General features: G+C 68.5%; 29 protein-coding genes and 1 pseudogene. 16 read left to right on the forward strand and 14 right to left on the reverse strand.

The features are described from left to right. Positions 1-160: 160 nt before the first annotated feature. From QR77_RS39615 to QR77_RS49615, 11 genes and pseudogenes are all read right to left on the reverse strand, one after another. A complete protein-coding gene (locus QR77_RS39615) occupies positions 161-1,429 on the reverse strand; it encodes an MFS transporter (protein ID WP_040026756.1) in 1,269 nt (422 codons plus the stop codon). Between the two features lie 710 nt (positions 1,430-2,139). Beyond that, positions 2,140-2,307, reverse strand: a complete 168-nt coding sequence (locus tag QR77_RS47225) for a hypothetical protein (protein WP_160311008.1) — start codon at positions 2,305-2,307, stop codon at positions 2,140-2,142. 73 nt (positions 2,308-2,380) lie between these two features. Continuing rightward, positions 2,381-2,623, reverse strand: coding sequence for an acyl carrier protein (locus tag QR77_RS39620; protein WP_040029474.1), 243 nt, complete (start codon positions 2,621-2,623; stop codon positions 2,381-2,383). 61 nt (positions 2,624-2,684) lie between these two features. Beyond that, the gene (locus tag QR77_RS39625; protein ID WP_040026757.1) at positions 2,685-3,932 is read right to left on the reverse strand and encodes a pyridoxal phosphate-dependent aminotransferase family protein; all 1,248 of its coding nucleotides are present in this window, start codon (positions 3,930-3,932) and stop codon (positions 2,685-2,687) included. After that, complete coding sequence (locus tag QR77_RS39630; protein ID WP_040029475.1) at positions 3,929-5,911, reverse strand: condensation domain-containing protein; 1,983 nt, start codon at positions 5,909-5,911, stop codon at positions 3,929-3,931. The genes QR77_RS39625 and QR77_RS39630 overlap by 4 nt, the downstream gene beginning before the upstream one ends. Positions 5,912-5,921: 10 nt before the next feature. Next, complete coding sequence (locus QR77_RS39635) at positions 5,922-7,142, reverse strand: beta-ketoacyl-ACP synthase II (RefSeq protein ID WP_040026758.1); 1,221 nt, start codon at positions 7,140-7,142, stop codon at positions 5,922-5,924. A 53-nt stretch (positions 7,143-7,195) separates the two neighbouring features. Further along, complete coding sequence (locus QR77_RS39640) at positions 7,196-8,884, reverse strand: thiamine pyrophosphate-binding protein (protein ID WP_040029476.1); 1,689 nt, start codon at positions 8,882-8,884, stop codon at positions 7,196-7,198. Between the two features lie 5 nt (positions 8,885-8,889). Further along, positions 8,890-11,529, reverse strand: a complete 2,640-nt coding sequence (locus QR77_RS39645) for an aldehyde dehydrogenase family protein (protein ID WP_236711008.1) — start codon at positions 11,527-11,529, stop codon at positions 8,890-8,892. 377 nt (positions 11,530-11,906) lie between these two features. Continuing rightward, positions 11,907-12,503, reverse strand: coding sequence for an RNA 2',3'-cyclic phosphodiesterase (gene thpR, locus QR77_RS39650; protein WP_173476408.1), 597 nt, complete (start codon positions 12,501-12,503; stop codon positions 11,907-11,909). 200 nt (positions 12,504-12,703) lie between these two features. Next, a complete protein-coding gene (locus QR77_RS39655) occupies positions 12,704-14,719 on the reverse strand; it encodes a beta-N-acetylglucosaminidase domain-containing protein (protein WP_040026760.1) in 2,016 nt (671 codons plus the stop codon). Positions 14,720-14,815: 96 nt separating this feature from the next. Next, positions 14,816-14,940, reverse strand: a pseudogene (locus QR77_RS49615) (IS5/IS1182 family transposase); the annotation flags it as partial. A 245-nt stretch (positions 14,941-15,185) separates the two neighbouring features. Here QR77_RS49615 and QR77_RS49620 point away from each other — a divergent pair. Beyond that, positions 15,186-17,399: a S8 family peptidase gene (locus QR77_RS49620; protein ID WP_052489442.1), complete on the forward strand. Its 2,214-nt coding sequence runs from the start codon at positions 15,186-15,188 to the stop codon at positions 17,397-17,399. Between the two features lie 448 nt (positions 17,400-17,847). Continuing rightward, the gene (locus tag QR77_RS39665; RefSeq protein ID WP_040026761.1) at positions 17,848-19,704 is read left to right on the forward strand and encodes a CocE/NonD family hydrolase; all 1,857 of its coding nucleotides are present in this window, start codon (positions 17,848-17,850) and stop codon (positions 19,702-19,704) included. Positions 19,705-19,862: 158 nt separating this feature from the next. Here QR77_RS39665 and QR77_RS39670 read toward each other — a convergent pair whose 3' ends face one another. Further along, the gene (locus QR77_RS39670; RefSeq protein ID WP_150130515.1) at positions 19,863-22,283 is read right to left on the reverse strand and encodes a polysaccharide lyase family 4 protein; all 2,421 of its coding nucleotides are present in this window, start codon (positions 22,281-22,283) and stop codon (positions 19,863-19,865) included. Between the two features lie 419 nt (positions 22,284-22,702). Then, positions 22,703-23,539, reverse strand: a complete 837-nt coding sequence (locus tag QR77_RS39675; protein WP_040026763.1) for an NAD(P)-dependent oxidoreductase — start codon at positions 23,537-23,539, stop codon at positions 22,703-22,705. 479 nt (positions 23,540-24,018) lie between these two features. Between QR77_RS39675 and QR77_RS39680 the strand changes: the two genes are divergently transcribed. From QR77_RS39680 to QR77_RS39730, 11 genes are all read left to right on the forward strand, one after another. Next, positions 24,019-25,194, forward strand: a complete 1,176-nt coding sequence (locus QR77_RS39680; RefSeq protein WP_078877690.1) for an enolase C-terminal domain-like protein — start codon at positions 24,019-24,021, stop codon at positions 25,192-25,194. Positions 25,195-25,322: 128 nt separating this feature from the next. Then, entirely contained in the window at positions 25,323-27,719 is a 2,397-nt protein-coding gene (locus QR77_RS39685; RefSeq protein ID WP_040026765.1) for a polysaccharide lyase family protein, read from the forward strand. A gap of 77 nt (positions 27,720-27,796) precedes the next feature. After that, on the forward strand, positions 27,797-29,104 hold the full coding sequence (locus tag QR77_RS39690; protein ID WP_078877691.1) for an extracellular solute-binding protein: 1,308 nt from the start codon (positions 27,797-27,799) through the stop codon (positions 29,102-29,104). A gap of 34 nt (positions 29,105-29,138) precedes the next feature. Beyond that, positions 29,139-30,110, forward strand: coding sequence for a sugar ABC transporter permease (locus QR77_RS39695; RefSeq protein WP_040026768.1), 972 nt, complete (start codon positions 29,139-29,141; stop codon positions 30,108-30,110). Then, positions 30,107-31,003 carry a carbohydrate ABC transporter permease gene (locus QR77_RS39700; protein WP_078877692.1) on the forward strand — a complete coding sequence of 299 codons (897 nt, stop codon included), beginning with the start codon at positions 30,107-30,109 and terminating at the stop codon, positions 31,001-31,003. Before QR77_RS39695 ends, QR77_RS39700 begins: the two co-directional genes overlap by 4 nt. An 89-nt stretch (positions 31,004-31,092) precedes the next feature. Next, positions 31,093-31,635, forward strand: coding sequence for a DUF624 domain-containing protein (locus QR77_RS39705; RefSeq protein WP_040026769.1), 543 nt, complete (start codon positions 31,093-31,095; stop codon positions 31,633-31,635). 61 nt (positions 31,636-31,696) lie between these two features. After that, positions 31,697-32,842 carry a Gfo/Idh/MocA family oxidoreductase gene (locus QR77_RS39710; RefSeq protein ID WP_040026770.1) on the forward strand — a complete coding sequence of 382 codons (1,146 nt, stop codon included), beginning with the start codon at positions 31,697-31,699 and terminating at the stop codon, positions 32,840-32,842. Next, positions 32,839-33,765: a PmoA family protein gene (locus QR77_RS39715; RefSeq protein ID WP_040026771.1), complete on the forward strand. Its 927-nt coding sequence runs from the start codon at positions 32,839-32,841 to the stop codon at positions 33,763-33,765. The genes QR77_RS39710 and QR77_RS39715 overlap by 4 nt, the downstream gene beginning before the upstream one ends. 1,164 nt (positions 33,766-34,929) lie before the next feature. Further along, entirely contained in the window at positions 34,930-35,214 is a 285-nt protein-coding gene (locus QR77_RS39720; protein ID WP_040026773.1) for a hypothetical protein, read from the forward strand. A 171-nt stretch (positions 35,215-35,385) separates the two neighbouring features. Continuing rightward, complete coding sequence (locus tag QR77_RS39725) at positions 35,386-36,348, forward strand: SDR family NAD(P)-dependent oxidoreductase (protein WP_040026774.1); 963 nt, start codon at positions 35,386-35,388, stop codon at positions 36,346-36,348. A gap of 278 nt (positions 36,349-36,626) precedes the next feature. Continuing rightward, entirely contained in the window at positions 36,627-37,874 is a 1,248-nt protein-coding gene (locus QR77_RS39730; protein WP_150130516.1) for an SGNH/GDSL hydrolase family protein, read from the forward strand. A gap of 35 nt (positions 37,875-37,909) precedes the next feature. Here QR77_RS39730 and QR77_RS46300 read toward each other — a convergent pair whose 3' ends face one another. Continuing rightward, the gene (locus QR77_RS46300) at positions 37,910-38,158 is read right to left on the reverse strand and encodes a hypothetical protein (RefSeq protein ID WP_150130517.1); all 249 of its coding nucleotides are present in this window, start codon (positions 38,156-38,158) and stop codon (positions 37,910-37,912) included. Positions 38,159-38,467: 309 nt separating this feature from the next. Here QR77_RS46300 and QR77_RS39735 point away from each other — a divergent pair, with 309 nt between their 5' ends. The 3 genes from QR77_RS39735 to QR77_RS39745 form a co-directional block, all read left to right on the forward strand. Beyond that, positions 38,468-38,908 (forward strand): DUF4396 domain-containing protein, encoded by a 441-nt coding sequence (locus tag QR77_RS39735; RefSeq protein WP_236711222.1) that lies wholly within the window; start codon positions 38,468-38,470, stop codon positions 38,906-38,908. A gap of 375 nt (positions 38,909-39,283) precedes the next feature. After that, complete coding sequence (locus tag QR77_RS39740) at positions 39,284-40,288, forward strand: zinc-dependent alcohol dehydrogenase family protein (protein WP_040026778.1); 1,005 nt, start codon at positions 39,284-39,286, stop codon at positions 40,286-40,288. Between the two features lie 464 nt (positions 40,289-40,752). After that, a partial coding sequence (locus QR77_RS39745; protein ID WP_160311009.1) for an NAD(P)/FAD-dependent oxidoreductase occupies positions 40,753-41,632 on the forward strand: 880 nt, incomplete at its 3' end.

A 41,632-nucleotide genomic window follows, 5' to 3' on the forward strand; every position in this document is an offset into this window, starting at 1 on the left:
TCCGATCTTCTTCACACTTGTCGAAACCGTCCGGCGACCAGGTTTGATTCCCCGCCTCGGGCAGGGGGCGATCGTGACGTCTCCTGGATGGACCACACTCCTGGGGGGTCAGGGGGCGCAGGTTCACAGCCTGTCGTCCTGGTGACCCGGACCGGCACCGTCAGCGCAGGGCACGGATCGCTGGACTCGCGGCGACCAGGCAGGCGGACAGCAGGACGGCGCTGCCACAGACCACGAACAGCGCCGTGGTGCCGTAGGGAAGCAGGAGGCCGGCGATCACGTAGGAGAACGGGTCGAACGCCACCGTGGCCAGCACGACGAGGCTGAGCACTCGGCCCAGCAGTCGCTCGGGCACTCGCTCCTGCAGAGTGGCCACGATGACCACGCCGAGAAACCCGGATCCGAGGCCGACGAGTGAGGCGACCGCCGTTGCGGCGACGACATGGGTGACGGCGGCGAGTCCGGCCACGCCCGCGCCGATGGCGGCGACCCCGCCGACCACGGTCCAGCCGCGCCGGGTGGGCGGCCGCCACCCGGCCATGACCGAGCCGGCCAGTGCGCCGGCACCGAAACCGGAGAGCACGACGCCCAGAGATCCCGCGCCACCGAGGCGTTGATCGGCGAGCACCGCCCCGCCCACGAGCACGGGGCCGACGACCGCGATGTTGATCAGGGCGATGGCCGTCAGCATCCCCCGCACCAGTGGATCACGCCAGGCGTATCTCAAGCCGGCGCCGAGGGCACGTGCACTGCTCAACTGCTCACCGGCGACGGCGTCCTGACCGGCCTCCTGACCGGCGTCGTTCTCGGCACCGTCGTCACGTCGTACCACGCGGATGAGCGTGCTGAGGGCGACAGCCGCCATCGCCGCCATCGCCACGATCCCACCGAGCGTGGCGTCGAAGCCGACTGCGGCGATGACTCCGGCGGCCACCGCCGGTCCGACCAGATCGCCTCCCGACTCCGCGCCCTGCACCAGCGCGTTGACCCGGGAAAGCTTCTCGGTCGGCACGATCACGGGCAGCAACGCCAGGGCTGCCGGGAAGTAAGCGGCGTCGGCGACGCCGAGCAGCCCGGCCAGCAGCGCGACTGTCGTCACCGATGGCGAGCTGAAGGTGACCACGGCGCCGAGGGCGGCCAGGACGGCGACCCGGAGCCACGCGGCGCCGGCCATGACACGGGCGGGACCGACGGAGTCGACCAGTACTCCCGCGGGAAGCAGGAGCGCCGCTCGCGGCAGCGCCACGGCCACAAGAACGAACCCTGTCGCGATCCCGGGTCCCGACAGCTCAAGCACGAAGAGCGTGAGCCATACGAGGAACAGCGCGTCGACCACGGCCGCCAGCCCTTGGCCCACGATCAGGCGGCGCAGGTGCGGATCGCTGAGCGGTTCGTGCGGAAGAGAAGGGGCAGTCGGCTCCGTCGTCATCGCCGGCTCCCCGGGGCGCCGAGTGAACCCGTCCCGGGCGAAAGGCTCGCCGGATTCAACTCCGAACCGTGTAACCGATCTGATCTTCGGAACCGGATCCGCTGCGGGTAACTGACCAAAGTCATACACGAACGAGTGGTGACGGCGCCCCCCACAAGGCACAGGACTGACATACCGAACTGTCGGGCGCCGAGGATCTGCCCACGGCCGACACCTTCCGCGTCCGGAACGGCGGCGCGGTACGTGAGATGCTCACCTCGCCGACGTCGAACGTCGCCCCGTAACCGCGCCCGCCACAACGTCATCCGCGGCATGCGAATGAGTCGCAGCCCCCGCACCTCCGAGCCCGGCGATGCGACGCACGTCCGCAGAACCGATGAAGTGACTGTGTCCTCCGGGCTGTTGAGGCACAGGTGGGACCGGCGGGGTCCGCCGGCGTCGACGCCGGTATGACCCATGATGTTCTCCTCCCGCGTAGCGCCGCGAACGACTTCGCCACCGTTGTCGACACCCATCTGACGCCCGCGTTCCGTACGTTGACCCGCGAGCCCGGCGCCCGCGACGTCACCGCCGACATGGTCGCGCCCGCACACACCGAGTCGGACATGACCGCATCGCTCTCTGATCAGCAACATGAACACATACGCTCGCAGATTCCGGAGGCACGCGCCGCTCGCCCAGATGAGATCGAAGCCGCGTGTTTACCCCTGTCACTGGGCGATGGGCGCGCCCCCACCGACTGTCAGGGTGGTGCCGGAGATGTACGACGCCGCGTCGGAGACCAGGACGAGGATGCTCGAGACGTTGACGACCGGATCGGCGATGTCGGTACGCACGACGACGCGGCCGTCGAGCCGGAAGCGATCCATGACGCTCATGGCCGCCTGACCCCGTGGGGAACTATTCCGTGCACGGCACATCTCCCGAGGGGCCATCGCCGTCCGGCAGCAGTCACCGGTGGTCGGCGACGTAGCTCACCGCGTCGCCGACGGTCCTCAACTCCCCGACCTGGTTGTCGGGGATCTTCACCTCGAACCTGTCCTCGACCGCGACGGCGATCTCGGCCATCGAGAGGGAGTCGATGTCGAGATCGTCGGTGAAGGACTTCTCGGTGGTCACCGCAGCGGCGTCGACGCCGGCGACCTCTTCGACGATCTTGGCAATGGCGTCGAGAATGTCGGTGTTGTTCAGCACGGTTTTCTCCTTCTTGGGATGGGGGCTGCGTGGGTCGGCCACCGCGTGTGTTCCGCGCACGTCAGATCCCGAGGCGCCGTCGGTAGGTGAGGAGGGTGCGCAGGAAGCCGTCCATCTGCTCCTCGGTGTGACCCGCGTGCGGGAACAGGCGCAGTAGCGCCTGGTTACGTGAGACGGCCGGGTACGAGAAGACGGGTACGAGGTAGCCGTCCCCGACGAACCACTCCCGCATCTGCAGGGCAGCGGCGTCGTTCCCGATCGGCACCGAGAGCATGTACGACTCGGTCGGTGTCGTCGGCGTGCCGGCCTCGTTCATCTGCCGGCGGAGGCGGGCGGCATGCGCCAGGTAGCCGTCGACGATCGCCGGATTGCCGGCGAGAGCGTCGATCGTGCGCTTGGCCGTGTAGGCGGTGGGTGGCTGGATGGCGGCCGTGAACATCGACGTGCCGGAGAGCAGTTCGAAGGCGTCGATGGCCGCCGCCGGCCCGGCGATCGCGCCGCCTTCCAGACCGATGGCTTTCGACAGGGACACCATGACGAAGTCGGCCCGCTCCCGGATCGCGGCCGCCTCCCGGGCGTAGGGACGATTCTCGGGCCCGTAGACCATGAAGCCGTTCGCATCGTCGATCATGCTGATGGCGCCGTGGCGGTCGCACGCGTCGAGAATCTCCACGATCGGCCCCATGGTGCCGTCGGCCGAGTAGATGCTCTCGGCGATCACCACGGTCTTGCCGGCCCGGACCCGGTCCAGGACGCGTGCCAGGTCGGAGACGTCGTTATGACGGAACGCGTGGACGCCGCGGCCGTAGCCAAGCCCCTCGAGGCCCTTCCAGATGCTCCAGTGGACGTCCCGGTCGACGACGAAAACCGTGTCGTGATTACGCACCTCGATCCCGGTGTCGAAGTGCGCGGTACTGCTCATGGCGTGGACGAACCCGATGTTGGCCAGTAGCCCCGTGGCGAAGCTGATGGCCCGCTCCTTGCCGGTGTGGCGGGCGATCGTCTCCTCCAGGTCTTGGTGCGGGCGGCAGATCCCCTGGGTCATCCTGGATCCGCTGGTGCTCAAGCCGTGGGCGAGCGCCCCCTCCGCGAAATGACGTCGGACCGGGATGTGGCGCTCAAGATCGAGAAAGCTGATGCTGGCGAAGTTCACCAGCTCCTGGCCGTCGCGGACGATGGTCGGCCCGACGGGACCGTCCACCACCGGGGGGCGGTATGCCGTGTCGTGCGTGTTCGCCTCGACGAAAGCGGCGAAGGTCCACGGGGCCAGGCGGTCCACGGGCGGTGCGGCGGTGTGGGACGCGGTCATGGTGAGGTTTCTCCTTCACGATGGGCGCGGCGGGGTAAGGGCTCCAGGGCTGCGGCAAGATGGCCGAGCGAGGCCGTTCCGGCCAGCTCGTCCGACGCGATCCCGGTGAACCCGAACTGGTGAAGCAGCGCCAGCAGACGGGGGACGGCGACCAGAGTGACTCCGTGGTCGGCGAGGCAACGGTTCATGTCGACGGCATCAGGGCTGTCGAAGGTGCCGGCCGGCGGTCCGCCGGGTCCGACAGCGGCCACGGCGGCGGCCAGCGATCGTTCGGCGCCCGTCGCGGGCGGGCGCGACGGGATGCGCGGGGTTCCCGCGCCGCGGGTGGCGGTACGCGACCGGTCGGGCGGACGGCCGGATTCGGGGCGGGCCGGGGACAGGACGTAGCGGCCCGGTGCCATGAGACCGGGCACTTCGCCGAGGTGGTCCAGCACATGGCGGTGCAAGTCGCCGGGGGTCACATCAGGGGCGACGCGGGCGTGCGCGACGAGGTGCGGTTCGTCGCCCTCCCGCGCGGCGTCCCCGCCGGGCGCCACCGTCACGTCGAGCACTCCGGGATGGCCGCGTAACACGTCCTCGACCTCGGTCAGACACACCCATCCCTGCGGGGCGCGCCACCATCCGGGGGCGGCCGGTGCGAGCGGGCCCACCGGAACCGGGCACTCGGCACCCTCGGCGAGCGCGCGCAGGAAATCACACAGACTGATGGGCAGCGCCGCGGCCTGTCCGGCGTCGAGCAGATGATCCCCGACGGTGACATCGAGGGTGACGACCCCCGCGTCGCGGCTGAGATCGACGTAGAGCGTGTCGCAGGGCTCGTCGGGCGAGCTGCTGATCCAGGTGACGGGCCCGTCCGGTCGAGTGTTCCGCGCGGGGACCAGGTAGTCGCGTGGCCACGAGTAGCAGTTGTACTCGATGGTGTGTACGGTCACGACACCGCGCCGACGGTCCATGCGCGCCTGGGCGGCGACAAGTTGCGCGGGGCGGTACTGACCGTGCCGGTAGGCCGCGGCGCAGGCAGTCGCGACCGAGGCGACCACCTCGCCGAACGCCGCGCCCGGACGGAGATCGATCTGTACCGGAACCGTCAGGGCCCGGACGTCGACGCTGTTCCGCAGAACGGCCCGGGCTCGGTTGGAGACCACCACGGACGCGAGGAATCGGCGTTCGCCGGTGCGGGCGGCGACGTAGTGGGCCAGCACCGCGAGCACAACGACCTCCGGGCTGACCCGATGACGCCGGGCGACGCGGTCCAGGTCGTCGTACGCGTCCGCCGAGCGGTGCTGGAGGCGGTGGCGCCCGGCGCCGTTGTCGGTCCCGCCGAACGGGGCCAGCACGCCGGTCGGGTTGCTCGCGAGACGCATGAGCCACTCACGCTCCGCCGCGCGGGCGCGTTCCGAGGGCTGGGCGGCGAGCGTGTCGAGCGGGTGCGTGGATGCCCGTACCGGTGCGTCGTCGCCGCGCAGTTGATCGCGCAGTTGATCGTGCAGTTGGTTGATCAGTACCGCCAGCCCCCATCCGTCGATCAGAACGTGGTGGGCGGCCATCACGACCGCACGCGGCTTTCCTGCCTCGAGCAGCACCCTGGCGAGCCAGGGAGGATGTCGTTCGGGATCGATCGGGAGGGCTGCCAGCGCTGCTGTGGCAGCCTCCAGGGTTTCGGCATCGACGGCGGGGACGTCGACGTAGTCGACCGGCAGTGGGGCCCAGTCCGCGCGGTGGACGTGCTGTATCGGGCGGTGCGGGTCGACAGTGGTACGCAGCGCCTCGTGGCGGGCGGTGAGGGACGCGAGCGCCTCGTGGACGTCGGCGACGGTCGCCGGGGGCGGGACGTGGCAGTGGTCGGCAAGCGGCGTCGGGTTCACCCGGCGCGGTGCGGGAATGGTGCGTTCGAACCAGTGCCACTGCTGGACCCAGGTCAGCGGCCCGCTGCGAATGACGGTGGCGGGGCTCGGCGTCGGCTCCGGAAGGTGATTCACGGCCGGGACCTCAAACTGCTCGGACCACGAGAGCGGCATTGTGGCCGCCGAAGCCGAACGAGTTGCTGAGAGCGATCCGCAGACGCTCGTGGTGCTGCGCCCGGTGCGGCACGAAGTTGATGTCCGGATCGATCGGCTCGTCGCAGTTGATTGTCGGCGGGACGTCACCCGTGCGGAGGACCTGGATCGAAGCCACGAGCTCGACCACCCCCGCGGCACCGATCATGTGCCCGGTCATCGACTTGGTGGAGCTGACCGGGATCCGGGTGACACGATCACCCAGTACCTTGCGCAGGACGGCCGTCTCGGTGGCGTCGTTCAGCATCGTTCCGGTGCCGTGCGCGTTGACGTAATCCACGTCCGCCCCGGTGATCCCCGCGTCGCGCAGCGCTGCCTCGACGGCAAGGCACGCGCCCCGTCCCCCCGGATGCGGGGCGGTCCAGTGATGGGCGTCGGAACTCGCCCCGTAACCCGCGAGTTCGGCCAAGACCGTCGCCCCTCGCCTGTCGGCCACCTCCGCGGCCTCCAACACCACCACGGCGGCTCCCTCACTCATCACGAACCCGTCGCGATGCGTGTCGAACGGCCGGCATGCCGCGGTCGGGTCGTCGTTGCGCCTGGACAGCGCGCCGGCGTTGCCGCTGCTCGCGAGATCGACGGTGGTGACGCAGGCGTCGGCGCCGCCGGCGAGGACGATGTCAGCCTCCCCATGGCTGATCATGCGCATCCCCGCGCCCACCGCGTCCGCGCCGCTGGCGCACGCCGTGCTCTGGGCACGGCTGGGCCCCTGCGTGCCGAGACGCATGCTGATCTCGCAGGCAGCGCTGTCCATGGCGGTCGTGACCTGGGTGAATGGGCCGATACCCCGTGGCCCTTTGTCGCGCAGCGTGTTCGCGGCGCGGTAGATCGACCCCACCGGGCCGTAGCCACTGCCGATGATCACGGCGACCCGCGGCGCCAGGCCGTCGTCAACGACGAGTCCGGCGTGCTCGCGAGCTTCCAGCGCCGCGGCAAGAGCGTACTGAGCGTAGGGGTCGGTGCGACGACTGACCATCGTGGGCATGTAGCGGCTGGGGGTGAATCCGCGGACCTGGCCGCCGATCCGGACTCCGAGACCGGTCACGTCAATCGTGTCCACGGTGTCGATGCCGCTGCGCCCCGCCAGCATCGCCGTCCACGTCTCGCTGACACAGTGGCCCAGCGGCGTCACCGCCCCGTACCCGGTGACCATCACCCGGTGCGGGGCCCGGCTGCGCCCGGCGTCATCTCGCTCTCTCGCGCCTGTCACTGGGGAACAACCCCCGCGTCGCGGATGGGCGGGGGGATGTCGTCGGGGGCGACCGGCACCATGAGCACGGCTGTGTATCCCTGGGAACAGAGCCGTCGCGCGGCAAGAAGCTCATCGGTCAGCGCGGCCTTGTCCCGCAGCACTCGACAGTGGATGTCCGGCCCGTCCACCACGGGCGGCGGCGTGCCCGGGCGGGTGAAGGGGTAGCGTTCCGGGTCGAGGCCGAGGCGGGCGCGTTGGGCGTCCAGCCAGCCGTAGCCGCCATTGCACAACACCACGTAAAGAACGCCGCCGTGGGCCGGAGCGGTGGCGGCGATGTCCGCGCGGGCCGCGAGGAACGCTCCGTCTCCGATGAACGCGGTGACCTCATGCCCTGGGGCGGCCCGCTTGACCCCGATGGCCGCGGCCGCTCCGAAGCCCAAGGGGGTCTGCTCCGACGGCACGATGGACCCGCCGCCGGCGTGGAAGGGGAAGCAGTAGGACCACATGTCCTGCAGCCCGTTCTCCTGAACCAGCACATGGTGCTCGCCGGCGGTGGCGTCGAGCGCGGCGAGCAGTTCAGCGATGCGGATCCCCGGAAGCGTCGCCGCGCGCACCAGTTCCGCTTCCACCTCGACCGACATGGCCTTACGGGCGACGGCGATCTTGTTCGCCCATGCCTCGGTCTCTTCCGCGTGCCCGGCCTTGCCGCCTTCGTCCAGCGCCCGCGACCAGCCGAGCACGGCGTGCCGGGCGTCTCCGAGCACCCGCGGACCCGCGAACTCGGCCGACAGCGCGCCCGGGTCGACATTGACCTGCACCACAGCGACCGGGGGCCACGGCGTTCCGCCTTCGGCGACTGTCTCCTCGAGCCGCCCGGCGAGCGAGACCACCAGGTCGCAGGATGACCACAGCTCACGGGCGGGGGCCGCGGCGTAAAGCCCTGCCACGCCGCAGAACAGCGGGTGGCGCTCGTCGACGGCACCGCGACCGGACGCGGTGGTGAAGAGCGCCGCGCCGAGGCGTTCGGCGAAGCGCTCGATGACACCACCGTCGTTGCGGTGCCGCATGCCGCCGCCCACCAGCACCACCGGACGCCGGGCCGCGCGGATCGCCGCCAGTGCCGGTCCCGGGGTCACGGCGACGGACTCAAGGACCAGTGACTCGGGCAGCGTCGGCCGCGGCCCGGTGACGAGGATCTCCGCCGTGCGGACGTCGTCGGGGATCTCCAGGTACACGGGTCCTGACGGCGGCCCCACAGCTCGGGTCAGCGCCGTCACCGTCGCGGGGACGACCCGGTCCGGGTGCCCCACCCGGTGCGCCCACCGCACGAGGGGCGCTGTCACTGCGACCTGGTCGAGTTCCTGGAATCCGCCGCTGCCGCGGCGCCGTTCGGGCACGCCGGCGGCGAGCACGAGGACGGGCGCACCGGACTCCCGCGCTTCGAGCAGCCCCGTGGCCGCGTGTGTGACAGCCGGGCCTTTGCCCAGTGCGCATACGGCGAGCCGGCCCGACTGCAGCGCGTAGCCGGTCGCCATGTACATCGCGTTGCGCTGGTCGCGGCACGGCACGAGGTCCAGGCCGGCAGCGTCGAGGGCGCGAAGCAACTCCAGATCGTCGCCGGGCAGTCCGAAGCAGGTGTCCACTCCGTTCGCCACCAGCAAGTCGACGATCGCGGACCACGCGTCGGCGTACCGTTTGCTCACCCGGGTCACTTCCCACCCACCAGGACAGGGGCGGATGCCGGCAGATTCCGCGCCACGGCCTGCGAGATGAGCAGTGGTTCGGCGTGCCGCTCGCCGCCGTAGGAGATGTAGTTCGCCCTCATCCCGAACCCGCCGAACGGACGGTTGCCGTCCTCGGCGTCGAGCAGCGTGTGGTTGACACAGGTCTGGTGACGCTTGGCCAGAACTTTCACCGTCTCCGGATCGTTCCCGTAGACCATCGCTCCCATCGCGCGTTCGCTGAAGTAGGCGCGTGACAACCGTTCACGCAGCAGCCTCGCGCTGGGATAGGCGACGACGTTGAACACGGGGGCGAACATCTCCTCAAGGGGGATCTTGTCGTCGAAGCCCCAGAGCAGCACGGTCGGTTCGATCCTGCGGGACGGCAGGTCGATGCGCCCGCCGTGCCGAATGCGACGAGCGTGACGCACCAGGTAGTCCGAGCAATTCACCAGCGCCGAGTCGTAGCAGATCGGGCCGTAGTCGACGACAGGGTCGCTGTTCTGCCCGAAACGCAGCGAACTCAGTTTGGCCGACAACAGGTCGAGGAACTCCTCGGTGCGGCCCTTCGGCGCGAACACCACGTCAGGACCGAAGCAGTCTTGGCCGGAGTTGTAGAGCCGGACCCTAGTGACGTCATGTGCGGCGAGCTCGAGATCGGCGTCGGGCGCGATCACGAAGGGGTTGATGCCATGACCGAAGAAGAGGAATAGCTGGTCTTCCGCCAGCCCTTCGAGGACGGTCTCGGCATTGGAGTAATTACCGGTGAAGACGATGAGGTCCGCCTCGCGTACCGGTCCCGTCACGAACTTACGCTGGCTGAGTTCGAAAATCTTGATGGGTAATCCGTGAACCGGTGCCAGCAGGGCGTGCAGGCGCTGCATCTGGCTCTTGATCTCGGAGGAGGGCCGAAAGGTGATTCCGTCGCTGTAAAGGGACGGCACGAGCATGTAAAGCGCGTAGGAATAGAGCGGCATGTTCGATGGCATGAAGACCGCCGCCCGATCCACGCAGCCGGGCCTGACACGGCGGATCTCCTCCTCGGCTCCGTCGAGGGTGGCGAGGAACGAACGAATCTCCGCGCCGGCGGTGTGGTGGGGCGAGATGTCGGTGAGAACGCTCATCACCGTGTCTTCGTTGTCGGCCACGAACCGGCGCACCGCGCGCAGCGCGTCGACACGGTCGGCGAAGGGGATGCGGTAGTCGGTCGCACCGACGGTCGAGCCGGACACGGTTACGTCGGTGGTCGCGTTGGGTGAGGCGGACAGCGAGGTCATGGCGATCTTCTCCAGAACGGCCTGGTCGGGCTTGCCCGTGTTCGTGAGAGGCAACGCGGGAAGCACGACGATGTGATCGGGCTGCTCGTAGCGGCCGAGCACGGAACGCAGCAGCCGTTTCCAGTGCGCGGGCTCGTGACCGTCCGGGTCCGCGACCACGAACACCAGACGGCAGCCCAGACGCTCGTCGGGAACGGCGACGACCTCCGTCTCCGCGCCGGCCGACTCGGCCCGCTCGGCAAGTTGGTCGGGATAGAGTGTGTGGCCGTCACGGTGCACCGCGTGCTTGCGCCCGATCGGGAAGACGCGGCCCGCGTCGTCGAGCAGGCCGATGTCGCCGGTGCGGTGGAAGGGGCCCGAAACCGGAACGATCTCACCGTCATCGCCCAGGTGGCCGGTCATCTGGCCGTCACCGCGTACGACGAGCTCGCCGAGTCGGCCCTTGGGCAGCGGTCTGCCGTGGTCGTCGTGGACTTCGACGATCACGCCCGGCAGCGGCGTGCCGCACCCGACCGGATCGGTGGGGGGCGCCAGGGCGATGTTTCCCAGCTCGGTCGCGCCGTAGCCGTTGAGCAGGTGCAGGCCGGTGCGGGCGTGGAACCGCGCCGCCAGGTCGCGTCCCAGTGGCGCGCCGCCCACGCACCAGCCTCGTACCGTCTTCAGCGCGCTTGCGAGAGCGGGACGACGGTCGAGCAGGTTGAGCAGGCTGTAGTAGGTGGACGGGGCCCCGTCCACGATGGAGAGGCCGTGCTCCACGCCGACCGCGAGTGCACGGTCGAGGCGGGTGGTCGGCCCGTAGACCACAAGCGTGCCTCCGCCCAGCCACCAGCAGAGGACCAGCGACAGCCCGTATTGGTGGGAGTACGGCAGGACCGGCAGGAAAACGTCGTCAGGCCGGTACCCCATTCGTTCCGCGCTGAGCGCGAGGTTGTCCAGAATCGAGCGGCCGGAGCGAACAATGCCCTTGGGGCTGCCTGTCGTACCCGACGACCACGAGATCGCGGCGTCCTGGCGCCGTGCCCAGGCGGCCACATCGGGCACGGCCGCCGTGTTCGAAGCGGGCCGTGGCGCGGTGCCGTCGCTCGTGCCGTCGCTGATCTCGTGCACCACGCCCGCCCGGGAGCGGATCTGTGATCGCTGTGACGGGGTGGCTCGATGATCGGCCAGGACCACCGAGGTGTCGAGGTGAATGAGCGCGAGTAAATTGACGACCCATTCCGGGGAATTGGCCCCGCTCATCATCACCCGCGAACCGGGCGTGATGCCGCGGCGGGCAAGGAGTTCGGTGGCACGGAATACCCGGGCCACGATTTCGTCTGTCTCCCAGATGCGCCCCTCGGGCGAGATCAAGTGCCTGAAAATGGGCAACTCGCGCTCCCTTGACGCCAGGGGGTGTTTTCAACTTCCCGGATGTACACGTTTTGAACCCAAAATCTCGCGATAACATCTGCTTCTGTTCGGAGAGGTGAATCCAAAACGACTATCCCATACCTGCAGAACGGTGTCGAGTAGTGCAACGACAATCCGTGATACCTGTGGGGTGGTTGAGTATGTTGCGACGAAATAAACGTGATGAGTGGTCAGTTCCGATCGGTGAATTCACGGCGCGGTCCTTTTCCGCGTACAAGTGAACGTCGTCCCCAGTTGAGTACGAATCTTTTGCTTTATCAAGTAATACAGAATGTATATCCAACAGGGCGATGTGCGGCACGCATGTCGCCGTTGGTTCACGAGGCAGTGCGGTTCCCGTTGCCGAGGGCCCAAGCCTCGATGTCGCGGTAGTGGATCGGGCCTCGGCTACGGCCGGCGTTGCTGCCGACCAGGTGGAGACGCTCGGCAGGCCATCGGCGGCCGGCGAATCCGGCGAACCCCTCGGCGATTTCTCCTGCCGAGGATCGATCTCCTCGACGGGCACGGGCCAATGTCAGATGGGGACACAGAGGCCGGTCCTCGAAGACGACACCGCGGTCCTTGACGGCGGTACGCACATCGGCGGCGAGCACGTGCAGCTCGTCGAGGTCTCCGTCGACTCCGCTCCACAGCACCCGGCCGTCGAAGGTTCCGCTGCCGCGTAGTGCCAGACCGAGTGGTTGGTGGTCCGCTGCGATTTCAGCGAGAGGCGGGCGCAGGAGCGGAACCGCCTCGGCCGGTTGCTCGCCGAGGAACGCCAGGGTGATGTGCCAGTCTTCCATGCGGTTCCACCGCATGTGAGGGTGTGTGCCCTGGGCGGGCCGCAGCTCGCGGGCCAGTTCTTCTTTCGCGTGGTCGGGCGGGGCGAGGGCGATGAACACTCGAACGGTCGCGGGCTGAGTCTGATCGTTCACCCGGACTTCGTACCGCACCCGGGCCGTGGATGCGAGGGCCCGGGTACTGCGGAAGGGCCGCTCGCCGTCACGATGCCGAGGAAGCCGCTTCCGGCCGGCGGCGACAGGACCGGGCGGCTGGAAGCACAAACCCGGGAACCGGCACAAGCTGTGTCCGCGGGGGACGGTGGCGCCGCGGCGCCACCGTCCCCCCCGGCCCGTCAGCGCGTCGCGGCAGGCGCCTGCTGGATGAACACATCGAGTACGCCGTCGGCCACCTTGACCGGTCCCTGCGGCCGCGTCGTGCCGGGGATCGTCGTGATCGCGGCCGCCTGGTCGGCGAGGTCCGCGGCGCGCGCGTAGTCCGCTGCGCCGGTACCGCCGTGGAGGGTGTCCTCCAGTCCGTCCAGGGTCGCGTCCAGAGCGCCGGCCCACAGGTCGAGGGCGTTCAGCCAGGGAGCGGTCTCTGTGAGGAAGGCCTGGTCACGCACCCCGCTCCTGATCCGCCGCGGTGCGTCGGACAGCCTCGCCGCGTAGGCCCGCAGCTTCTGCAGGCCCGCGCGGCGCACGCGCGGGACGTCGCCGGCCCACGCCGAGCGGAAGTCGGCGAGCTGTGCGGCAAGAGCGGGTGCCTGCGGCTGCCAGTTCTCCGTTCCGAAGGTCGGTGCGAGGTGCTCGGTGTCGAAGAAGTCGAGCAGGGCCTGTGCGGTCCTCGCGTCGCCGCCCGCGAGGTAGTCGGCGGCGGCGCGCCAGGTGCGCGCGGGATCGTAGTCCTGGTCGTTCCACGCGAACGACGCGCCGCCGAACAGGGCGACCTTGCTCGCGGACGCCTGGTTCATCGGGTTGAGCACGATGCCGCTGAGGGCGGTGTGCAGCCCCGCCTCGCGCTTGTCGTACGGGGCCATCAGAAGCCGCCCGGCGGTCCGCCCGTAGTCGTTCACCGGGTAGTTGTCCCAGAGGAAGACCTTGCGGCCCCAGACCTGCGAGGCTGCCTGGGCGTCGGTGAGGCTGATCGACGGCGGTACGACGTCGGTGCCCGTCCACTGCACGACCACCTGCGGATCGAGCTGCTCCCTCAGGACCTTCTTGTAGGGGGAGTCGGCCAAGTCGGAGTACTCCGTGGGGACGGTCTGGAGCGGCTTGTTCCCCGCGTGCGAGCCGATGAAGTCGTGCTGGACAGCGTTGAGCAGGTCGGCCTGTGCCTGTCCCGCGGTGGCCTGGCCGGGGCTGCCGTACTTCGTCTGGTCCGAGGCGCAGTTCCACTTGGTGTAGCTGATGTCGTCGAGTCCGATGTAGAAGCTGCGCGCGCCCTGGTCGTAGAGGCTCCCCAGTTTGCTCTCGAGCGCTGCGACATCGGACGGATCGCTGTAGCAGATCGAGAGGCCGGGCGAGACGGCGTACGTGAAGTCGACGTGGTGGGAGGTGGCCTGCGTGATCAGGGCGTGCAGGTCGGCGAGTTCCCCGGCGGGGTACGGATCGCGCCAGTTGGCGCGCAGGTACGTGTCGTCCTTGGGGGCGTAGATGTACGTGTTCGCCTTGACGTCGCCGTAGAAGGCGAGTTGGTCCAGGCGGTCGGCCTGCGACCAGGGCGCGCCGTAGAAGCCCTCTATGCTCCCGCGCAGCGGCATCGACGGGTGGTCGGTGACCGTCACGGACGCGAGGGTGTGCTTCCCGGTCACCAACTGGCGCAGGGTCTGGGCGGAGTAGTACACGCCGTCGCCGTCGTTGCCCGCGAGGACGGCGGTGCTTCCGCTGTGGCGGGTTCCGGCCGTGGTGGCGAGCGAATACCCTTCCGCGACGAGTTCGTGCGGGATCTCGCCGCCCGCCGCGCGCAGGGCGGCAGCCACCGGGCGGTCCTTCACGGAACCGACCACGACGGTCAGGGTGCCGCTCCCGTGGGTCGCCGGGACGGTGCCCCGGTCCCCGAGCGGCACCGTGGTGACGTGCCGCGCGCCCGCGGAGGTCAGTGTCCGTCCGATCAGGGACAGGGTGGCGTCGTCGACGTCTGTTCCCACGACGACGCGGACCCGGTCGGGGACCGTCAGTGATGTGCCCGCCGACTTCATCTGCTGCGGCGTGGGGGTGACGACCGGGAGGGCCTTCGCGGACGACGGGCCGCCCGCTCCCTCGTGGTGGGGCACCGCCTGGACGGGATTGGCTGCGATCAGGCCGAGGGAGAGCGCGACGACGCCGGCGAGCGTCAGGCCGCGGGCACGGCTTCGGAACGTACGGGGCATGGCATCTCCAGGGAGTGGGGGCACGACCGCGGACGACGAGCTGATGTGGTCTAAACCACCACTTCGACGCGGCCATGTCAAGATCGCCTCTTCGACGGCATACGCCTTGTCGCGGGTGACGGCGTCGGGCCGGGTGCGCGCCTCCCCGGCGAGCCGCGGACCTTGACGCCCTGCAGGACGGGAATGAACTGCGGGCTGTCGGCGGCCTGTCCGGGGGTGAGCGCGTGCCCATCGGGCACGGCCCGCTTCAACGGTTGGGTGATTGTCAGGACCCGCCCCCAGGCCGCCGTCGTCCGCGAAGAGGTGTGGGGCATCCGGTACCCGGCGGTCCGCCCGGCACTCAACGTTCCTGGTACGCACGTCGGTTGCCGCGTCCCAGATCATCCGGCCCCTGGTGCTTATTTCTAATGTAGGCAGATAATACGTCCGCCATTCGGCAAGATGGATCTTGAAAAGGGGTCGGGAAGTGCCGAACGCGAAACGTGTGAAGCTGACACTGATAACAACGCTGTTACCGATCGTGGTGCTCGGCGTCGCCGCGCAGCCGGCGATGGGGCAAGGGCCCGTGTCACCACCGATCACGACTTACGAGGGAGATCCCGGTCGGCTCGGCGACCCGGCGAGCTGGCGTACCTCCGAGTTCAACCGGGACGCCGGTCTGGTGTCGATGGGAGCCGAATTCGCCTACGCCGCCGGTGACTCCGGCACCGGGATGAACATCGGCGTCGTCGACTCCGGCGTCTTCGCCGGGCACGTCCGGGAGCACGGCAGCCTGGACACGAACTACACAGTCGGGGACCGGTACTTCTCGGTCGAGGCCCGGGGCGGCCGGACGGGCCCCACTCCAGGGTTCTACGACCCCGCGTTCAACGACAGCCATGGCACCCATGTCAGCGGGACCATAGGGGCCAGCCGTGACGGCGTCGGCGAGACGCAACCGGGCGGGCCGGATGCGAACATGCACGGTGTCGCGTTCAACAGCAATGTGTACATGGGCAACACCGGCAAGACGGACGGCGTCCTTTACGGTCTGCTGCCGACGAACGCGACCCCCGCGCAGACGCCGGACGACGCCTACATCGGCAATGTCTACGGGGCCGTGAACTCCGCCAGGACGGCGAACGGCAAGTCCATCAGGATCATCACCAGCAGTTGGGGCAGTCAGCCCACCACGGAGAATTACAACACTTACGATGCGCCGCCCGGCAGCCCGGCAGGCTACGGTCTGAACACGGCATGGCGCCTGTGGTCCACGCCGGAGGGCGTCGTCGACGCGAACGGCAGCACCTCCCGCTGGCTGAACGGTGCCATCAAGGCCGCGAGTACCGGCACGATCATTCAGTTCACCGCCGGAAACAGCGGTTATGTGAACCCGTCGCCGCGAGGCGCCGCTCCGTACTTCATGCCCGAACTGGAGGGCAGTTGGTACACGACGTCGGGGATCAATCCCACCCAGGGGCGCACGTTCAACCCTGACGGCTCAGTCCTGGTCCCCGGCCAGCAGACGTTCAATCAGTGCGGCGTCGCGAAATGGTCCTGTGTGACGGCGCCGGCCAACAACATCAACAGCACAACCGTGTCGGTCGTGGACGGCGTGCCGGAGCCCCGTTACGGCAGTTCGTCGGGGACGTCGATGGCCGGCCCGCACTCGGCGGCCGCGCTGTCGTTGATCATGGAGCGCTTCCCCTACATGACCAACGAGCAGGCGCTCTATACGATGTTCACCACCGGCCGGCAGAACAACACGGTCAGTGACGCGGCGGGCAACGCCGTACCGAACCCCACCGCCGGCCGGATTGTCCAGGTGCCGGACAGCCGCAACGGCTGGGGCACGGTCAGCCTGCGGGAGGCCATGAACGGCCCGGGCCAGTTCCTGGGGCCGTTCGCCGTCGACACGCAGGGGCGCGACGACGTGTGGTCGAACGACATCTCGGACATCGCGATCCGGGCCCGCGAGCAGGAGGACGCTGGCGAAGCGGCCGCGTGGAAGGCGACCAAGGCCGCCAAGGGCTGGACCAAGGGCCTGCCGGCCGGAGCGAGCGACGCCGACAAGTCGGACTACGCCATCGGGGTCCGCCGTGAGCAGGCCCGCAAGGACCGCGCCTACGAGGGCAGCCTCACCAAGCGTGGCGACGGCACCCTGTTCCTCACCGGCGGCGAGACCTGGCACGGCAAGAGCACCGTCCTCGACGGCGAACTCTCCGTCGTCGGCACGCACGCCGGCGCGATCGACGTGCGCGGCGGAACACTCGGCGGCAGCGGCACGGTGGGTGACAGCGTCAACGTCAGCCACGGCGTGCTGCGACCGGGTCTCACGGCGCACGATGCCGAGCGGATCGGTTCCTCGGGCACCGCGGGCAATGTGCTGCGTGTCGGCGGGAACGCGACCATCGGCAAGCAGGGCCGCGTTGCCGTCACGATCTCCGGTGACCGGGACCACACGAGCGTCCGGGCGGCGGGGAAGCTGGTGCTGAACGGTGAGCTGGACCTGGACGTGCGGGGCAAGCTGACCCCGGGCACCGTGTTCACGATCATGAGCGGTAAGTCGGTCAAGGGTGCCTTCGACGCGCTGCCGGAGCACCGGATCCTGAAGGCGGACGGCCATCAGTTCCGAGTGTCCTACAAGAACGACCGAGTGACGCTGACCGTCCTGCACGTGGCGTCGCCCCACAAGAGGTAAGTGCGTTGTGGCAGAAGGGAGCCCCTGTCGGATGAACAGGGGCTGCTCCTTCATGTGCTGGTACGGCCAAGGCCGGCCACATGGTCTGCCGACCGCCTGACCGCCTGACCGCCTGACCGCCCGACCGCCTGGCCGCGCTGAGACGGCTGCCCGCATCGTGACGGCTGCCCGGGCGCCGCGCGCCCCGCGTCTGGCCGTCCGTGCCTCAACTCGACTGGATCCTGGGCGACTTACCGCACCCGTACCGACCTGCGCGGATCATGCATTTGACAGGTACATCCCCACCGCATCCGCATTGACGCGATGAAACGATAATCGTAAGCTCCCCTCGCCGTCAGCTCCGACCGTGCCCGCGCGGCGCTCCCTGTCGCTTCGTGTGGGCAGGTCAGGGCCGCCGCCCGACCGATATCACCTGCACGACTCCGTCCCACAACTCTGGGAGACGCATGTGAAAAGACGTCGCACGGTCACTTGGGCCGCCTCCGTGCTGGTCACTACCCTCGCGTTGGCCGGTACGCTCGCCGGCCCCGCCGCCTCGGCCCAGGACCGGACGGCGGGAGGCACCACCGCCACCGCCACCGAACCCGTCACTCACGCGGAGAACGACCGCGTCCCCGAGGGCTCGGTCTGGACCGAACACTACTTGCCGTCCTCGGACCACTCGGGCACCGAACTGCACGCTGATGTCCTGCTGCCCGAAGGCATCGCGAAGAACAAGCGGGTACCCGTCATCCTGTCGGTGGGCCCCTACTTCGGGCACTCCGGCCAGACCGACGCCGAGGGCTGGACCCACACCGGCCCCTCTTCCCGCTTCCAGGACTTCATCGAGGGCACCGACCTGTTCGACGAGGGTTACGCCTTCGTCATGGTGGATCTGCGCGGCTTCGGCGGCTCCACCGGCTGCCTCGACTGGGGTGGCCCCGGCGAGCAGGCCGACGTCAAGGCGGCGATCAACTGGGCGGCGAAACAGCCGTGGTCCACCGGTGCGGTCGGTATGTACGGGAAGTCCTACGACGCCGTGACCGGTCTTATCGGCAACGACTTCGACCAGCCCTCTCTCAAGGCCGTCGTCGCGCAGGAACCACTGTGGGACATGTATCCCTACATCTACTCGGGCGGTGTGGCCCGCCCGAATGTGACCGGCACCGCCGACGCCTACAACTCCATAGCCACACTCGGCCAGATGGCCGACGACAACCCCCGCTACCTGGCCAACTCCCGTTGGGAGGAGACCCACCCCGAGTGCCTCACGGAGAACTCGGCCGGCTACCGGATAGCAGACAAGCGGGACAAGCACTGGACCTCTCGCGACCTGGCGAAGATGGCCAAGGGCACCGACACCCCGCTGTTCGTCACCCAGGGCTTCGTCGAGAACAACACCAAGCCCGAGGAGATGCAGGAATACCTGGACCATCACAAGGGACCCGAGCGCGGCTGGCTCGGCCAGTGGGACCACGTGCGCGGCGGCGACCACGTCAGCGACGGACGCCTGGCCATGGGGCGCGAGGGCTGGTACGACGAGACGCTGTCGTTCTACGACCAGTACCTCAAGGGCATCAAGCCGACGGCCCGTTACCCGGCCTACTCGGTCGAGGACTCCACCGGCGCCTGGCGCGCCCAGAACACCTGGCCGGCCGTGGAGCGCTCCGCCACCGTCGCGCTCGGCAGCGGCTCCTACCTGGACGATGGCGGCGCCTCCGCCAACGCGGGCCTGGCCCCCTCCGCCCCGGTGACGGAACAGCCCTCCGGCAACTGGGACATGGAGAACGCACCCACCATCGAGCCCGCTGCCCCGAAGGGCCTCGCCGAAGGACAGGCGAGGCGCCAGAACGCCGGTGAGACCACTTCCAGTTTCTTCGTGTGGTCCAAGCCGGTGAAGGAGGCGGTACGGATCACCGGCACCCCCCGCCTCTCGCTGGCCGCCAAGGGCGAGGGCAATGTCATGCTCAAGCTGTACGACGTCGCTCCGGACGGCACCGCCGCCATGTTCGACGAGCAGGTCTCCCTGCTGGACTCGGGCAAGTTGACCGTCGACCTCAAGGCGACCGACTGGACCATGGCTGCCGGGCATGTGCTGGCGGTGGAAATCGGCTCGATCCAGACCGGTTCCTGGCGCGACACACCCTCCGGACAGACCATCAAGGTCCACGACGCGCGACTCGAACTGGCCCTGGACGACCCGTCCGACGACCATGCCACCGGGGGCGCCCGCTCACCGTTCCTGGACACCTACCTGCGCCAGTACACGGTGGACCTGCCGGCCGGCCCGGCGTCCTTCACGATGCCCTCCACCGGACGACACTGATCACCGGCCGGGGCCGGCGGCTTCCCGGGCTTGGCCCGCGAAGCCGCCGGCCCCGGCCCGCCGCATCGTCGGCTGGTCCGCCGCCACCACCAAACACACCGAACTCGTTCAGGCCGCGTATGGGTCACCGCCCCGGCCTCACCCGGGGCGGACAGCGGTCATCGGGCCCGGCGGCTCCTGGCCGATCCGCGGATCCGTCCTCCGTTGGCGAAGAATCCCAGCTCGATCACATCGAAGTTCGGCAGGGACCCGTGGCCGGCGATTCGAAGGGTTGCCGTGGCAGACGCGCCCGGTGAGATCGAGGCGGCGACCGGGACAGGGAAGCTGTTGGGGTCGGCACCGTCGACCAGCGGACGCTTGTCCGCCGTCCGCCTGCCGTCCGACCAGTGGACCGCGTCGAGCCGTACGTCGTTGGCGGGTCCCGAACCTTTGTTGGTGATCTCGATCTGCCAGGTACTCGTGCCGTGGGAGGACCCAAGACTCGTCACCCGGCCGCTGAGCCGGGCAGGCTTGGCCGGGCCGGCCCCGTCGACTTCCAGCAGGAGCGTGTCCCAGCCGAATCCCGAGGACGACGGTTCCACAGCGTCGGGCGTGACGGCGCCACCGTTCGTGAAGGAGATGGTGTTGTCGCCAACGGTCAGGAGCGAGGCGGGAAACGTCAGCAGGGCCTGCCGCGGATAGCCGCTGCGGTCGGCCTGACGGCCGATCGTCGAGTCGTTGTGGTTCGGCAGTGAACCGACGATGCCGGCGGACGTCCCGTTGACGCTGACCGTGGGGGGCGTTCCCTGCTGCATGGACGAGGACACGGTCAGGAAGGCGGTGCCGTCCAGTAGCCGGTCGAGCGGAAAGTGCACGGTCCACGTGCCGGGGTTCGGGTGGGCGTAGTACCAGGACTCCGGCTCCCAGTCCCGCCCGATCGTGAAGGACAGGTCACCCGGTATCAGCGTGGGCTTCCAGTAGTCCCGGGGACTCGGCCGGGCGGGCGACTTGCTGGCGAGTGCGTACTCGCCGCCGGTTCGGTCGGCCCGGCCGATCTGCCAGAGAAACGTGGAGCGTTGGACCGGTGACCACAGGAGCGTGCCCAGGTTGTGCCGACTGCCGCGTACGTCGATGCCGGTCAGCTTGTACTGATCGGTGACCGAGCCGTCCGCCGAGAAGACGTAGAGCGTGTACGTCCCCGGGTCGGTGGTGCCGGGTCGCCAGGCGGGCGGGACGCCCGGGATGCTGAAGGAGCCGTCCTCGTCGGTCCGTACGAAGTACGCGGCCTCGTGGATGCTGTAGACGTCCTCCACGTCCTGGGTGCTGAGCAGTGCCCACAGCCCGGCGCCTGGACGGCCGTCGGAGATGCGGACCTTGCCGCTGACGGTTGTGCGCTCGGCGGGCCGCGGGTAAAGGGAGTCGCTGACCCAGGAGGATCCGGCCCGGTTCTCCTCGATCTCCTGTTGGGCGATCCGGGCGGCATCTGCGATCAGCGCGTCCGGGTCCCGCGGGTCGCCGACCGTCACGTAGCTGAACCACGGGCCGTACAGCCGGCGGTAGCCGATCGGCAGCGCGTACCCGGGAAGCCCGTAGTGGTTGGGCGAGAAGTAGTTGAGGATGAGCGCGTCCTGATGGATGGCCAGGTCCTGGCGCTGCGGACCCACACCGTAGAACCCCGACAGCGTCTGGTCCGACACACCACCGAGCGGGGTGAACCACGTACCGAAGCCGTTGCCGTAGTGCCCGAACATCGGGCTTTCGAAGTGGTACAGGCTCCAGTCGTACTTCGTGTAGACATCGCCGGCCTTCGTACCGCCGGCATTGCTCTCCGGCGACGGCAGGTCCGGGTTGTTGACTCCGTCGACCAGCCAGGTCTCGTCCGCGAGGTTCTTCTGCGTGGCCAGGTACGCGTAGGTGGGCTGCTGGCCCTTGCCGCGCTCCCAGTTGAAGCTGTGGTCGAGGATGCCGCGGTCCCAGCGTGTGTTCATCCGGACCTCGCTGATCGAGGTGGCCGCGCTGGCGCTGAGGATGTCGTAGCCGTACAGCCCGCGTTTGCCCGATCTCATGATCAAGTGGTGCTCGTGCTGCAGCGGAGTGCTGGTGACGTCGACGAACGCGACCTCGACCAGCCCGTGTTCCACCCGCAAGACCCTGACCTGGGTGCAGACGAGCCGGGTCTTGCCGCCCCCGGCGTCCACGTAGAACGAATGCTGGCGGTCCGGATCGCGAGGGTCGACGCCGTTGAGCTTGTGCCCGAGTTCCGTTCCGTCCACGATCACGGAGGTCGCCGTGATCGAGACGTCGGTCCAGCCGGTGACCACGCCTCCGGCGGCGTCGTCACGGCCGAAGGCGTAGCGCACCAGGCCGTTGTCCAGTACGAGTTCGTCGACCTCAGTCGGGAAGGCGTACGTGCCGACGCGTGCCGGCCGACCGTTGATCAGCACCTGGACCGCGGCGCCACTCTGGCTGCTGCCACGTGCCGCGTCCGTCGTGGATGTCGCGGAGGCGGAGCCTTCGCTGCTCCAGACGGTCGCTGCCGCGCCCGCGCCGATGAGACCGAGCGTCGAGCGACGGCTCAATTCACTTCGCTGCCAGGACATCAAGGCTCCCCATGCTGGAAGGCGGTGGAAGGGTAAAGCGATTGCGCGAGGGGGCATGCGGACGCGAGCAGAGCGCTCCCACCCACCGGCGCCGCAACCGATTGAAACGTAGCAAGCGCTGTCTACGACCAAGCTAGCGAGTGACTGTCCGGATGAGAAGAGGCGTGCTGATTTCAAGAGGCCCGGCCGCACCCCGACCCCGGCCGACCGGCGGCCCGGGCTGTGCCGCCGGCCCGGGACAGACGTGTGTCGAGCAGCGAAAGTGCAGCTCAGCGAGGTGGTGCGTGGTTCGTGCGGGCGACCGTGCGGATGGGATCGCGATGCGATACCTGGCCCGTCCTTCTCGCGTCCACCGGACGGCGCGGCAGGATCACCGGACGGGAGAAAAAGTTGAAACGATGGTAATCGGGGGGCGGCGCTCAGGCTTCCGCCCCTCCCGGGGTCGTCGCGGGAAAGGCGCCGCCGACCGTCTCGCCCCGTGGGTCGACCGCGAACGCGGCCGGGTCCAGGTCCGGCGCGAAAGTCTCGGCGTCGTCGAGCGGCCGGTACCCGAGCGCGTCCCCTCCCGAGGTCGACCACCAGCGGCGCGTGTTGGCGGATACGCCCCACACGGGACGGCAGCCCGCGACCGGCGCCCGTAGCGAGGCTTCGACGAGGCGGCAGAAGTCGGCGGGCGACAGCCAGGTCGACAGCATCCGCGGCGACGTCGGCCGCTCGAAACAGGAACCGATCCGCAGGAGCACGACCTCTGTCCCGTATTGGTCGGCGTGGAACGTGCCGAGCGCTTCCATGGCGGCCTTCGTCACCCCGTAGAGCGAATCGGGTCGGCAGTCGACGTCGTCCGGGAGAGGTTCGCCGGTCGTACGGCGCCGGAATCCGACGGCGTGGTTACTGCTGGCGATCAGGACCCGCCGGACCCCGGCGTGGGCGGCGGCGTCGAGCAGGTTGCTCGTGCCGCCCACGTTGACCGGTATCAACCGGTCTCGCGTCGCGGCGGCGTTGTTGGACACGCCGCCCAGATGCAGTATGGCGTCGACGCCACGACACGCGGCCGCGGTCTGCTCGCGATCGGTGACGTCCAACCGCTGCCAAGTGACCCCCGCCGGGGGCGTCTCGGGGAACTCGGGGTGCGGGTCGGCCGGCACCGTCAGATCGGTGAGCCGCAGCCGCCAGCCTTCCGGTGGACGACGCGTCAGGAACCGGCCGAGCATGCCGGCGGCTCCGGTGACCAGCAACGTGGGAGGTGTGGGCTTCATCGTGGCCTCATGTCTGTGGGCTGGGCAATACCGGTCCGAGGGGATTCGCGTCCTGCCGCCGCGAGTGCGGGGCCGGCCATTTGGGACAGGATGCTGCCTCTGTCCGTGGCCGGCTGTCCATGTATCGATTCAATCGAGCGGGGGTGTCGGTCCTGATCTCCGGCTCGCCCGACCTCCGGGAGCGTCGTCGTATACGGTGTCCCGCCGTGGCGGTTCCGTCGGCGCGGGATCGATGGCCGAGAGGCGCGTACGTCAAGAAGTTGCGGTGTCAGAAGGCTTCCTGACGGTTGTTTGTCGCCGCACCTCGTCGGACCTTCCGGTTGTCGGCTGCGTGCGGATCGCGGAGAGAGGGCCTGGCGCCCGGTTCTTCGCAGCCCTAAATCGTTTCAACAAGTCCCTTGACGCCGCACAACGGACGCCGTAGCGTCCCAGCGCATCTAGCGTGATGAACAGAGTTCACATGGATGGAATGAGACACCATGCTGTCCGAAATCGCTTGGGCCACCATCGTGGATGTGTCCGCCCAGACTTTCCGTACCACCACGAAGCTGGTGCACGATGCGGACGGGCACGCGCACCCCGGAAGTGAACGGACCGTCACGCACGCTCTCCTCACCATTGTGGACAGTGACGGACATCGGGGTCGCGTTCTGGTCGACGAGGCGCATGTCGGCGAGGCGCGGCTGCAGAAGACGATCCGGCCGGTGCTGCTCGGCCAGGACCCGCTCAACCGGGCCCGGTTGTGGCACGAGTTGGCCCGGCGGCAGCGCGGGAGCGCGGGAACACTCAACGACAGGACGCTCGCGGCCGTCGAGCAGGCATTGTGGGATCTGGCCGGCCACAGGCTGGGACTGCCGGTGTGGAAGCTGCTCGGAGGTATGCGCGACAAGGTACCGGCCTACGGGAGCACGATGTGCGGCGATGAGATCCCGGGCGGCTTGTCCAGTCCGGAGGACTACGCCGCCTTCGCCGAGCGGCTCGTCGCGGACGGGTACCACGCCATCAAGCTGCACACCTGGATGCCGCCGGTGTCCTTCGCGCCCAGTGTGGCCATGGACATCCGCGCCTGTTCCGCCGTCCGGGAAGCGGTCGGACCGGACGTCCCGCTGATGCTCGACGCGAATCACTGGTACAGCAGATCCGAGGCGCTCGAACTCGGCCGCGCGCTCGACAGGCTGAACTTCTACTGGTTTGAGGAGCCGATGGAGGAGCATTCCACCCAGTCCTACCGGTGGTTGGCCGAACAGCTCGACACCCTCGTCATAGGGCCCGAGAGCGTCGAGGGCCGGATGCACGCCCGTGCGGAATGGATCGCCGCCAACGCCTGCGACATCCTCCGGGTCGGCGTGCACACCGCCGGCGGTATCGGCCCGGCGCTCAAGACCGTCCATCTCGCCGAGGCATTCGGCATGGACTGCGAGATGCACGGCGGCGGCGCCGGCACGCTGGCAGTACTGAGCGCGGTCGCCAACAGCCGCTGGTACGAACGTGGGTTGCTGCACCCTGCCTATGACTTCGACGAGGTACCTCCACATCTGAACCGGGCGACCGCACCCATCGACGCCGAGGGCTATGTCCACCTCGGCACCGATCCGGGGCTCGGGGAGAGCCTGAACCTCGAGTACATCGAGGCCGAGACAGTCCGGTCATGGTGACCGGTCCCCGCTGACGCGGAGCCCCCGCCCCGATTCCTCCGTCTGCTTTCGGCGGCTCTTCCCGCCTCCCGGGCCACGCCCACCACGCGTACCCCGCCCGCGCCTTTACGTGATTGAAGGAGACCTCCATGGACAAGCCAGTCAGGGACATGTCCAGACGAACCGCCATCGGTGTCGTCGGTGGTACCGCGGCTACCGCCGCCTGGATGACCGGTGGCGTGGCGTGGGCGGACGCCGGCCCCGCGACGACGCCGCGGGAGGAGCCGTCCGGCACTCCGGTTCGGTTGCTGTTGAACGGGAGGGAGGCCGTGGCCGGCAGTCATTCCTTTCCGGACGCGGTGGATACCGTCGTACTCGACAACGGTCTCGTTCGGTTCACCTTCGGGCGCGATGATCTGAACGGTGTGTATTCGGGAACCGTGGGCGTCTCGATCGCCGCGGTCTCGGTCGTTGTCGACGGCGTGGAGCTCGGCCACAACCTGAACGGCTCCAAGCCGCAGGACGACGGCAAGGCCCCGTCGTTCTACGTGGACGACTCGGGCGGCAAAACCCGGCTGATCTGCACCGAGGTCCGGGTGGTGCGGGTCGGCCCGGAACTGGTCGAGGTCGCGTTCGTCGACAACACGAGCACGCCACTGCAGCATGAGCATCACCTGATCATGCGCAGCGGCCGCCGCGGCCTCTACGGCTACGACATCCTCACGGCTGTCGCGCCGACAGCCATCAACGAGGTTCGGATGAACTCGCGTTGGGACCGGTCGATCTTTGACCACTCCTTCAACTGGGAGCGCGGCAAGGGCCAGCAGCCGACCTACCAGTACCTGAATACGCAGCAGATGCTGCAGGACGAGACCTGGCGGATCGACGGCGTCAACAACCCGGATCTCCCCGCTCCCGACAGCAACTCGGGGAACCTGCCGGCCGGTACGGCGTACAGCAAGTACGAATGGAGCCTGTACCACCACGAGAATCCGATGTGGGGTCATTACGGCCACGGCTTCGGGGTCTGGTTCACACCGCTGGGCGGCATCACGGACCAGACGCTCAGCGCGTTCTACGGCGTCGGCCCGACCCACCAGGACCTCGCGATCCACCAGGACGCGACCATCCTCAACTACTTCGGCGCGAACCACTACGGCCTTCCCGCCTATCCGCTGACCACGGGCTACCGCCGGCTGTACGGGCCGTGGCTGACGTATTTCACCGTCGGGGACGAGTCGGACCCGGACGCGGTGATCGCCGACGCGGCCAAGATCGCCGGTCAGGAGATCGCGGAGAACCGCGCGGGAGCCGGCTGGATCGACGACGCGCTGTACCCGACGCCCGCCGAGCGCTGCACCGTATCGGGCCGGGTCCGGATCACCGACGGCAGGCCCGCGGGTGACCTGTGGGTCCTGCTCTCGACTCAGGACGTCGACGACGTCTACACCATCCACGAGCCGACCTACTTCGTGAAAACCGACGCCGACGGCCGCTTCCGGCTCCCGGGCATACCCCCGGCGAGGCTGCCCGGTACCACCACAGCCGGTACCTACACCCTCTACGTCTTCGCAGCCGGCGGCTCCATCGTCGACCAGCACAAGCAGACCGGCATCACCGTAAAGGGCAGGACCACGGACCTGGGAAACATCACGTGGACACCCGCGAGCCGGACCACCCATCTCTGGCAGATCGGCTCCAGTGACCGGCGCAGTGGCGAGTTCGCGCTGGCCACCCATCCGATTGAGCACGTCCACCCGCGCGACTACGACAAGCCGTCCCGGGTCCCCGGCGACCTGACGTTCACCATCGGCGAGAGTTGGGAGCCCACGGACTGGTACTACGCGCAGACCAACCCGGGCACCTGGACCATCGACTTCACCCTCGACCGCCCGTACGACGGCACGGCGCACCTCACCGTCGCCACGTCCATGCAGCAAGGCAAGCCGCCCACCGTCGCCGTCAACGGATCCAGCACCGTGGTGACCAACTCCCTTCCGAGCCAGAACGATTCGACCATCAGCCGGCAGACCGACCGCAGCGGGTACTTCCGGCAGACCGTCCTGACCTTCCCCGCCGACGCGCTGAAAGTCGGCCACAACAGCATCACGCTCACCCGTGGGGGAACGAGCGCCGCCGGCGACGGTCTGGGCTGGGACACGTTCGTTTTGGAGGTCGCGGAGCCGAAGGCTCCGGCGGTGGCGAAGTTGCGGGCGGACGTGATGGACATCTCGGAGGCGTCGGGTGCCGCGGTCTGTACGGTCCGGGTGACCAACAAGGGCCGTGGTGCCGCCCAGGACGTGCGGTTGACGGGTGTGGCGCTTCAGGGTCGTTGGGGCACTCGGCAACCGGTCGCGGTGTCGGGTCGTGACCCGCGGCGGTTCCCGGTGCCGGTCGTCGCGGCGCTCGCCCCCGGCGCATCGGCCACCTTCCAGGTGACCACGGACCTGAACGATCACCCGGGCGTCGACCCGCGGTCCTTCGTCGTGAGCCTCAGCGCGAACGGCGGCCGCGCGACGACCAGCACCACCGGCCGGTCCCACTGACCCCGCTTTCCCGGTAACGACTTGTATCCCGGCTCCGATTCACTCGGCGTCTCCCCTCTCCCACAGGAGTTCCTTTCATGAGAGTTCGTCTCACCACCCCGCGCCGTTCCCGCCGAATGCGATCGGTCGCTGTCGCCGCCACCGTGGTCGCCGCCATGTCCCTGACCGCGTGCGGTGGAGGTGACGACTCCGCCGACGGAGGAAAGGTCAAGCTGTCCTTCTCCTGGTGGGGCGACGCCTCTCGCGCCAAGGCCACCGAGAAGGCCATCGCGATCTTCGAGAAGGAGAACCCGAACATCACGGTCAGCACCCAGTACGCGACCTTCGGTCCGTACAACCAGAAGCTGGCCACGCAGATCGCCGGTGGCGGCGCGCCCGACCTCATGCAGATCGACTGGGGCAACCAGAGCCAGTACGCCCAGAGCAACACACTCCTGAACCTCTCCTCGGGTCCCGGCACGGTCGACCTGTCCGGCCTCGACCCGAAGTTCGCCGGCAGCGGCAAGGACGGCGCGAAGCAGGTCGCGGTGCCGTTCGGCCAGACCGCCCAGAGCTTCGTGGTGGACACCACCAAGCTCCAGGCGCTCGGTGTTGCCGTGCCGAAGGCCGGCTGGACCTGGCAGGACCTGGCGGACTTCGCCAACCAGGTTCACGCCAAGTCCGACGGGAAGGTCGCCGGCATCACCGACCCGGGTACGACGTGGGCGGCGTTCCAGTCCTGGATGCTCCAGCGCGGCAAGGAGCTCTACACGGCCGACGGCAAGCTCGGGTTCTCCCAGAGCGACCTCGCCGGCTTCTGGACCTTCTGCGACGGCCTGCGCAAGTCCGGTGGCGCGACGGCGGCCAACCTCACGGCCACGCTCGCCTCAGGCCCTGCCGAGGATCCGCTGGCCAAGGGCAGCGCTGCCGCCGAATGGGACTACGACAGCATTTACGCCAGCCACTCCGCCGCGACCAAGGACAAGCTGGCGCTGGTTTCGCTGCCGACCGCCGACGGGAAGACCGGCATGTACGCCAAGCCGTCCATGCTGCTGTCCGTCTACGCCCGCTCCCAGCACCCGAAGGAAGCGGCCAAGCTGCTGAGCTTCCTGGTCAACGACTCCAAGGCGGCCACCACGCTGGGCACCAGCCGCGGCCTGTTCCCCAACCTCACCGTGCGCAAGCAACAGGCAGCCGCGTCCACCGGGATCGACAAGGTCGTGTCCGACTACGGAACCGCGAGCGCGCCGCTGCTCAGCGCCACCCCGACCGCCCCGCCCAAGGGCGACGGACAGTTGATCGTCCTGATGCAGCGGATCTACGGAGGCGTCAGCTTCGGCCAGCAGAGTCCGGCCGCCGGCGCGGCCTCGTTCATGCAGCAGGCCAAGCAAATACTGGCGCAGTGACGGCCTGACCCGCCAAGGGCCTGACGAAGGAGTTATGCCGGTGAGTTTGACGGCCAACCTCGAAAAGCCGGTCCCGGCACTGCCGGGACCGGGTAAGCGCAGCACCACCCGGAACAAGAGTTTCGCCGATCGCACCGCCGGATACGTCTTTCTGCTGCCCTGGTTCGTCGGGCTCGCTGTATTCACCGTCGGTCCGCTGGTGTACTCGCTCTACCTCTCGTTCACCGACTACAACCTTCTGCAGTCGCCGAAGTGGATCGGCTTCGCGAACTACCATCAGATGTTCACCTCCGACCCCCGGTTCTTCCATTCCGTGCGCGTCACCCTCATCTACGTGGTTGTGGTGACACCCGTGAAGCTCGGGCTCGCGCTCGCCGTCGCGGTGCTGCTGAACCGCAAACGGCGCGGCACGGGCGCCTATCGCTCGCTGTTCTACCTGCCGTCACTGCTCGGCAGCAGCGTCGCTGTGGCCCTGGTATGGCGCTCGCTGTTCGCCCAGGGCGGCGCCGTGAGCAATGGACTCGCCTCGCTGGGTCTGCCGAAGACGGACTTCATCAACAACCCGACGTGGTCGCTGCCGGCCATCATCCTGCTGGCCTGCTGGCAGTTCGGCGCGCCCATGGTGATCTTCCTCGCGGGCCTCAAGCAGATACCGTCCGAACTGTACGACGCCGCCGACGTCGACGGCGCCGGAAAATGGACCAGGTTCTGGCACATCACGCTTCCTCTGCTGTCGCCGGTCATCTTCTTCAACGTGCTCCTGGAGACCATCAACTCATTCCAGGCGTTTACACCCGCATTCGTCATCAGCGGCGGAACCGGCGGCCCCGCCGACTCGACGCTCTTCTACACCTTGTACCTGTACCAGAAGGGCTTCACCGACTTTCAGTTCGGCTACGCGTCGGCCATGGCATGGGTCCTGCTGGCCACGGTCGCGGTCCTGACCCTGCTGATGTTCCGCGTCTCCAGGGTCTGGGTCTTCTACGGTGACGGAGGAACCCGATGAACGACCGCACTCCGACGGCGGAACGCCCGCTGCCGGTGGTTTCCAGGCAGGGGTCGGCGAAGCGGCCCGGCCGGACGTTCCTGTGGCATCTGCTCGTCATCGCCGTCCTGGCCGTTCTCGTGTATCCGGTCATCTGGATGCTCGGAACGTCGTTCAAGCCCGCGACCGAGATCGTCACGTCCAACCGGCCCTGGCCGCTGCACTGGACGCTGCACAATTTCCCGGACGGCTGGAACGCCAATCCGGGTGTGACGTTCGGGCGCTTCTTCGTGAACTCCCTGTTCATCTCGGCATGCGCCGTGGTGGGCACGCTCTTCTCCTGCTCGCTCGCCGCGTACGCCTTCAGCAGGCTGGCCTTCCGGGGGCGTTCGGTCCTCTTCGCCGGAATGGTGGCGACAATCCTGCTGCCTTACCACGTCCTGATCGTTCCGCAGTACGCTATCTTCAAGCAGTTCGGCTGGATCAATACCGACCTTCCGCTGATCGCTCCGAAATTCCTGGCGACCGAGGCGTTCTTCATCTTCCTCATGGTCCAGTTCATGCGCGGCATTCCACGGGAAATCGACGAGGCCGCCCGGATCGACGGCTGCGGTCCCTACCGGACGTTCTTCCACATCCTGCTGCCGCTGACTCGGCCGGCCATGATCACCAGCGCGATCTTCAGCTTCATCTGGACGTGGAACGACTTCTTCACCCAACTCGTCTACCTCAATGACACGGACAAGTTCACCGTGCCGATCGGACTGTCACTGTTCGTCGACCAGACGGGCATGACCTCCTACGGCCCGATGATGGCCATGTCGATCCTGGCGCTTCTGCCGGTCTTCCTCTTCTTCCTCGCCTTCCAGCGACTCCTGGTGGACGGCGCCACGTCGAGCGGACTGAAGGGATGAGCCGGATGTCCACGGACCGCCCGGCGGCCCCCCGAGGGCGGCCGCTCCCTGGCACGAGACCGCTTCCTGAGCGCGGGGAACACGTACGTGTGGCCGCCGAGACGATGGCCGTGGGAGCGCTGTTCGTGCTGTTCTCGCTGCCGGTTGTCACCGCGGGGGCCTCCTGGTGCGCCGCCGCCGAGGTCGTGGCCGGCTGGCACCGCGGGCGTGAACTGCCGCTCCTGCGTACGTTCATGAGAGTGGTCCGTCGCGACCTGCGCGCCGGACTTGCCCTGGAGTTCATCGTGCTGGCCGTTCTCGCCGCGACCTGGTTCGAGGTTCATGTGGTGCTGACCTCGCGGATGCCGGGATACCCGGTGGAGGCGGCGGCACTGACGCTGCTGGGGTCCGGCGCCGTGTCGCTCGTCCTTCTCACGGTCGCCCGCCGGGCCGCCACCGGAACCTCGTGGCGGACGGCGATCCGTGCCGCGGCCGACCGGGCCCGAGCCGTGCCGTCAACCGTACCGCTGGTGCTCGCCGGTCTGGCCTGCGTGATCGCGCTGGTCGCCGTGATACCCGCCTTCGGCGGCTTCATGGCGGGACCACTGGCCTACGCGGTCTCCGCCGTGGTCGCCCGTGAGGCGGCCGAATGACGGGCGGCCGGAGGTTCGTTCTCCCCCTTTCCCTCCATCCAGGCCCCACGACGCGGAGTTGATGGCTGTGTCCTCATCTGTCCATCCGGAAGCACGGCGCCTGAAGGCCGCCATCGTCGGGACGGGGAGCATCGCCAGAGAGGCGCACCTGCCCGCCCTCCAGGAGCTGCAATCCGACGTCGAGACCGTCGCCGCCTTCGACATCGACACCGACGCGGTGGCGGCGTTCTGCGCGGACGGTTCCATCCCGCACGCGTACACCGACTACGACACCATGCTCACCGAGCAGCGCCCCGACTTCGTCGTCATCTGCACGCCCCCCGCCGTCCACCGCGAGCAGACCGTCGCCGCACTGCGAGCGGGGGCGTGGGTGCTGTGTGAGAAGCCCCCTTGTCCGTCGCTGGCGGACTTCGACGCCATCGAGGCGGCGGAGGGCGCCGGAGGACCGTATGCGGCGATCGTCTTCCAACACCGCTTCGGGTCGGGGGCCGGCCATGTGCGGAACCTCCTCGCGGAGGGCGCCATGGGCAGGCCGCTGGTCGCACACTGCCAGACCACCTGGTACCGGGACGCGGCCTACTTCGCCGTGCCGTGGCGGGGCCGGTGGGAGACCGAGGGCGGCGGCCCGACCATGGGCCACGGGATCCACCAGATGGACCTGCTGCTCGACCTGCTCGGGCCGTGGTCCGAGGTGCGTGCCATGGCGGGGCGTCTGGTGCACGACGTGGAGACCGAGGACGTCTCCACCGCGCTCGTACGGTTCGAGAACGGCGCCATGGCGACCGTCGTCAACAGCGTCCTGAGCCCGGACGAGGTGAGCCGCATCCGCATCGACTGCGAGCGCGCCACCGTCGAACTCACCCATCTGTACGGGTACTCCAACGCGAACTGGCGGATCACCCCCGCCCCCGGTGTGTCCCCCGAGGAGGCCGGTGCCTGGCGCGACATGGGCGAGGATGTGCCCAGTTCACACCTGGCACAGATGCGCTCCTTCGTCGCGGACGTGGCAGCGGGACGCAGGCCCGCGAGCAGCGGCGCGGGCGGCCGGACAAGCCTCGAACTGATCGCCGGACTGTACAAGTCCGCCTTCACCGACACCACGGTCCACGCGGGCGAGATCGGCCCCGGTGACCCGTTCCACCGTTCCCTGCACGGCGGGGCGCCCGGCTGGGCCCCCGCGGGCGCCGCCGAAGAGGTCTCCCTGTGAGCGGACCCGCACTCGCCCTTACCCACACGCACGGCGACCGTATCGACGTGTCGGCGGGCGGAACAGGACTGCTGTCGTACGTGTACTGGCCCGAAGCGGCCTTCGAGGCTCCGAAGCCCTACCTGCATCCCCTGCGGACCCTTTCGGGCGGCGTGGTCACCGACTACCGGCCGAACGACCACCGTTGGCACAAGGGCCTCCAAATGACGGCCTCGCACCTGTCGGGGCAGAACCTGTGGGGTGGCAACGTCTATGTGCGCGGAAAGGGCTACCTCGAACTGCCGGAGCTGGTCGGCTCGATGACCCACGAGCGGTTCGACGAGGTGCGCGCCGACGAGTCCAGAGCAGTGATCGCCCAGCGGCTCGCCTGGCGCAACCACGACGGGGACCACTGGGCGGAGGAGGCCCGCACGGTGGAGGTCCACGATGTCGACGCCCGCGCCGGCGCGTGGTCCCTGACCTGGAGCAGCGCGATCACCAACCGGCGGGACGAGCCGCTGCGCTTCGGCAGCCCCACCACGGAGGGGCGCGAGCTGGCGGGGTACACGGGGATGTTCTGGCGCGGCCCGCGGTCCTTCCGTGACGGACGTGTCCTCGCGCCCCAGGGAGAAGGGCCGGAGCTCATGGGCGAGCAGGCCGCGTGGCTGGCCTTCAGCGGGGAGTTCGACGGCCGCGACGGGTTCGCCACCCTGGTCTTCGCGCACGCGCCCGAGAACGATCACACCGGGCTGGGCGGCGCGCATCCCGCGCACTGGTTCGTACGCAACACCCCGTTCGCCGCGGTAGCACCGTCGTGGGCCTTCCACGACGAACTGGTACTGCCTCCCGGCGACACGCTCGCCCGGCGTTACCGGGTCGTGGTCGCGGACGGCAGGTGGGAGAGGGAAGCGATCGCCTCGTATCTCGCAGGGCAGTCCTGGTAGGTTCTCGCAGCCCGAAACGGTCCCTCGGCAGATCCGGTGCTGCCCGGGTCGGTGGATTAATACAGTCCTGTTCGGAATTCTGCGCTGGGTTCGTCTCCGATATCGCACGCCAGTCATGTCGTGTGCTCTTGGACGGTGGTCATCAGCGAGGACGGTATTACGAGGGGCCGGTGGCAGCGCGCAGAGTCAGCCCGATGCCGACGATTGGCCTGGCGAGCACAGCGATGGCCGTCGCGTGGCCGTGAACGCCCGGCGGAGCGTCTCTGTGGTGCTGCGGTGGCGGGATTTGATGCCCGTGCTCAGGGGGCGCCCGTGTGTCCTCACCGTGGTGATGACCGTGGCCGTGATGGTGGCCGTGGCCGTGTGCGGGTCTGTTTCGAGGACTGCGGAGCGCAGCAGCCACAGGCCGATGGCGGTGACCAGGAGGTCACCGCCAACAGGATCACAAAGCCCTGCTCAGCGAGTGGAAGATCCTTCGACCCGCGCCGCTAGCGGTCGTGGCCTCGGTCCGAGAAACAGCCGCAGTCCGGACACCTCGACATCCACGTCGTCGATCCCGTCGAAACACGAGCCAGTCCCAGAACGATGCGTCGGTCAGCATGACCAGCACCGTCACGGTCCACAGTCGACCACGACAGCGACGGCAAGGGTTTGACGAAGCGTCATGTCCGGCTGCCGGGACGGTAAAACGTACGCGGTCTCACGCGACGCCGCCCGGCACAGGCGGCGTCGCGTCGCGGGGGACACATGGCACGCCCTTGGTCGTGCGGGTGGGCGCCGGCGAGATCTCGCGTCGAGCTGTCACCGCTCGCTGTGGGAACCACACGCGCGGCATCCCGTCGCAGTGAGGCCGCGGAGGCGAAGACACCTGTGGGTGGGGCAGGGCAGCCGGTATTCCACAGCAGGCTCCCACCGTCATCGCATCCCCGGATCGTCCGGCGGCGCGGGGGCCGATTCGGTCGGAAATCGGTGTCACCGCGACAGCGGCCATCGTGCCGTACACTCTGTACGACACGATGTATGGCAAGATTGTTGACGCGCCGCAGGCCAGTGTTCCCAAGTGGGTGGGCGTGTGTGTAAGGCGCCCCACTCGGCGACCGCGTCCCCGATAGGTGAAGGTCGGTAATAGCTGCAAACCGTGAAGAGAAGGATTTTTTATGGCTGTTGAGCCACCACGCCGACCCCGTCGCCCCTGACGAATGCGGCGTGCCCCTCGCCGTTACCGTTCACTTCGATGATCTTGACCCTTTCAGCATGTTGCACAACACCTGCTACGCGCTGTTGGTCGAACGGACCTGCGACGGCCCTGGTGTCACGACGGACACCCATGGCACACGCACCGTCGTGGCCCGGGATCCCAGCACGATGCGCCCCGCCGAGATCTCGGATCGTGCGAGGTCGGCGTGGCGGCAGATCGAGCGGCCAAAGCTCGTGCCGGTCACTGCCTGACCCGCACCCTCCGGCTTCACCTGAGCGGAACCGGTCCGGCAGAGGTCCGGCGTCGTCGCCCTCAGGCTGCGACTGGTGCCGGATGACGCCACGGAGCGGGTCTCGTCCGTCGCGTTTCCGATACAGACACCCACTCATACCCACCCCACTCAATCGAGAAGGAAATACCGCGTGTCACTCCTATCAACACCCTTCCACCCCAGGGCCACTGCTGCGGATGTCCTGGCCGGTGTGGACCTGACCGGACAGCGCATGATCGTTACGGGCGGCGCTTCCGGGCTGGGTACGGAGACGGTCCGCGCTCTTGCCGGTGCCGGTGTCCGGGTCACGGTCGCCACGCGCGATCCAGGCCACGCGAAGGCTCTCACCGAGGAGTTCGCCGGCGTCGACGTCGCGGCGCTCGACCTCGCCGACCTGGCCTCGGTGCGTACGTTCTGTGACGGGTGGGAAGGTCCCGTGGACGCGATCGTCGCCAACGCGGGCGTTATGGCCCTGCCCACACACCAGAAGAACCCGCAGGGCTGGGAGCTGCAGCTCGCGACTAACTACCTTGGCCACTTCGCCCTGGTCACCGGCCTGCGGCCGGCCCTCCAGGCTGCCGGGCAGGCGCGCGTGGTCATGGTCAGTTCCGGCGCTCACCTCATGGGCGGCTTCGATTTCGATGATCCCCAGTTCGTGCGACGCCCGTACGACCCCTTCGCGGCGTACGCACAGTCCAAGACCGCGGACGTGCTGCTGGCCGTCGGGATCAGCCACAGGTGGGCCGACGACGGGATACGTGCCAACGCCTGCGCCCCCGGCTTCATTCACACCAACCTGTCACGCCACATCCCCATGGAGACCATGCAGGCCATGGGGGCCATGGATGCCGACGGGAATCTGATCACGCACGACTACTTCAAGACACCGGGACAAGGGGCCGCCACCTCCGTGCTGCTGGCCGCATCGCCCCTGCTGGAGGGCGTGACCGGACGCTACTTCGAGGACAACCAGGAGTCGGCAGTCGTGCCGGGAGGTCCTGGCGCCACGACGGGTGTGGCCGATTGGGCCGTGGACCCCGCGGCGGCGGATCGCCTCTGGGACTACGCGCTTCCCCTCGTGAACGAAGCACTGCAGGGCGTGGGTTCGAGGTAAATTCGCCACCTCCCAGGTCGGGCGGCGTTTGAGCCGCGCAAGGGCAGGACGGACAGTCGTCCCTCCGCGGGACGTACGCGCGACCGCTCGGCGCGAGGACGGACGTGTCTCGCCAGGTGAGCGCGTGTTCGCGAAAGGCTCCGCACCTCGGGCGCCCCGCTTCTTCCCTGTCCGGCCGCCCTGGGTGTGAGCGCCCCCGCATCAGCCCACGCAGGAGCACAACGACACGGTGAGTCCCGGGCCACGCACGCGTGTGACGGTCGGGGGTCCCGGCAACTGTGCGGGAAGCAGCGGCAATTCAGTCCACCGCAAGGGGGCAGGTGAGCACCCAAGTCGGCGTGCTGTTTTCGCCGACGGCACACCTGCCCCTGCTGAATGATGGGATTCCCATGTACTCCGTCTTGGAAACTGCTGTCGGCCACGTCGTCGGCGCCCTCGAGACGACAACCGACGCGACCGGCGTCACGTTCCACCGCACACCTGCCACCGCGAGAGCGCGGATGGCCGACGACTACTTCGATCTCATGAGCGCTGTGCCGTCGGGCGTACGCCTTGAGGCACTCACCGACACGTCCGTGTTCGAGTTCGACGTCGAGCTCACACGTGATCTGCTTCCCGACACGACGTCCCCCGGGAGCACGTTCGACCTGGTGGTCGACGGGGTGCTCCAGGAACCGGTGCGCGCGACTGAGAACCTCGTCATCGTTGATCCCGTCACGCTTGAGACGCAGTTCCATCCCGCCGGGCCCACCACTCTGCGCTTCGAACTCGGTGAGGGGGCCGCGGACCGCCGGGTCGAGATCTGGTTCCCCGCGTCCTCGATGCTCAAGCTGCTCGACGTGCGGATCGCCGCGGGGACGTCACTGCGACCGGCGCCGGTCGGTGCCCCGCTCTGGGTGCACCACGGCAGTTCGATCAGCCAGTGTTCGCAGGCCGACCGGCCCACGGAGACGTGGCCGGCGATGGTCGCCCGCGAGACCGGCAGGTCCCTGCTGAACCTCGGAATCGGCGGACACTGCCAACTCGACCAGTTCATGGCCCGTACTGTTCGTGACCTGCCCGCGAGCGCGATCAGCCTCGAACTCGGCACGAACGTAGTCAACTTCGACACCATGCGCGAACGCACCTTCGCCTCGGCATTCCACGGTTTCCTCGACACCGTGCGTGACGGACATCCCAACACGCCCATCGCGATCGTGACGCCGGTCATCTGCCCGGTCGCCGAGCAGCAGCCCGGGCCAACGCTTTTCGATGCCAATTATCAGATGCGTACCATCGAGCGCCCCGCAGAGCTCGCCGCTGGAGCGCTCAGTCTGACGCGTGTCCGCGAACTGCTTGTGCGAGAGGTCGACATCCGCATCAAGGAGGGCGACACCAATCTCAGTGTGATCGATGGACTCGCGCTCTTCGGAGCGGACGATGTCAAGGACATGACGGATGGCCTACACCCCAACGCCGCCGGCTACCGGAGGATGGCCGGACGCTTCTTGGCCCTCGCCGGCGGGCTCGATGGTCCACTCGGCTGAAGCAAGGGCGGGGCAGGACGCACCTCGCGAGGAACTCAGCGATCGCCCAGCCGGTCGGACAGTGCTGCACGCTCGGCGTGCGGACGGACGCGGCCGTGCTCGGGAACCTCGACCGCCTCCGCACGCGCGTCCGGCAGGTACGCGGTCACATCGGCGTCCTCTTCGCCAACGCCTTCATCGTGGAACCCGCTCGTTGGTGGCCTCACCGAGGCCGGGGTGACCGCCACTTGAACATCAACATCAAGGGTCTCGTCGAGAAGGCCTTCCCGCTGATGCCGTGGCATCAGTGTCAACGCCGTCAGCCCCGGACGGCACTGAGAAGCCCGGTCTCGCGGGCCATGTCGAGCGGGATCGCCGCCTCGCCGTGGTGCTGCGGACATGTGTGCTCTGTTCCGCGAGAAGCCGTCATGCCGACACGCGTACAGCCCCCGACCCGCGTATCTCCTCCGGCGATCGCCGAATACCCCCTGGGGGTATCAGGTTGGGATGGGGGAGGCGACGACCTTCCCGCGCGGGCATCAGGAGAGGACGGCACGATGAATCACGTATCCGGCCACGGCCATGGCAATCACGACCACTCGGGACACACTGCAATGGGTGGCGCGCCCTGGCGGACGGCCGCGCGGGCCACGCTGCACTGCCTGACCGGCTGTGCGATCGGCGAGGTCCTGGGGATGGCCATCGGTACGGCGGCGGGCCTGAACAACGGTGCGACGGTTGTCCTCTCCGTCGCCCTGGCGTTCGTCTTCGGCTATGCGCTGACCATGCGCGGCGTACTACGGGCAGGGCTTTCGCGCCGTCAGGCGCTGAAGGTCGCTCTGGCCGCCGACACGCTCTCCGTCGCCGTCATGGAGATCATCGACAATACGGTCATGGTCGGCATCCCGGGTGCCATGAACGTCGGGCTGGTGGACGCCCTGTTCTGGAGTTCGCTCGCCGCTTCCCTGGTACTCGCCTTCTTGATCGCTACGCCGGTCAATCGGTGGATGATCGGCCGCGGCAAGGGTCACGCCGTCGTCCACGCGTACCACTGAACCTCCCCGCTTCGCCCGGGCGCAGCGACCGCCACGTGGCGGAGTTACGAGCCACCGCCTGCGGCGCCCGCCGTCGTCTGGAAGGCCCCGCAACCCCTGGCCGACGGCGCCGCCCAGGCGCTCGGCCGCTGGGCCAAGGCTCCGGCCGGTCCACGCAGCCCCGCTCAACGTGCCGCAAGCAGGCCGGAGATGGACGCCCCGTCCGTGGCGGCGGGCGAGAGCGCGCGGGTGGCGTGGCGACACGACAACCGGAACATGGTCTTTCGCCTTAAGGCCTTTACAGGTCGAGTGGAGTGCTGATAGAAAGTAAGCGTGAATTCGATTTTGGGCCTTACGAAACAGTGGCGTCATCGCCGTACAAGGAGCACGCACACCATGAACAAGATCATCTTGACCGCCGTGGGCGGGAACACCGACGAAACCGTCGCCCTCGTGCAGGAACCCACTCCCACCCCCGGCGCGGACGAGGTGCTCGTCGCCGTCGAGGCCGCTCCGGTCAACAACGCGGACCTGCTCTTCGCGGCTGGATGGTTCGGCGTCTACCCGCAGGTGCCCAATGCCATGGGAGCCGAGGGCGTCGGACGCGTGATCGCCGTGGGGGCCGGCGTGAGCAGCTCCCTCGTGGGCGAGCGAGTCCTTGTCCTGCCGACCTTCGTGCAGGGGACCTGGGCCGACCAGGTCGTCGTGCCGGTCAGCACCGTCGTTCCCGTGACCGGGAAGGCCGACCCGCTGCAGCTCGCCATGCTCCCGGTCAACCCCGCGACGGCGTATTCACTGCTCCACGACTACGTCGACCTGCGCGCCGGCGATTGGGTCGGCATCGACATGGCCAACTCCGCGGTCGGACAGTACGTCATCGCCCTGGCCAAGAAGGCCGGCGTCAACGTACTCGCCGTGGTGCGCCGCGAGGAAACCGTCCCGCTGGTGCGCGAGCTCGGCGCCACACTGGTGGTTGTCGACGGAGAGGACCTCGGCGACCGTGTCGCCCAGGCCCTGGACGGAAAGCAACTGCGCCTCCTGCTCGAAGGCGTTGGCGGCACCGAACCGCTTGAACAACTGGCACGTTCCGTCGAAGCGGGCGGCACCGTGGTCGCGTTCTCCGCCGCCACCGGCCAGTCTCCGGCCCTCCCCCTCGCTGACCTGATCTACCGAGGGGTTAGCCTGCGCTCCTTCTTCATCCTCAACTGGATCCGCACCACGCCGCGGGCGGAACTGGAGCGCATCTACGCCGAGCTTGCCGAACTGGTCGAGCAGAACGTCATCAACGCCACTGTCGAAGCGACCTATCCTCTCGCGAAGCATCAGGAGGCACTCGCACACGCCGCACGGACAGGACGCACCGGCAAGATCCTCTTCGTCCCCGCCGGAACCACCCGGTGACCACGCCGGAAGCCGGGGCGGGGGGACACACACCGCCGTCCCCGCCCCAGCTTCCGGACAGGCTCTCCCCGGCTCCCTTTCCGGTACGCGCGCGGGGAGTTGCTCGCGGCCCAATCCGCCATCCGTGCCGCCCGGGTGTCAGGTTCCCAGCTCGGCGGGGAAGCGCTTCGGCGTCGCCAGCACCCCCCGCGCACTGTTGAAGTCCGCGTCGGGTGGACTGCGCAACCTCCCCCATGCGGCCGAGATGTCTACTTTCTTCTACTATGCGGATCTGGGACCTGGAACGTGTTCATGGAGCTCCTGGTCCCGACGCTGACCGCTGCCTGAGTCGTGGCGTCCCGTCATCCCGAGGGTGGGAACCGTGATTGGACCCGTGCGGACCGGTCGCCGACAGCGACGGGCGAGCGCTGTACCCGACATCCTCACTGTTCGAGGGCGCGTTCGCAAAAGCGCCGTGGAGAGGAGTGGCGACAGTGGCGGTGGTGGTCGCCATCAACCGCGAGCGGTTCATGGACTCGGGCATGGTCCGGGTCATCGGGGAGGCCCGGTTCGTCGCGGAACGGACGGTGGAGGTCGCCCTGGAGGGCGGCGGGACCCGGGTCCTGCGCGGTGCGGACACGGTGATCAACACCGGGACCCGGCCCCGGATCCCGGACATCCCCGGGCTCGCCCAAGCCGGTGTGCTGGTGAGTGACACCCTGCTCGAACTCCGGCGCCTCCCGGATCGGTTGGTCGTGATCGGGGCCGGCCCGATCGGCCTGGAGTTCGCGGACATGTTCGCGGCCTTCGGCAGTGACGTCACGGTCGTGGCCACGCGGCAGCAGTTGCTGCCGCGTGCGGAGCCGGAGTTCGCGGACGCGGTCCGCCGGTTGTTGTCCGACCATGGTGTCACGGTGTTGTTGGGCCATGAGGTGACACGGGTGACGCGCGAGGCTGACGGTGCGCTGGCCGTGTCGCTCGCGGACGGCAGCCTGGTGTATGGAGATGACGTGCTGGTCGCGGTCGGCCATACCCCCGTGACCGAGGCGCTCGAACTGGACAGGGCCAAGGTGGTGCTGACCGGCGACGGTTTCATCGAGGTGGACGAGTACCCCGCTACGAGCGCCCCGCATACCTGGGCGGCAGGAGACGTGGCCGGCACCTCGCAGTTCACTCATGCGTCACTGGACGACTGGCGAGTACTGAAGACGAATCTTGCGGGCGGCCGACGTCCCACCCGGGACCGGTTGATCCCGCGCACAACGTTCTTGAGCTTCGACCTCGCGCATATTCCACGCGCCCGGACGATGGGGGAGACCTACGGAGTGTGGAAGGCCGTGATCGAGGCCGGCACCGGCCGGATCC

This window comes from Streptomyces sp. 150FB, assembly GCF_000818195.1.
GTDB lineage: Bacteria > Actinomycetota > Actinomycetes > Streptomycetales > Streptomycetaceae > Streptomyces.

Coding starts and splice junctions, on each gene's coding strand:
- QR77_RS39700 (WP_078877692.1), top strand. CDS start 30,107: ATGAACGACCGCACTCCGACGGCGGAACGCCCGCTGCCGGTGGTTTCC.
- QR77_RS47225 (WP_160311008.1), bottom strand. CDS start 2,307: ATGAGCGTCATGGATCGCTTCCGGCTCGACGGCCGCGTCGTCGTGCGT.
- QR77_RS39710 (WP_040026770.1), top strand. CDS start 31,697: ATGGCTGTGTCCTCATCTGTCCATCCGGAAGCACGGCGCCTGAAGGCC.
- QR77_RS39735 (WP_236711222.1), top strand. CDS start 38,468: ATGGGTGGCGCGCCCTGGCGGACGGCCGCGCGGGCCACGCTGCACTGC.
- QR77_RS39635 (WP_040026758.1), bottom strand. CDS start 7,142: ATGGTCACCGGGTACGGGGCGGTGACGCCGCTGGGCCACTGTGTCAGC.
- QR77_RS39680 (WP_078877690.1), top strand. CDS start 24,019: ATGCTGTCCGAAATCGCTTGGGCCACCATCGTGGATGTGTCCGCCCAG.
- QR77_RS39625 (WP_040026757.1), bottom strand. CDS start 3,932: ATGACCGCGTCCCACACCGCCGCACCGCCCGTGGACCGCCTGGCCCCG.
- QR77_RS46300 (WP_150130517.1), bottom strand. CDS start 38,158: ATGCCACGGCATCAGCGGGAAGGCCTTCTCGACGAGACCCTTGATGTT.
- QR77_RS39690 (WP_078877691.1), top strand. CDS start 27,797: ATGAGAGTTCGTCTCACCACCCCGCGCCGTTCCCGCCGAATGCGATCG.
- QR77_RS39615 (WP_040026756.1), bottom strand. CDS start 1,429: ATGACGACGGAGCCGACTGCCCCTTCTCTTCCGCACGAACCGCTCAGC.
- QR77_RS39685 (WP_040026765.1), top strand. CDS start 25,323: ATGGACAAGCCAGTCAGGGACATGTCCAGACGAACCGCCATCGGTGTC.
- QR77_RS39675 (WP_040026763.1), bottom strand. CDS start 23,539: ATGAAGCCCACACCTCCCACGTTGCTGGTCACCGGAGCCGCCGGCATG.
- QR77_RS39655 (WP_040026760.1), bottom strand. CDS start 14,719: ATGCCCCGTACGTTCCGAAGCCGTGCCCGCGGCCTGACGCTCGCCGGC.
- QR77_RS39740 (WP_040026778.1), top strand. CDS start 39,284: ATGAACAAGATCATCTTGACCGCCGTGGGCGGGAACACCGACGAAACC.
- QR77_RS39695 (WP_040026768.1), top strand. CDS start 29,139: ATGCCGGTGAGTTTGACGGCCAACCTCGAAAAGCCGGTCCCGGCACTG.
- QR77_RS39670 (WP_150130515.1), bottom strand. CDS start 22,283: ATGTCCTGGCAGCGAAGTGAATTGAGCCGTCGCTCGACGCTCGGTCTC.